Origin of the sequence: Sulfuricurvum sp. (genome assembly GCF_049277495.1) — a bacterium.
Taxonomy (GTDB): Bacteria; Campylobacterota; Campylobacteria; order Campylobacterales; family Sulfurimonadaceae; genus Sulfuricurvum.
Map to the genome: position 1 here is coordinate 1 of NZ_JBASYM010000017.1, position 43,808 is coordinate 43,808.

At 41.8% G+C, this 43,808-nt stretch carries 32 protein-coding genes, 1 other RNA gene and 1 pseudogene; 9 read left to right on the top strand and 25 right to left on the bottom strand.

Annotated elements, in window-relative coordinates:
* Positions 1 to 315 precede the first annotated feature (315 nt).
* Together WAO38_RS04280 and WAO38_RS04285 are read left to right on the top strand one after the other, a co-directional pair.
* Positions 316 to 1,506, top strand: coding sequence for an EAL domain-containing protein (locus tag WAO38_RS04280; protein ID WP_422234677.1), 1,191 nt, complete (start codon positions 316 to 318; stop codon positions 1,504 to 1,506).
* Positions 1,507 to 1,880: 374 nt separating this feature from the next.
* Complete coding sequence (locus tag WAO38_RS04285) at positions 1,881 to 4,310, top strand: diguanylate cyclase domain-containing protein (protein ID WP_422234678.1); 2,430 nt, start codon at positions 1,881 to 1,883, stop codon at positions 4,308 to 4,310.
* Here WAO38_RS04285 and WAO38_RS04290 read toward each other — a convergent pair.
* Positions 4,307 to 7,009 (bottom strand): bifunctional diguanylate cyclase/phosphodiesterase, encoded by a 2,703-nt coding sequence (locus WAO38_RS04290; protein ID WP_422234680.1) that lies wholly within the window; start codon positions 7,007 to 7,009, stop codon positions 4,307 to 4,309. The genes WAO38_RS04285 and WAO38_RS04290 overlap by 4 nt on opposite strands.
* A 1,050-nt stretch (positions 7,010 to 8,059) precedes the next feature.
* On the opposite strand from WAO38_RS04290, the gene WAO38_RS04295 reads away from it, so the two are divergent.
* Complete coding sequence (locus tag WAO38_RS04295) at positions 8,060 to 8,791, top strand: hypothetical protein (protein ID WP_422234682.1); 732 nt, start codon at positions 8,060 to 8,062, stop codon at positions 8,789 to 8,791.
* A gap of 110 nt (positions 8,792 to 8,901) precedes the next feature.
* Here WAO38_RS04295 and WAO38_RS04300 read toward each other — a convergent pair whose 3' ends face one another.
* The 16 genes from WAO38_RS04300 to mltG all read right to left on the bottom strand — a co-directional run bounded on the left by WAO38_RS04300 (position 8,902) and on the right by mltG (position 26,372).
* On the bottom strand, positions 8,902 to 9,528 hold the full coding sequence (locus WAO38_RS04300; RefSeq protein WP_422234684.1) for a hypothetical protein: 627 nt from the start codon (positions 9,526 to 9,528) through the stop codon (positions 8,902 to 8,904).
* The gene (locus WAO38_RS04305; RefSeq protein ID WP_422234685.1) at positions 9,512 to 12,097 is read right to left on the bottom strand and encodes a hypothetical protein; all 2,586 of its coding nucleotides are present in this window, start codon (positions 12,095 to 12,097) and stop codon (positions 9,512 to 9,514) included. The genes WAO38_RS04300 and WAO38_RS04305 overlap by 17 nt, the downstream gene beginning before the upstream one ends.
* A 3-nt stretch (positions 12,098 to 12,100) precedes the next feature.
* Positions 12,101 to 14,155 (bottom strand): tetratricopeptide repeat protein, encoded by a 2,055-nt coding sequence (locus WAO38_RS04310; protein ID WP_422234687.1) that lies wholly within the window; start codon positions 14,153 to 14,155, stop codon positions 12,101 to 12,103.
* A 251-nt stretch (positions 14,156 to 14,406) separates the two neighbouring features.
* Positions 14,407 to 14,738, bottom strand: an RNA gene (gene rnpB, locus WAO38_RS04315) — RNase P RNA component class A.
* Positions 14,739 to 14,934: 196 nt separating this feature from the next.
* A complete protein-coding gene (locus tag WAO38_RS04320) occupies positions 14,935 to 15,231 on the bottom strand; it encodes a DUF2018 family protein (protein WP_422234689.1) in 297 nt (98 codons plus the stop codon).
* Between the two features lie 141 nt (positions 15,232 to 15,372).
* Entirely contained in the window at positions 15,373 to 15,936 is a 564-nt protein-coding gene (locus WAO38_RS04325; protein WP_422234691.1) for a 2-oxoacid:acceptor oxidoreductase family protein, read from the bottom strand.
* Between the two features lie 11 nt (positions 15,937 to 15,947).
* On the bottom strand, positions 15,948 to 16,808 hold the full coding sequence (locus WAO38_RS04330; RefSeq protein WP_422234693.1) for a 2-oxoglutarate ferredoxin oxidoreductase subunit beta: 861 nt from the start codon (positions 16,806 to 16,808) through the stop codon (positions 15,948 to 15,950).
* The gene (locus WAO38_RS04335; RefSeq protein ID WP_422234695.1) at positions 16,808 to 17,953 is read right to left on the bottom strand and encodes a 2-oxoglutarate synthase subunit alpha; all 1,146 of its coding nucleotides are present in this window, start codon (positions 17,951 to 17,953) and stop codon (positions 16,808 to 16,810) included. The genes WAO38_RS04330 and WAO38_RS04335 overlap by 1 nt, the downstream gene beginning before the upstream one ends.
* A gap of 10 nt (positions 17,954 to 17,963) precedes the next feature.
* Positions 17,964 to 18,281, bottom strand: a complete 318-nt coding sequence (locus WAO38_RS04340; protein WP_422234697.1) for a 4Fe-4S dicluster domain-containing protein — start codon at positions 18,279 to 18,281, stop codon at positions 17,964 to 17,966.
* A gap of 24 nt (positions 18,282 to 18,305) precedes the next feature.
* Positions 18,306 to 18,587, bottom strand: coding sequence for a heavy-metal-associated domain-containing protein (locus WAO38_RS04345; protein ID WP_422234699.1), 282 nt, complete (start codon positions 18,585 to 18,587; stop codon positions 18,306 to 18,308).
* Complete coding sequence (gene sucD / locus WAO38_RS04350; protein ID WP_422234700.1) at positions 18,587 to 19,459, bottom strand: succinate--CoA ligase subunit alpha; 873 nt, start codon at positions 19,457 to 19,459, stop codon at positions 18,587 to 18,589. The genes WAO38_RS04345 and sucD overlap by 1 nt, the downstream gene beginning before the upstream one ends.
* 3 nt (positions 19,460 to 19,462) lie before the next feature.
* A complete protein-coding gene (gene sucC / locus WAO38_RS04355) occupies positions 19,463 to 20,632 on the bottom strand; it encodes an ADP-forming succinate--CoA ligase subunit beta (RefSeq protein ID WP_422234702.1) in 1,170 nt (389 codons plus the stop codon).
* A 19-nt stretch (positions 20,633 to 20,651) separates the two neighbouring features.
* Positions 20,652 to 22,043 (bottom strand): class II fumarate hydratase, encoded by a 1,392-nt coding sequence (gene fumC, locus WAO38_RS04360; RefSeq protein ID WP_422234704.1) that lies wholly within the window; start codon positions 22,041 to 22,043, stop codon positions 20,652 to 20,654.
* Complete coding sequence (mdh, locus tag WAO38_RS04365) at positions 22,043 to 23,002, bottom strand: malate dehydrogenase (RefSeq protein WP_422234706.1); 960 nt, start codon at positions 23,000 to 23,002, stop codon at positions 22,043 to 22,045. The genes fumC and mdh overlap by 1 nt, the downstream gene beginning before the upstream one ends.
* A gap of 198 nt (positions 23,003 to 23,200) precedes the next feature.
* Complete coding sequence (locus WAO38_RS04370; RefSeq protein ID WP_422234708.1) at positions 23,201 to 25,396, bottom strand: NADP-dependent isocitrate dehydrogenase; 2,196 nt, start codon at positions 25,394 to 25,396, stop codon at positions 23,201 to 23,203.
* 100 nt (positions 25,397 to 25,496) lie between these two features.
* Entirely contained in the window at positions 25,497 to 26,372 is an 876-nt protein-coding gene (mltG, locus tag WAO38_RS04375; RefSeq protein ID WP_422234710.1) for an endolytic transglycosylase MltG, read from the bottom strand.
* On the opposite strand from mltG, the gene WAO38_RS04380 reads away from it, so the two are divergent.
* Positions 26,371 to 29,553, top strand: a complete 3,183-nt coding sequence (locus WAO38_RS04380; protein WP_422234712.1) for an AsmA-like C-terminal domain-containing protein — start codon at positions 26,371 to 26,373, stop codon at positions 29,551 to 29,553. The two genes, mltG and WAO38_RS04380, sit on opposite strands and share 2 nt — an antisense overlap.
* Positions 29,554 to 29,566: 13 nt before the next feature.
* On the opposite strand, the gene WAO38_RS04385 is transcribed toward WAO38_RS04380, so the two are convergent.
* The 4 genes from WAO38_RS04385 to secA form a co-directional block, all read right to left on the bottom strand.
* Positions 29,567 to 30,487 (bottom strand): mechanosensitive ion channel family protein, encoded by a 921-nt coding sequence (locus WAO38_RS04385; RefSeq protein ID WP_422234713.1) that lies wholly within the window; start codon positions 30,485 to 30,487, stop codon positions 29,567 to 29,569.
* A 26-nt stretch (positions 30,488 to 30,513) separates the two neighbouring features.
* Positions 30,514 to 31,878, bottom strand: coding sequence for a TIGR00341 family protein (locus WAO38_RS04390; protein ID WP_422234715.1), 1,365 nt, complete (start codon positions 31,876 to 31,878; stop codon positions 30,514 to 30,516).
* A gap of 76 nt (positions 31,879 to 31,954) precedes the next feature.
* Complete coding sequence (locus tag WAO38_RS04395; protein ID WP_422234717.1) at positions 31,955 to 33,151, bottom strand: ABC transporter permease; 1,197 nt, start codon at positions 33,149 to 33,151, stop codon at positions 31,955 to 31,957.
* Positions 33,148 to 35,715, bottom strand: a complete 2,568-nt coding sequence (gene secA / locus WAO38_RS04400; protein WP_422234719.1) for a preprotein translocase subunit SecA — start codon at positions 35,713 to 35,715, stop codon at positions 33,148 to 33,150. The genes WAO38_RS04395 and secA overlap by 4 nt, the downstream gene beginning before the upstream one ends.
* A gap of 118 nt (positions 35,716 to 35,833) precedes the next feature.
* On the opposite strand from secA, the gene lolA reads away from it, so the two are divergent.
* Positions 35,834 to 36,352, top strand: a complete 519-nt coding sequence (gene lolA, locus WAO38_RS04405) for a LolA-like outer membrane lipoprotein chaperone (RefSeq protein WP_422234721.1) — start codon at positions 35,834 to 35,836, stop codon at positions 36,350 to 36,352.
* On the opposite strand, the gene WAO38_RS04410 is transcribed toward lolA, so the two are convergent.
* Both WAO38_RS04410 and WAO38_RS04415 read right to left on the bottom strand, forming a co-directional pair.
* On the bottom strand, positions 36,349 to 37,608 hold the full coding sequence (locus WAO38_RS04410; protein ID WP_422234723.1) for a diguanylate cyclase: 1,260 nt from the start codon (positions 37,606 to 37,608) through the stop codon (positions 36,349 to 36,351). The two genes, lolA and WAO38_RS04410, sit on opposite strands and share 4 nt — an antisense overlap.
* 70 nt (positions 37,609 to 37,678) lie before the next feature.
* The gene (locus tag WAO38_RS04415) at positions 37,679 to 38,593 is read right to left on the bottom strand and encodes a cation diffusion facilitator family transporter (protein ID WP_422234725.1); all 915 of its coding nucleotides are present in this window, start codon (positions 38,591 to 38,593) and stop codon (positions 37,679 to 37,681) included.
* 143 nt (positions 38,594 to 38,736) lie between these two features.
* Between WAO38_RS04415 and WAO38_RS04420 the strand changes: the two genes are divergently transcribed.
* From WAO38_RS04420 to WAO38_RS04435, 4 genes are all read left to right on the top strand, one after another.
* Complete coding sequence (locus tag WAO38_RS04420) at positions 38,737 to 39,408, top strand: EF-hand domain-containing protein (RefSeq protein ID WP_422234727.1); 672 nt, start codon at positions 38,737 to 38,739, stop codon at positions 39,406 to 39,408.
* A gap of 62 nt (positions 39,409 to 39,470) precedes the next feature.
* Entirely contained in the window at positions 39,471 to 40,139 is a 669-nt protein-coding gene (locus WAO38_RS04425) for a response regulator transcription factor (RefSeq protein ID WP_422234729.1), read from the top strand.
* Positions 40,126 to 41,394 carry an ArsS family sensor histidine kinase gene (locus WAO38_RS04430; RefSeq protein WP_422234731.1) on the top strand — a complete coding sequence of 423 codons (1,269 nt, stop codon included), beginning with the start codon at positions 40,126 to 40,128 and terminating at the stop codon, positions 41,392 to 41,394. Before WAO38_RS04425 ends, WAO38_RS04430 begins: the two co-directional genes overlap by 14 nt.
* 53 nt (positions 41,395 to 41,447) lie before the next feature.
* Positions 41,448 to 42,227, top strand: coding sequence for a hypothetical protein (locus tag WAO38_RS04435; RefSeq protein WP_422234733.1), 780 nt, complete (start codon positions 41,448 to 41,450; stop codon positions 42,225 to 42,227).
* Positions 42,228 to 42,242: 15 nt separating this feature from the next.
* Here the strand turns inward: WAO38_RS04435 and WAO38_RS04440 are convergent, their stop codons facing one another.
* Both WAO38_RS04440 and WAO38_RS04445 read right to left on the bottom strand, forming a co-directional pair.
* Positions 42,243 to 43,502, bottom strand: coding sequence for an OprD family outer membrane porin (locus WAO38_RS04440; RefSeq protein ID WP_422234735.1), 1,260 nt, complete (start codon positions 43,500 to 43,502; stop codon positions 42,243 to 42,245).
* 12 nt (positions 43,503 to 43,514) lie between these two features.
* Positions 43,515 to 43,808, bottom strand: a pseudogene (locus WAO38_RS04445) (class I SAM-dependent methyltransferase); the annotation flags it as partial.

A 43,808-nucleotide genomic window follows, 5' to 3' on the forward strand; every position in this document is an offset into this window, starting at 1 on the left:
GACTCACTTTTACGTGGGACGAAACCGCAACAGGCTGGACTAAAACAGCCTCTGTTGAAGCCATTTGTGCCCATGAAACCTGGGCAAACAGGGTAATACTTAATGCTACCGATAAGATAACTTTTGATATATGCATGTATTCTCCTTTGCTAGATATGCTCTAGAATATTATTATACCAGTTCTGTTCTTTTTTACACAATATATTATATATTAATGCATAGAGAGCGGAATGATGCTCATTTTTTAACCATACACGGAACATAGTGCAGTCAACAAAAAGGTATCATCACGTTCTTAAATTAAAAAGGAGCGTGATGGACAGCATACAGACTATACTTGAATCGAAACGGCTGACCATACATTTTCAACCGATTCTTTCTGTTCGCGGAAGGACATTTTTCGGTGTAGAAGCATTGGTGCGGGGTATCGCTTCAGATGGTTCCGTATTATCACCGTTATGGCTCTTTGAACAGGCATCTGAATATGGGTTAAGCGCTGAACTTGACAGACTTGCACGTCATCTTGCTATTGAATCGTTTTATCCTCTATGGCAGATCAACAAGAGGCTCATTTTATTTGTCAACTTTGAATCAAAACTGATCGATACCTTCGAGTCGGGGCATTATCTCTTCGACGGTCTGCTCAACCGTTACGGAATCCCTTTTAGCAACATTGTCCTGGAGATTAAGGAAGATGAAGTTAAAGATACCGCCAAACTTCAAGACTTCTGTACCCATTACCGGGGGCTTGGCTTCAACATTGCTTTGGATGACTTCGGTATCGGACGTTCCAGTTTCGACCGTCTCGCTGCTGTCCGCCCGGACATTATCAAAATCGACCGATCGTTGATCGCGGACATCGATACCCAATACATCCATCAGGAGATCGTGCGGGCCATTTGCCGGATGAGTACCAATATCGGAGCAATGGCACTGGCAGAAGGGGTGGAGAGGCTCGAAGAGGCTAGTTATTCGCAGCATCTGGGTGCAACACTGATCCAGGGATTTTGGATCGCTAAACCATCACAGAGTCCGGTTTGCGAAAACTTCAGATACAAAATGGACCGACTCAAATCCTCCTCAGACAACTTGCAATCAGAGCTCTATACCTATGATAAGAGTCTGCGCATTCAGGCCGAATCGCTATTCGAACAATTTTCTGAATGTCTCACGTCTGCGGAAGATCTTTTAAACTGGGAAGAAAAAGTAAAGCCGATCGCCGTATCCGAGAGCAATATAGAAGCCTTATACATTATCGACTCATCCGCAAGACAGGTGGGCCCTACCCTCCTTCTGAGACAAACACGCTCATTTTTTGAGCCGATGAGGGATGGATGTGATCACTCCCGCAAAGAGTACTATTCACGTACGATCGATTCGATGAACAGCTCTCATCTGACAGACAACTACGTCTCATTGGCTACTGGTAATCTGTGCTGTACCTATGCGCGTAAAATAGAGCTTGAAGAAAATACTTACGTATTCTGTATCGATTTCATACGCTAAATCAGGAACCAGCCCGTTTGCTTCTCTTGGTACGGGTGAAATAAAACATTTCCATCCCCTTGCTTTCGCTATAATAAATAATCTATAGAACAGTAAGTTTTTCCTCACAAGTTTAGATGCTTTCTACTAAAATATTTATAGAATTTTTTTATACAAAGTACTTATTGACACCAATTGCATTCAAAGGTTGAAATCGAATGAATCCACTAACCCAAGCCGAACAATTGCACAATTTGCTTAAAACAAGTAAGTTTGCGATCCTCACAAGTTTGTTGTTGGGATTTGTATTTCTTTTTGGTGCGCGGAATACATCCGATCAGAAGCTCATTATTATTTGGTTTGCCGTACTGCTTCTGGTGTCATTCATACGCATAATGATGATAACTGTATATCAGCGCTCTGCCGATACAAATTTATCTGTCAGTACACGTCTGAGAAATATACGGATCGCGACTATTATGTCCGGCATCGTATGGGGCTCAATCAGTATTTTATTGTTTTCGACCAACGATATGGATCATCTCTTTTTTTTAATTTTTATTTTGTCCGGACTAACAGCTGGCAATACGGTTTCCAATGCATCCGATCTTCCCAGCAGTATCGGTTTTTCTTTTTCGGCATTGTCACCCATAACCGTTTATTTATTTCTGGATGAAAACACTCTATCTACATATATCGGTATAGCATTTATTCTCTATTTTGTCTTTCTTGTCATCGTCGGAAGATTCATTAATACAATTATTCTCAAGAGCAGCATTATGCAGCACAAAGCTGAAGTAAGTGCAAAAGAGGCGCAAACCAGTGAGGAACGCTATCGTCTTATTCTTCAATATTCGCCGGCAGGAATTGTTCATTACAACAAAGAGCTCGTGATTACCTACTGCAACAACCGTTTTGCAGAAGTTATGAAAGCGCCTATAGAGAAGCTTATCGGACTTGATATAAAGACATTAAAGGATCAAAGATTAATACCGTCACTAAGAAATGCCATTGAAGGGAAAGAAGGGGTGTATGTGGGAGAATACCACTCGACACTTAGCAACATTCAACTCTGGATAATAATGTCCTATGTGCCTCTTCGTGATGCTGAGGGTATGATTGAGGGCGGAATTGCGATCATCGAAGATATTACCGAGCGAAAAACGGCTGAAGAAGAAACCCAAAAATTATTAGACAACCTTAGACAAGCCGAAAAAATTGCCCAAATCGGCAATTGGCATCTTGACCTGCCTAGTAAAAGACTAGATTGGTCTGATGAGATTTTTCATATTTTTGAACTGGATAAAGAGAGCTTTGAACCTTCGTATGAGGCTTTTATCAATATGATACACCCTGATGAGCGTAAGCAGGTCGCAGAAGCCTATGAAAATTCGCTCATTACAAAAGAAAAATACGAAATAACCCATAGATTGCTGATGAAAGACGGAAGAATCAAATATGTCAGTGAGCAGTGTGATACGAAATTTGATCCGAACGGAAAACCGATTTGTTCCTTAGGGACGGTTCAGGATATTACGGAGGCGATACAGTCCAAGATGCGCTTGGAAGAAAGTGAAAATACGCTTCGATTTCTCTTGAAAATGAGCCCGATTGCTGTCAGAATAGCAAAAAAAGGCGGCACGGAAGTTGTATTTGCCAACGAAGCGTATTCCCGTCTGATTCAAACAGATATATCTGCCGTTTTAGGCAATAATCCGAAAAATTATTATGCCCATAATGAAGAATACGACACGATTGTTGCTCAAATCAATAATCAAGAAGCAATCTATGACCGACTGGTAGAACTCTCTATCAATAATCAAACTGTCTGGGTTTTGGCCTCTTATATGCCAATAGAGTTTGAAGGGGAATCTTGTGTACTCGGATGGTTCTATAATATTACCAAAGAAAAAAATCTCCAGAAAGAATTAGAAGAACAAAGAGATGAATTTCAAACCATTTTTAATACCTCAAAAGACGGCATCGCCATCTTGGATAAAGAATCTAATTTCCTGGATTTTAACGATGCTTATCTGGAAATGACCGGATTTACACGTGAGGAACTTCTAAAATTGAATTGCATATCTTTAAGTGCTCCAGAGGACATTGCCCGATCAACGGAAGTGATGAAAAGCATTTTTGAACTAGGTTTTATTAAAGGTTTTGAACAAATATACATAGTGAAAGACGGAAAACAAATTTATATCAATATGACGGCCTCCCTCTTTCCTGACAAAGAGCGTGTCCTGATCAGCACCAAAGATATCAGCGTGATGAAAGAACACGCGCGGCAACTCGAGTATTTAGCCCATTATGATGCATTGACAGGCCTTCCGAATCGTATTTTAGAATCGGATCGCCTCCACCAAGGGATGATTCAAACCTTGCGACGGGGAGAACGATTAGCTGTGCTCTATCTTGACTTGGATGGGTTTAAACACGTCAATGATACTTACGGGCACCCTGTCGGAGACCAATTGCTTATAGCTCTTTCGACCCGGATGAAGCATGCCCTACGCGAGGGGGATACCCTCTGCCGATTGGGCGGGGATGAATTTGTCGCGATTCTCGTAGATTTGCATGAGTCGTCAGATGCAATGCCGATTATCAATAGGCTTCTTGAAGCAGCCGGCCAACCCATACAGCTTAATAGATTAAGTGTCCAAGTTTCTGCGAGTATCGGCGTTACTTTTTACCCGCAGAAAGATGAAGTGGACGGGGATCAGCTAATCCGGCAGGCCGATCAAGCAATGTATGAAGCTAAGCAATCAGGTAAAAACCGATATCATATTTTTGGTTCTAAAGAGAATGAAACTATGTCCTAATTTATAGTTTGCTCAGCGTTATGCGTCAGTATCCAATCCTTTAGAAAAATTTCAAATTGATCGGCAGGCATGGGTTTACCCAACAAATATCCCTGTATTTCATCACACCCCTCCTGACGTAAAAATTCAAACTCTTCCTGTGTCTCAACCCCCTCCGCGATAGTCGTCAGATTGAGTGCCCTCGCCATGGCAATAATCGCCTTCACCAGAGTGCTATCGCTTCCGTAAGCCGTGATATTTTTAACAAAAGACTGATCAATTTTCAGTTTATTGATAGGAAAAAGTTTTAAATAACTCAACGACGAATATCCTGTACCGAAATCATCCAGAGAAAGCTGGATTCCTGCTGTCTTAAAGTCGGTCAATATTTTTAGCACTTTAGCCGTTTCTTCTAATAATATACTTTCGGTCAATTCAAGCTCAATCGTGTTCAAATTAATGCCTGTTTCTTGAAAGATATCCATTGTTTTTTTAAAAAAGTTCTCTTCTTTAAATTGTCGTGAGGAGAGATTAATCGCCATGGTTAAGTGGTCTATTCCCTGTGTGTTCCAGCGTTTGAGCTGTTGAGCGGCACTGCGGAGGACCCACTCTCCGATAGGGACAATCATCCCCGTTTTTTCTGCGATATGGATAAACTCTGCCGGTGCAAGTATCCCTTTTGTCGGATGATTCCATCGTATCAATGCTTCCGATCCTGTGATCACACCCGTTGCTATGTTCATCTGCGGCTGATAGTACAGAACGAACTCATCATTTTTAAGGGCATCGATCAACCCGTTTTGAACCGTTAATTGGCTTTGAATATAATCCGTCATTTCTAGCTTGTAGCGCCGGTATTTGTTCCGTCCCGATTCTTTAGCCGCATACATTGCGGCATCGGCATTGCGAAATAGCATTTCCGAATTGGTCGCATCAAGGGGATAAAAATTGTACCCGAGGCTCATAGTAATATGGAGGGTATGTTCTAAAATTTCAAACGGAGGTACAAAATGATCATACACATGTTGCAGAATGCCCTCTATCTCTTCCGCTCGCTTGAGGTCAGGAATGAGAATTGCGAATTCGTCCCCCCCGAAACGGGAAACGGTATCGCTTTTTCTGAAGCTTGCTTTGAGTCGAGATGCTACCGCTTGCAAAAGCATATCTCCGACTCCATGCCCTAGTGTATCATTGACAGTTTTAAAGAAATCGATATCGATAAAAACAATACTGACTATAGTATGATTTCTATCTGCCCGACGACTGTCATTCTCTAAGCGATCTTTAAACAGCGCACGATTCGGTAACCCTGTCAGTTCATCGTAATATGCCAAATATTGCAGTTTTTGTTCAAATTGTTTTTTCTCCGTCACGTCTTCCGCGACCGATGCAACGCCGATCACACTGCCATTTTCATCGATTAGAGGGGAATTGTACCATTCGCACAGGATTATCATTCCCTCTTTTGTCTGATTCTCATTGGTGCTGCGATTGCCACCATTTGCGAATAACAGATCGGACCAAATTTTTGATGTCTGCTCAATTACATGGGAGGGGAGAATAAGATCTGCGGCTCTATGGCCAAGTGCCTCTTCCTTGGTATAGCCAAAGATTTTCTCAGCTGCCGGGTTCCAAGCCACAACCCTAAAGTCTGTATCCCATTCGATAACGGCAAATGGAACCTGATTAAAATGGGATACCAGTCTTTCTGTTATTATTTTCAGGGCAGATTCTGCATCTTTTTTGTCGGTGATATCGGTAAAATAACCGTGATATGAGAGCGGATGTTGATGATTCTTCGACAATATAAAGGCTTCAAGCCATCGATAAGTGCCATTCGAATGAAGCAGACGAAATTCCAAATCGATTTGAGTGCCAACATGTTTGCCAATTGTATCAAGTACTTGGAGTAATTTTGTACGATCATCAGGATGAACGATCTCAATAAATGCAATTTTTTGCATCAGAAATATATCAGTGTTGTAGCCCAAATGCAACGTCATGTTGGGTGAAACATAGAGAATTTTAAAATTATCTCGCAATAATGTCCACTTCATAACAAAAGAAGGTCCTCCGACGAACAGACCGACTTCCTCTTCTAGCTTTCTGTTAATATCGAGAATTTTCGTCGTCATAAAATAGAAATAGATCACTAAAACAGAAAAAAGAAATACAATGATTATCCCGGAAAAGCGCTCATGATGGATTTCCTGCAGCCAACCGGCGGCATCGGCATCGCCGCAAAAATAGATAGGAAACTTCCCATTTAAAGTGAGTTCGATCGGGATTACAGCCGTATTCCATGTTCCCCATCGATCAGTATATGGGCCATAGATAAATGGTTTATTCTGCTGAAGTTTTTTGACAAAATCCGGCTCAATTTCTGTGTAGGTCTGTCCTGCCGGAGAATAATCCGGAGAATCCACCGGTTCGGAATCGATCATAAAATAGACCTTCCCGTCACGGAGTGTCATTAGATATAGGAAACGGGATTTTATTTTAATAGTCATCAAAAACTTTTTGAGTTCTTCATAATCCGGCTTTCCGATATCCGATTCGGTTGCTGTTAAATGCTTCAATTTTTCCTGGTCAACACTTTTCGCTGCAACGGTAATTCGTGTCAATAAATTCTCACTAAGAAGCTTTTCACGGTGTTTACCCAAATAATCGATAAATACCCATCCTAATGAAAGTATGATAACCAGAACAAAAAGAGGCAACAATGCTTTTCGTAATGGAACATAGTAAATTTTGTCGCTGTTTACCCCAAAAATTAAATAAAATATCCATAGTAGCCCGAAAATAAGAATATTAAGAAATGAACCAATGAATTGAAAAAGAAAAATACTCATGTCCGGATTAACCGTATTTATAGATAGCATATTGGATTTAAAGACAACAATTATGTTGGCGATTGCATACAACCAAATCATAACACCAATGATTTTGAAGTGTTTTTCCGATGATTTGATTGAAACTTTCCAAAGGGCTATGAACCCCAACATAATTGATGTAGCGGTGATCGTGTGATAGATCATAATCTCTATGGGCGCGAAGTTTAGCCAAGCCAATAAAGCGAATACAATGGACATGCTCGTATAGGTAAGAAAGGATGAATATACAACGATGCGGCGCCAAAATTCCAAAAGGGCTATCATTGATATCGTTAAGACTAAAGAGGCAGCAAAATCAACATTTATCTGTTGCAAAAAAATTATCCCAAAGAGTGATACCCATGGATAAATGCCGTGTATAAATCCGAATAATGAGAGCCAAAGCCAAGGAATATTTGATGATTTACGCAAGTGCAGCAAGTAAGAGAAAAAGCCAATAAGGATAAAAGATAATCCATAGATAAAAAAAATGTAATCTAAATTATTTTCTAAAATTTTAAATATTTCTGTATTGTTAAACAATTAATTATTTCCTTTTTTTAAATGAAATATATATCAATTAAATTATAACAAAAACTTGTATTTTATACTTATGTTTTAAGAAAGTTCATATGGAGGTATATTATATTGGATAATCGTTGACGCAATATAGTCACAGTCAAAAAATAAAAGCACTTAAACTCCTATATAAGAGAAAAAATATACTATGCATTGTAGACATATAATTTTTTTACTAAAAGTGTCCCCTTCTTAGATCAATTTTTTATTGAATTGTTCCTTCTTTTGAATAAACCAGTTAAAATAGCTATTTAGCCTTGATCCTGTTATGATTTAAACATCATAGTAAAAACAATCATATCCATATGAGGAGAAACAATGATTTACGACTTTTGGAAAGACTATGACGAGTTGCTTTCGTATGAACAGGCATCCTTGCTCGATTACAGGCTCGATAGCATTGCCATCAAACTCAATATCTTCTTCCAAAGACTGATAATCGAACATATCGAGAAACGGGAAATCCATTTTTATTTGGCAGGCTCATGTATCAAGGCGGATACATTCAGGGATCTTGATATGTTCTTTCCCTCAAAAGAGGATCAGGAACTCATCAACAATGCGATGAACAAGGACTATTTCGAATACGAGAACAACTCTTATACCTACAAATACAAAAACGACATTTACCAGCTCGTCTATCGGGAGAGGTTTAAAGATGCGACACTGGAAGAACTGGTTGAGGGCTTCGATTTTGATTCGACGAAAATTGCTTTTGAGTGCCATTACGACACGCTGAAAAGGCTCTTTACCATTGTCCGGTGCGACATGAGAATCGAATTTGTCAACTATATCAATACCCGTGTCAACCGTTTGTCCAAAGTCAGCCTTAACCCGTTTGTATCTCTCCAGCGGGCAATCTACTTTTTAAAACGCGGAGATGATGTCCCCTATGAAGTGTTTTTGCAGATTTGCGCGAAAATCGCATCGTTGCCTATAGACGAAGAAAACGACATGTCGTTCTATTTTAAAAATCTTCAGGGCAATCCGAATAAGCTCGTCAATATAAAAAGTGCGATTGAGCATTATGTTGAGGAGCAGAAGAAGTAGGTACAACGTATACTGAATTACTAAATAACCCTATTCCAGGGCTAAAGTCGACTAGTGTGACAGAGATACTATGCATTAATTGGCATATTTTGTCACACTGCTATTATTCTTTACGAATAAAGATAATTTACATAAAGTCGTATTGCACGAGATTCATATTTCTTTTTGATTAGATACAATCCCAAACGATAAAATAAACCAACTAAAAATAAAAATCCAATTATCAAATATCCCATTGCATCTATCAATAATACACTTGATATGATCAAATTAATCATAACTGATAAAATTGCAATACCAATAGCTTTTGTTTCATCAACATATCGAGATGTTTCTTTTCCTTTTGCAGTCATCTGATAGATTAAATAGTCAGTAAACAGCCAATTATCCTTATCGTCTTCAATATTTTTATCTTTTTTAAGTTGCTTTTTTATTTCTGCTCTTAGTATTGTTAGTTCTTTTCCATTGGAGTAATTTTCTTTTATAAAATTATCAAAAATAGCTTGTTGAAACATACTAAGAAAGTAGCTCAACCCAATAAAAAGTATACCATATACATAAACTTTTAGATTTGCATCTATCGGTAAATAAATATTACTTACAATGTTTTCATCATACAGTTTTCCGAAACACATATATAATGCAATATATACAAATACAAAAGTAGCTGACGGTAAAATAGCACGTTTAATAAATCCCTCAAACTTTTCAACAATTAATTTAACAACTTCCGACATAACTCTCCTTAAATACATTAATTCCAAACCGACGGATATCATCTAGCCAATCATCTGCCTCTTTTTTCGTACATTCAAAATGTTCAACTGCAACTCGTCGAAGTGTCTCATACTCATTTTGGATTGAAGTGACAAAAATAGCAGGATCATCACTATTGATTGTCACAGATGCCATCCCCTGACGCAATCCATATTTATTAAACTGTGCACCTTTTTCCATAAAACTTTGTTTCGGAGGATAAAACCTAAAAATTGGATGCTTACTATACGTAGAGAGAGCAGAAACAAAAATATTGGATGAAGGGTTTGTCTCAAAAATAATTCCTGCTTTGGCGTATTTATCGATCAAATAATCCTGAAGCATCTCATATATTTCTAATACATCTTTGTCTATTTCTTGTTTTTCAATTTTTTTTACTTCTTTTGATTTGTCACGAACACGTTTACAAGTATGATACCTTTGATAAATATCTCGTGCAACTTCATTATCCATTCTGTCACATACAAATTTAGAATACTCATCATAATGTTTTTTATTAACACTATCAAGATAAACCAATGGGCAATTCTTACGATACTCCCATGCACAATACATATCTGAAACGCTCTCAGTATGAGCCCCATAAATCTCTCGAAACTCTGCTAATGCCAAATCTTGAATCTTTAAAATATAGCGTGTTAGATACGAGTTTTCGGCTTTAATCTCTTTGAGTATACCGCTTAACCATACAAGATTGTCTAAATATTCTCCCCGAGTTACGAATATCACTTGTTGAGAAGCAAACCAATCACTCGGATTAATTCCCAGACTCAGTGCATGCCCTATACGGTCTTCTTTTCCCATGCCAAAATATTCTATACATTCAGCTACAGAACGCATACCACTGATTATATGGTTAAAATCTTCACCTGCATGTGCAGTAATAATCAGACGAGGATGGTGCATCACTGTATTATGCAGTGCAATGGCATTACGGATACTTTTTGGTTGTGCACGTAGATAGCGGAAAAAAGGGGCAAAAACTTCAGGAGGGGTATGGGTCTCTTTACCAACAGCATCAATTGCAATTACTAACGAAGAAAGATCTATTTTTTCACCTTGAAGTTTGCATTTTTCGACAAATGCTTTTTTAGGATCATGCTTTAATAATAGTCTAAATTTATCTGTATTTTTATAGACTGCATTTCGTAAAAAATCGTCAAGTCCATTAGCTTCCATCCGCAATGATTTTCGCTTATCAATAAAATCCACCTGCATCATTTCCATAAGTGAAAATAATTTCTTCTTCTTTTCTCTTGCTTTGATCGTGGATAATCCAAAATTGTAATTAAAATTTATTTCTTTGTTAGTTGCTTTTGCTGTTTGAAAAATATGATAAATATGTTCTACCGAATCAGCAATCTGTTTGCTCTTTGTTTGAATTCCCATCTTGGCATGAAGATAATTTGTACCGCTATTAATAATACCCGATGCAATATTTTGACCATTACGTTTATCAGCTTGACGGATGTCTGCACCACTAAATTCACTAAAATGTGCCAAACCTATATTCTGAGACATCACCATATAAGAACGTAAAATATTGATTGCTTGCAAGTAAAGTTTTATATATAAGCGGAGATTAGGGTTATTTATTGTCAAAAATGTATAAAACAAAAGAATACTCTCTACCAAATTAGCTTTATCATAATTTCGTTTTTTATATAAATCAGTAACGAGCGAGAGAAGTTCACCCTGGATGTTTCTTGGAAAGAAGTTAAATACTTTATTCGTTTTAATCAACTGACTTAAAGATGTATCAAAATGGACAAATCCTTCACGATTGATTGACACAATCTTTTGAAGCTTTCGTACTGCATTCTTATCATTATGATCAACTATCGTACTATAGACAACATCAATACTAAGTTTGGCAATATCGATTACCTGACCGATTGAATATGTACCGTTGTTTAGATAGCTAAATTCATTAATTCTTGGCTGTTCTCTTAAATATGTATCAGAATAATATTTCTTGTCTGTTTTTCGATTCATTAATCGCATTAGATTAAATGATGAATATCCTGCACCCTTGAGATGCAAATGGTTATCAGCATATTCGGTGTTTTTACGTACTTTGAATCCCAATGGAGTAGCCATTTCTATAAACGCATAGATGTCTCGCATAGCAATATGTTCATCTCGTAAAAGAACAGCAAGTTTATACCCAATCAGATGATAAGGGGATATCTTAGTAATAAGGGCGATATACTCTTCCAGATGCTCATCTTTAGGATATATCTTGCTCCCATCAATCACTAGCAGTCGGTCAAACAGAGGCTCTAAATAATCAAACGAATAATCAATTTTTGTATCTTTAATCATCTCTTGACGAAGCGACAGCTCAATCTCATCTAGGCGGTACGTATTGGGATAAAAGTCCCTTATACCATCTATCAAAGGCTTAAATTCATTCTCACGGAAGCTATCACCTTTACACTTGAGAAGTCTTTGGATAAGGGTATGGAATACCTTATCACTGCGCAGTAGTACAATATGAGGGATATAATCAAGAGTATTTTTCAGCATCAATTAACGTCGTTTATGACTTTTGAAAACATCTAAACATTTTTGTATTTTAGCTGATTCAGGATGATTAGTTGCCCATTTATCTAAATCATCAAAATCCCAATCTTTTGGATAAACTCCATGTGAACTATTCCAAGTATTTAATATATCATCTAAATTTTCATCATCTAATCTATTCGCTAATATTTCAAACATATCAAATACAAGTAACCAACTCGAACTTAATACATTTGTTTTAAAAGATTCTATCAGGGCTGGATTCAATTTTTCATTTTTCAAAATCTGAATTTCATATAGGTTAATATACGGTAAATCTAACGCTGGATCTAAATCAATTGCTTTTTTATATGATTTAATAGCTTCTTCTATTTTACCAACATTTTTGTATGCAACACCAAGATTATTATAAGCGATACCTATTTCTGGATTTAATTCAATTCCTTTTTCATAAGCTAAAACAGCTTTTTTATTTTCATCGAGTGCAGCATATGCATATCCCAAATTCATATAATAACGACCATTTTTAGGATTTATCTCAATTGCTTTAAGATATGACTCTATTGCTTGAGGATACTCTTCTTTAGCAATATACACACGACCAAGTTGATAATTAAAATCATCATCATGTGGATTCAATTCAATTGCTTTAATCAAAGCCTCTATCGCTTGATCTAAATCCCCATTATGATAATAAGCAATACCCATATGTGCATATGCATCTGAATATTTTGGGTTGCTTTGAGTCGCTTTTTCATAATATTTAATAGCTGAATCATGTTTGCCACGAAGAACTAATTCGTTTGCTTTTTTAAAATAAAATAATGCTTTTTCAAAACCTAATCTGTATTTTTCACTCAAATCAAATAATTTTTGTTGAATCTCCCGTATATATTTTGTTTCATCATCTGAATCTTTTTTCACATTTAAAATGCTTAAGGTTTCTTTTGCAAAAGAAAGAAAGGTTCGTAAACTAAATTCTTCAAATACTTTATCTTGAACATCGTCATTAGTTGCTTTACGTAGTCTTGATTCATAACGCAGTAAAGACATTTCATTTTTACAATCTTTTAATTTAACTTTTCTCTTTGTGGTTGGTTTTAAATCTTTTAAAGATTTAAGATGAACTCTCGATTTTTGCTCAAACAATTTACCTAAATAATCTACACTTATTTTACGACTTAATTCACTTTTATTAATACTGTCAATATTATTATCTTCTTGCTCATCTTCCTTTATATTATTATCCTTCAAATATGGATCAAGCCGTCGATTAGTCAATGTCAACTTATCCGCAAACTTTTTTTGAATAATCATCTCATACAATTGTATATCTCCAGTAATAATCGGAATAATATAGGGAGAATTTAGATATTTACGCACTACTTCAAGGACTTCATACCCCTTGTCAAATGCCATATCGATATCATCAATTGCTAAAACCAATTGTTTTTTCTTTAATAACATGCACACCAATCCAAAAAATTCATGTAGATTTTGTTCCAGTTTAAGACTCGATTGATCCTGAGAAATGATCTCAAAAGCACTTCGTTTACATCCGTCCATACCACAAATTCCATCGATCGAATCGGCAACAGCAGAGAGTTTTTTATAAAACTGTTTTTTATCGTCCTCCCCAACTTTATCATCACACTCTTTTAACTCAATCTCATTAAGAATTTTAGCAAGTATAATCGTCAAAAAGTTTTCGCTATCATGTAAAAGTGTCGGATCAATTGTTTTAAAAAAATAAAGCCCATCCAATATTTTTTTTTCTTTATCATCACTTCCAAAATATTCAAGATACTTTTTGATATTTAGAACAAAAAAAGTTTTTCCAGTACCTCGTCCACCATTAATCATTATCGTATTTCGCGTACGACAATCATAAATATTTTTAAGTTTGGATTGATCATTTATTTTCTCGCGTCGTTCTACAAGTAATTCAATTACTTCTTTATATGCTTCTTGTTGTAGGCCAAGCAATTTAGTATTTTCCACTATTTGGGTATCTGTATGATCTAAATCTAAAACAATATCCAGGCTGTTACTTTTATCCACTTATTATCTCCATTTATCAATATTTAACATATTCATGTAATTACAAAATTTATAGATTATACATTAGTACTATTAATTTATACTAGTTTGATAGTTATCATTTTTAAAAATATTTTGTTTTAATTATTTAAGTTACTGCTTAACAAATAAAAGTATAAAAATATGATCAGAATATAATTCAGGGATCAAGCTTTTTTGATTGGTTATGTAAAAAAAGATTTGTATAGAACCGACTAGAAAATTGTAAATCGAAGGTAGGTACAACGTAAGCCGGGTTCTGGATGAAGTGATAATTAATCTAATACTCTGATCGCTCAGAGTCTTTAGCGAAACAATAGCGATGTAGGACGCTAACCATCTGTTTCTTGCTGCGCGGTTGGGTTTACATAGCTCTCATAGTTGCCTATAAGACTGGTGGGCTCTTACCCCGCCGTTTCACCCTCACCTCTTGCGAGGCGGTCTACTCTCTGTTGCACTATCCCTCATGTTACCATGGCCATCAGTTAGATGGAACCGTGTCCTACGGCAGCCCGGACTTTACCTCTTGGGATTACTAGTTCCAAGCTATCACCTGTTGTACCTGAGGAATTATAAAGTATATTAGATTAGAAAGGGGTATTTTGCACGTTAAAGCTTGCGATTCTTTTCCAATAACTCAAAAAACTCGTCTTCAGGGACAGGTTTTGAAAAATAATATCATATAGGTTCTGATGCAAGCAATAGAAAGAGAAATATATACGGCTCAATGCCGTATATATGGAAGATTGATACTTTTAAAACTAGTCAGCGAGACGGTAAATAAGCTTCCCCGCCAGTTCCATATAAATACTTTTTTTATGCAACTCAATTTCATCGCCATTTTCATAAAAATAATTCTTAATAATTTTATCAAGCATCTCTTCACCATGAATTTTCATAAGCATTTTTTCCATGACAGCGAGACGCATAATGACGTCATCAAATTCAAATTGTACTAAATCATCACTGATTTGTTTGGAAATATCCCAATATTTCGACTGAGGCGTACCTCCGAAAATATCATCTGCATCCTCAAATAAAGCATCAAACTTATTCATTTTTATTCCTTGTGATCATTTACGAAAGAGTATCAAATTGAACATTAATAATTAGAGCAACATTGGTACTAGAATGGTTCTATAAAGAAGAAACTTGAAGAAAAAAGAGAAGAATACTTTTCCGCAGAAGCGGAAAAAGTATTAGGCTTTTTTAGCCATAGCCTCTAGTGCGTATTTTTTACCAAGATCATAAGCTTTGTTATTAACATCATGAACTTTTGCCGGTACTTTTGAGAGCATTACACTACGAAGCAATTCATCATCCAATGCTTTCATGTAGGTATTCGCAATCGCAAGTGCGACAACAGACTGAGTAATAACGTTTCCGATTTCATCTTTAGCAATCGTGATAATAGGAATTTCAACAATGTTCCAGCGTTTGCGATCCTCATCAGTCGGGTGAACCAAGTTTGGCTCAACAACGATCGTTCCGCCCTCGGATACCCCGCCCTTGAACGAGTTGTAGCTCACTTGTGCAACAGAAAGCATGAAGTCAATCTCACCATCGTTAGCGTAAGGATAAAAAATCTCATCGTCATCGAGAGTAATATCTACAACCGTTGGTCCGCCACGAACCTGTGACGTATAAGTAGCCGTTTTAAGACCATGTCCGCCTGCTTTGATTTTTGCGGCAGCAAAAATCTCACCTGCAAGAAGAACACCCTGTCCGCCAACACCTGTAAATCTCATTAAAGTTCTAGCCATAGGTATTCTCCTTAAATTTTCTTAGCGAAATCGTCTTGGGAAATCACTTTACGTTTACCTTGATGGAACCCAATTACATCTTGATAGTACATATCAGAATATTCACGAGCTGTTTCATCGTGTTTCAAAACACCCGTAGGGAATTTATTTAATTGCTCCTCTGGAGACAACGCTTCCCATTTTTTCAACGGAATAGTAATACTGTCGATCCATTCCAAGTTTTCCATAGCCGATGCCATTTTGTTTTTACGGCCAAGGTTAATATGACAGTTAGACAAAATATCAAAGAATGCAAATCCTCTGTGCTGGAACCCTTTAACCAATACTTTTTCAAGTTTTTTCGGATCAAGCATTGTTTCACGCGCAACAAATGAAGCACCCGCAGCAATAGCAACATTACAACAGTCGAAAGTCGGGTCAATGTTACCTGCTTTCTGTGTCACAGTCCACATACCCTGAGGTGTTGTAGGACTTGTTTGAGAATTGGTCAAACCATAAATGAAGTTATTGATAACAATCATTTTGATATTGATATTTCTGCGACAACCGTGAATCGTGTGATTACCGCCGATTGCCATAGCATCGCCATCACCTGCAACACAAATAATATGTTTATCCGGGTGCATCAATTGGATACCTGTAGCAAACGCAACCGTACGTCCATGAGTTGTATGAACCGTATTAAAATCAACATATGAAGAGAAACGGCCTGAACATCCGATACCTGAAACGACACAAACATCGTCTTGCTTCCATCCGCATACTTCAATCGCACGGATTACAGCTTTTAGGATGACGCCATCACCACATCCCCAACACCAAAGTGTTGGCATTTTTTCAAGTCTTAAATATTGGTCATAATTGAATGCCATTAGAGTATCTCCTTCACTTTATTAACGATTTCATATGGAGAGATTGGTCTTCCATTAACTTTAAACAAACCATGAATATCAAGTCTGCTTGAAACACGTTCAACCTCTTCAGTGTATTGACGAATATTCAATTCGACACAAAGAACATTTTTTACTTTGTCTGTAAAATGTTTGATTCTTTCCGCCGGGCTAGGCCATAGCGTAATCGGTCTGAACAATCCGGCTTTAATGCCTTCTGCGCGCAAGTGACGGATCGACTCTTTCGCAGCAAGGGATACAGAACCGTAAGCGATAATCAAAACATCGTTTTCTTCCAAATCATCACACATGTACTCTTCATTGAGTTCAAGCTCATCGGTATGCATCATGACTTTGTCTTCAAGACGCTGAATGAGTTTACGACATGTCTCAATCTCTTCAGTCGGGAAACCTTTTGCATCGTGGTGAAGTCCTGTGTAATGGTAGCGGTAACCTTCAAACATAGGATTCAAAACTGCCGGCTCATCCGCACCGACACCATAAGGACGATACTCTTCAGGTGCACCTGTAAATTTTTTACGAGGGACAACACCGGCTTGAACGGCTTCTACCGTTGGAATAACGGCTTTACCGTGCATGTGTCCGATTGTTTCGTCAAGAAGAACGAAAACCGGCTGCATGAAACGGTCAGCAAGATTAAATGCACGGACTGTTTCCGTATAACATTCAGCCAAGCTTCCTGCACACAAAGTAATCGAACGATAGTCACCGTGTGAAGGGTTTTTTGCTTGACGCACGTCCCCTTGTGATACACGTGTCGGAAGACCGGTAGACGGACCGCCACGCATAACGTTGACAACAACCAAAGGAACTTCACACATTTGTGCAAGTCCAAGGTTTTCAGCTTTTAAACTGATTCCCGGTCCACTCGTTGCAGTCATTGTACGATGACCCGCCATACCGGCTCCGATTGCAACGGCAACACCGGCAATCTCATCTTCCATTTGAATACAAACACCACCGATTTTAGGTAACAAATCGGATATGGTCTGCATTACTTCACTCGAAGGAGTAATAGGATAACCGCCAAAGAACTTACATCCTGCATCTACAGCAGCGATTGCAGCTAAATCATTTCCCGTAGATATAATATCTCTTGTTGCCATTCATATCTCCTTATGCACTAATTTTCATATAGTTATTCTTCTTGATCGCTTCTTGTCTTTCTTTCGCTTGATCCGAAAGTTTTGAAAATTTGAATTCAGATTTATCCGCTACAAAGATAGCAAAATCAGGACAGTTAAGCTCACAATCATTACAGCCGATGCAAGACTCTGGTGCTACGATTTCAATCATAGCTCCCAATGTCGATGTTGGCTCAAGTCTCATTGATAAAACTCCTGCCGGACACACTGATACACAAATATCACAAGCTTTACATCTTGTTTCATCTACCCACACCGGAGTGTTTTCTGGCGCTTTAATTATTGACATTCCTACTCCTCAACTTTAGATTAACTAATTTATTTTACCGATAGCACACGAAACAAAGCTTTTTGCTTTAAGGACCGTATTTTCTGTAAATCCTCTTTCTTGACCTGTTAGAGGATAACCGAGACTTCTTAATATAACCTTAAACTGTGCTAATTGCGCCTCGTCAGCTATCAAAACTGTAACCTTACGAGGCTCGCACGAAAGGTCAACACTGACCTCTTCAAATCCATTTTCTTTGAGTGCTTTCGTAATCGTATTGGCGCAACCGCCGCAACGAATATTTTCGACTTCAAAGACACTGGTCATTATTTTTTCATTATCTCTGCAAGTGCTTTGCCGATATCTGCAGGAGATACGACGACTTTAACACCCGCAGCTTCCAATGCTGCCATTTTTTCGGCTGCAGTCCCTGCTCCGCCTGAAATAATAGCGCCGGCGTGACCCATACGCTTTCCAGCCGGTGCCGTTTGACCTGCGATAAATGCGACAACCGGTTTGGTGATATGTTCTTTGATATAAGCAGCTGCCTGAATCTCAAGATCACCGCCAATCTCACCGATCATAACGATTGCATGTGTTTCCGGATCCGCTTCGAACATCGGCAGCAATTGTTTGTAGCTAAGACCGATGATCGGGTCTCCGCCGATACCGACTGCCGTTGTAATTCCGAAACCTTCTTTAACGACCTGATTCGCAGACTCATACGTCAACGTTCCCGATTTAGAGATCAGACCGACATTCCCTTTTTTGAAAATGAAGCCCGGCATAATTCCGATTTTGCACTCTTCCGCCGTGATAATACCAGGACAGTTCGGCCCGATGGTCATCATGTCTTTTTTGACGGCATAAGCTTTTGCAAACATCATGTCTTTGACCGGGGCACCTTCGGTAATGATAACCGCAAGAGTAATACCCGCATCCGCAGCTTCCATAACGGCATCCGAAACGAAAGCCGGTGGAACGAAAATCATAGAAACCGTTGCACCTGTAGCGGCGACAGCCTCGGAAACGGTATTAAATACCGGTTGGCCCAAGTGCTCTTGACCGCCTTTGCCTGGAGTTACACCGCCTACAATTTTGGTACCGTATGCTAAACATTGTTCAGCATGGAATGTACCTTCTTTACCTGTAAAACCTTGTACGATTACTTTTGTATCTTTGTTGACCAAAATAGACATTAATTATTCTCCCTTAGCTGCTGCAACGGCTTTACGCGCACCGTCTGCAAGATCGGTCGCCGCAACGATATTGGCGATACCGGCATTATTTAAAATTTCTGCCGCTTCAATAGCATTGGTACCATCAAGACGTACGATGACAGGAACGTTTACATTGGTAATTTTTGTTGCTTCGATAATACCGTTGGCAACACGGTCACAACGGACGATTCCACCGAAAATATTAACAAAAATCGCTTTTACGTTCGGGTCTTTCAGGATGATATCAAACCCTTTTGCAACCGTTTCAGCACTTGCCGAACCGCCTACGTCAAGGAAGTTAGCCGGTTTTCCGCCTTCATAATTGATGGTATCCATCGTACCCATCGCCAATCCTGCACCGTTAACCATACAACCGACATTACCGTCAAGTTTGATGTAGCTCAAACCGTATTTGTCCGCTTCGATTTCAGTCGGTTCTTCTTCGCTCAAATCACGCATTTCACGAACTTGGTCTTGACGGTAGAGAGCATTGTTGTCAAAGCCCATTTTTGCATCGAGTGCCAAAAATTTGCCGTCGCCGGTTTTAACCAACGGATTGATCTCGATCATCTCGGCATCGTGTTCCATATAGACTTTGTAGAGTGCCGATGCGAATTTGATAAAGGTATTGATCTCTTCAACCGGAAGGCCCAGGCCGAATGCCAATTTACGACCATGGAACGATTGGAAACCGGTCAATGGATCGATCGATACTTTAATGATTTTTTCCGGAGTGTTATGGGCAACATCTTCAATTGCCATACCGCCTTCGGTCGATGCCATCATAATAGGCATTTCAAGGGCACGATCAAGGAGAAGTCCGAGATAGTACTCTTTTTGGATATCAGCACCCTCTTCGATGTAAACTTTTTGAACCAGTTTACCCTCAGGACCTGTTTGGTGTGTCACCAACTGCATTCCAAGGATTTCAGCAGCGAGTGCACGAACTTCCGAAGTTGAACGGGCAAGTTTGACCCCTCCGCCTAAACCGCGTCCGCCGGCATGGATTTGAGCTTTAACAACCCAGATATTGCCGCCTAATTCTTGAGCGGCTTTTACCGCCTCATCGGGTGTAAAAGCAATGTGACCACGAGGTGTCGGCACATTGTATTTTTTGAATAACTCTTTTGCCTGATACTCATGAATATTCATCAATTCCTCCTGTTTAAATTTAAGCTATTGGTCTTGTCATCTCTTCCGGGATGACATATTTATCGAACTCTTCTTCGCTCAGCAAACCGAGTTTGACTGCGGTCGCTTTGAGAGTGGAGTTTTCTTTGTGTGCAGTTTTTGCAATTTTTGCCGCATTTTCATACCCGATATACGGATTTAATGCAGTCACCAGCATCAACGAATTATTCAAATATTGATCGATTTGATCACGCACCGGCTCGATACCGACAGCACAGTTATCATTGAACGATACGATTGAATCGGCCAATAAGCGGACAGACTGTAAAAAGTTGTACGCGATGACCGGTTTAAAGACGTTAAGCTCAAAATTCCCCTGGCTTGCTGCAAAACCGATCGTCGCATCGTTACCCATGACTTGACAGGCAACCATGGTGACCGCTTCACTTTGAGTCGGATTGACTTTACCCGGCATGATGGATGATCCCGGTTCGTTTTCGGGAATCGTGATTTCGCCGATTCCGCAACGCGGACCCGATGCCAACCAGCGTACGTCATTGGCAATCTTCATCATATCTGCCGCAAGCGCTTTTAGTGCACCGTGGGCGAATACCAAAGCATCATGTGACGTAAGGGCGTGAAATTTGTTCGGAGCGGTGACAAACTGGTGCCCCGTCAATTCCGTCAATTTAGCCGCAACACGTTCACCGAGCTCAGGATGCGCATTCAAACCTGTACCGACCGCTGTACCGCCGAGAGCAAGTTCACGTACTGATTCCAGAGAATCTTTCGCCATTTTTTCACATTTGTTGAGCATCTCGACCCATCCGCTGATCTCTTGACCGAGTGTCAACGGGGTAGCATCTTGTAAATGGGTACGTCCGATCTTAACGATGCCGTTAAACTCAGCCGATTTAGCGATCAATGTTTTGCGCAAGTGGTCGATTGCCGGAAGAAGACGTGTTTCGACCGCGATAACCGATGCGACATGCAGCGCTGTCGGATAGGTATCATTTGAACTTTGTGACTTATTGACATCATCATTCGGGTGAACCAATTTTTGGGTACGGAAATCACCGCCCAAAATTTCAGTTGCGCGAGAAGCCAAAACTTCATTGTTATTCATATTCGACTGGGTACCAGAACCTGTTTGCCATACGACAAGCGGATAGTGTGCATCAAGTTTGCCCTCAAGCATCTCGTCAGCGGCTTGCGCGATAGCATCGGCTTTTTCACGCGGAAGCATACCGAGATCACAGTTGACCAAGGCAACCGCTTTTTTCAAAAGTGAAAATGCACGGGTAATTTCATACGGCATTTTCTCTTCGCCGATTTGGAAATTTTCGAGTGAACGCTGGGTTTGCGCTCCCCAATAGGTATCATTAGGGACGCGAACTTCTCCCATCGTATCTTTTTCGATGCGAAAACTCATTATTTGGCTCCTTCAAAAAATTTATTGGTGTTGAGCGTATCGATTAATGATTGAACCGATGCACACGATGCGGCAAACATCTCTTTTTCGGCATCATTCAGTGTCACTTCGATAATTTTTTCGGCACCGTTTGCTCCAAGCATGACCGGAACACCGCTGACAACATCATGGAATCCGTATTCGCCTTCGAGATAGACGGCACACGGGTGAATTTGTTTTGTATCTTTTAAAATCGCTTCAACCATGATCGCAGTTGCTTTCGCAGGAGCGTAATATGCCGACCCCGTTTGAAGAAGCGCTACGATTTCCGCGCCCCCTTTGCGTGTACGCTGAACGATTTCATCAATCTCATCTTGTGTCAATACATCCGAAAGCGGAACACCCGCAACGGTTGAATAGCGCGGCAAAGGGACCATGTCATCACCATGTCCGCCCATAACGGAGGCACGGATCTGCCCTCCTCCGTAACCGAGTTTTTCCTGAATAAATGCCGCCATACGCGCACTGTCCAAAACTCCGGCCATACCGATAACACGGCTGCGGTCAAATCCACTCTCTTTGAGTGCGACATAGGTCATCGCATCCAGAGGATTAGAAACCATGATAATAATAGCGTTGGGGGAGTATTTAGCTACTCCTTCGATCACTTCGCGGGTCACGTTTGCATTGATCATCAAAAGATCGTCGCGGCTCATACCCGGAAGACGGGGACTTCCCGCTGTAATGACGACAACATCACAATCCGTCAAATCGGCCATGCTCTCCGCAACGGCTACCGTTGAGTGTGAACGTACTGCAGCAGCGGCTTGGGACATATCAAGGGCTTTGCCTTTAGCAATTTCGATTTTGTTGTCGCGTAAGATGATTTCATGGCACGAACCAAGCATAGCAAGTGAGTAGGCGATTGTCGATCCGACATTTCCTGCTCCTACAATTCCGACACGTTTTCCTTTTACCATTTTCGTACTCCTTGTGTCATAACATCAATGCTTCTCTGTCCTAATATACTCATCATTATTTTCACTGTGAAAACACGCATAAGCATATTGTTAAAGAAAGCAAGTAAAAGACGAGATTATCGTCTTTTATCTAAAGAGAAAAACTCTGCAGATAAAAAACGATTGTTTTATCCGAGATAAACTCGGATAATGTTTACTTTAGATACTAGCGATGATAGCATTCAAAGTTTGGCTAGGGCGCATCGCTTTTTCAGTTTTAGCGCTGTCCGGGTGAAAGTAACCGCCGATATCCTGCGGTTTGCCTTCTACCGAAAGAAGCTCTTCCATGATTTTTGCTTCATTGTCGCTAAGAGCTTTAGCAACCGGAGCAAAACGCGCTGCGAGTTCTGCATCTGCAGTTTGCTCAGCCAAAGCTTTTGCCCAGTATTGCGCAAGGTAGAAATGGCTTGCTTTATTATCCGGCTCTCCCGCTTTGCGTGAAGGCTCTTTGTTGTTGTCCAAATACGCTGCATTCGCTTCATCAAGTGCCGCTGTAAGAGCAGTCAACTTGTTGTCTTTCTTCGTTTTGTTGATGTGGCGAAGTGACTCAGCCAATGCCAAGAACTCACCCAATGAATCCCAACGAAGGTGACCTTCGTTGACAAATTGCTCAACGTGTTTCGGAGCCGATCCGCCTGCACCTGTTTCGAACAATCCGCCGCCCGCAAGCAATGGAACGATAGAAAGCATTTTAGCCGATGTTCCGAGCTCAAGGATCGGGAACAAGTCTGTCAAATAGTCACGAAGAACGTTACCGGTTGCTGAAATCGTATTTTGACCTGCACGTACACGCTTCAATGAGAATGCCATAGCTTTTTCAGGTGCCATGATATGATATTCTACGCCGGCTTTATTAAATTCCGGCAAGTATTCGTTCACTTTTTTGATGATGTTGGCATCATGCGCACGATTTTCGTCCAACCAAAACACAACCGGAACGTTTTCGATCTCTGCACGCTCAACGGCAAGACGTACCCAGTCTTTGATCGGGATGTCTTTTGCACGAGACATACGCCAGATATCACCTTTTTCTACGTTGAATGTCATCAATACGCCGCTGTCATCACTCACCGTTACAACACCGTCTTCTGCGATTTCAAACGTAGTCGGGTGTGAACCGTACTCTTCCGCTTTTTGCGCCATCAAACCGACATTCGAAACAGACCCCATCGTCGTTACGTCAAACTGGCCGTTTTTCTTGCAGTCTTCAATGATCTCAGAATACATTGTTGCATAGCAGCGATCCGGAATCGTAACAACACATTGTTCTACTTTGCCGGCCGGATTCCACATTTTACCGCCGTCACGTACGACAACCGGAAGTGAAGCATCGATGATCACGTCGTTTGATGCATGAAGATTGGTAATCCCTTTATCCGAATCAACCATCGCCATCGCCGGCTGGGTAGGATAAACCGCCATGATAGCCGCTTCGATTTCCGCTTTTTTATCTGCCGGCAATTTAGCCAATTTTTTATACAGATCGCCAAGACCAAGATTCGGGTTGACACCGATCTCTTTGAAATCCGCCGCATATTTATCAAATACGTCTTTGAAGAATACAGTAACCGCGTGACCGAACATGATCGGGTCAGAGACTTTCATCATCGTCGCTTTGAGGTGAATCGACCAAAGAATGTTTTTCTCTTTTGCTTCTGCAATAGAATCTGCCAAGAATGCACGAAGTGCTTTTGCACTCATAAATGTTGCATCAAGAACTTCTTTATCTTTTGCATCGATCTCTTTTAGTGTTTTGCCGTTTAGTGCGATCGTTACTTTACCGTCACCGTTTTTGATGATTGACTGCTCGTTCGCATAAAAATCGCCGTTACTCATATGTGCAACGCGAGTTTTTGACCCTTCATCCCATGCACGGAGTTTATGCGGGTTCTTTTTAGCAAAGTTTTTAACCGCAACCGCAGCACGACGGTCAGAGTTACCTTCACGGAGGACAGGATTAACCGCTGAACCCAAGCACGTTGCATAACGGGCAAAAATTTCTTTTTCTTCGTCTGTTTTTGGCTCTTCAGGGTAGTTAGGAAGATCGTAACCTTGACTTTGGAGTTCTTCAATACATGCTTTTAACTGTGGAACAGAAGCTGAAATATTCGGAAGTTTAATGATATTGCCATCAGGTTGAGTAGCGATTACACCCAGTTCTGCAAGATTATCCGGAATGCGCTGTGCGTCTGTCATTCTTTCCGGGAAAGTTGCGATAACGCGACCTGCAAGTGAAATATCACTTGTTACAACTTCAACACCTGCTGCTTGTGTGAATGCATTTACGATTGGAAGTAGCGAGTATGTCGCTAGTGCCGGAGCTTCATCAATTACTGACCAAATGATTTTTGACATCAGGTTCTCCTGTCATTTTATTTATTTGAGCATGATAACACTTACCGAGGGATTTTTTCTATTTGCCCCCCCTTTGGAGAGAAAAAGTTGCCAATATGTTTCATTTTGTAGCATTTACTATGTTTTTACGGTGTGTAGAAAAGTAACTTGTGTAAATATGCTCTCCATTTTTCCCCCGTACGAAGTAGAGGTAATTTGTGTGGCTGGGATAGAGCGCGGCATGGATTGCCTCTTTGGATACATTACAAACAGGATATAAAGGCAAACCCTTGTTTCTATACGTATTATAGGGGGTTGTGTCAGTTCTGATACGATAGGCAGTAACTTTCTGATGAGAGTATTCACCGTAATTAAGCGTTCCGTCCATTTGCAATCTCATCCCCTCTTTTATCCGATTATCGATAACTGAGCTCACAAGCGGCATATCAGAGACCGAAGCAGCCTCTTTTTGAATAACCGATGCTTTTGTTACAATTTGTAACCATTTTTCCTTCTCAAAAGGTTGGTTGTACTCATCCGCCCACTGTTTCATTTTCTTTTCGGATTGGGTCAAAAGATGAATGATCAGTTTTTCTTCACTGATATCATTGGGAATGCTGTAGGTCTCCGGAACAAAACTCCCCTCTTTATAAGGTGCATGCAACATATAGGCTTTCTGCAGGAGATTGAAATCGAGAGAAAGTTCCTCGCTCAGCTGACGTAAAAAGACGACGGTCGTCTCTCCGGGAATCAAGGTAATCTGCCGTGTTGCCGCTTTTGCCGTTGTGAGTCTATAGAGGTAGACGATACGGCTGACATTTTCTTCTTTAATATCGATCCAACCTTTCTGGGGATGACCGATCATGCGTAAAATAAAAGCATCCAACATATGGACGTTGACCCCCTCGGCTTGGAGGTGTGCTATACTTTTAAAGACGGAACCTTGTGGTATATAAACAATTTTTGGTGATGTAATAGTAGAGAACAGGTAGGTCATGAAAGAGACAGTTATTGCCAATATTATCCCCAAAACCCATAGATATATCCTTTTAGGTCTGTTTTTTACTTTTTTATTTGTCTTTTTCACGTTTGTCGCTTTATTGGAAGGTATTAAGATCGATCATTTGACATTTAAAGGTCTGATAATCGAGAAATTATATCTCAAATGGGAAGATTCACTCCTTATCAAAGCTTCAAAAATTGATATTAGCGCGCTGAAAACCGATAATCTTCCGCTAACGTTAAAACCTCTGGGCAAGCTTCCTCCGTTTGTGCGTCAAATCGAGCGTTGGACCAAGCAGATTGATATTGATACTATCCAATATCAATCTGTCACTGCGTCATTGCACTACCATAGAAACGAACCCGGACGCATAAGAATCCAAGACGGAAATGATTCGTGTGACGGATCTTTTACTCTTAATGAGAATCTATTTCACCTAAACTTGCCTGATTGCAGGATGAAGAAAGCTCTTTTCAGTGTCAATATGACGATTCAACTGAAAGAAGAACGTTTATCGGCATCGGTCGTGATGAATCTTCCGGACACCCCTGCTTTGCGTCTTAAAGCATACGGTGATACGGACACACTCAGTTTTATTGTCCACAGCGATCAAAACATAACATCGGTAAAGCCTATCGTTGAATTTTTCGGGGTGGATCCGGATGTCCAGCCGTGGATCAATGACTACGCGCAGGCTTCGTATCTCTCTTTGCACCGATTGGAAGGAAAGTTTCATTACGACAAGCCGGAAGAATTGCTAGAGACTCTCTTAGCCGAAGCAACGGTTGTTGATGCCCGCTATACTTTTGCCCAAGGGTTTGAACCCATATCAGCTCCGCGGGTAGAACTTTTGTTTTTAAAGGGAAAACTCCATATTACCCCCGTTGAGGGAGTGTTTTATTCCCTTCGTACGGAGCAGAGCCGGCTTGCGATTGATTTTACAACACCGAATACGATGCTTGACATCCATATTCAGACAGCCCATGCCATGCTCAATGATCCGATCTTGGCACTTTTACGTTTTTATAACATCAATATACCGATCAAACAAACGCTCGGAACAACCGATGTCAATCTAGACTTATCGGTCAATCTTCACAGCTTGGATACAACTGCACAGGGGACTTTCCGCCCTTCTCCCTCCGAACTTTCCCTCGATAAAATCCCTCTGCGCTCGGAAGGCGGAGTTGTTACCCTCTCCAATGCACGCGTCAGTTTTGACAATTTCACCGCTCACTATGGTATTGATAAAGCGCATGCCCGTGTCCGGGGAGAATATGATGCTTCCTCAGGACATGGGATTGTCTCTATCGATGCCTTTGTCCTTTCCCCGATAGCAGAGAAAAAATATTTACAGCTCGCCCCCAAAGAGACACTTCGTATCGCTTATATTATTGCCCCCCAGGGAGATACACTGAGCGTGATGCCTTCTGTATGGAACGTGCTGGGCGAAAAACTTCGGATTGAAGCATTCCGTGCCCCTTTTGATTATCACAATGCTTCCTGTACGCTAAAATCGGTTCCTTTCAACCTTTCGGACACGATCCATGGAAAAATCAATGGAGTTTTCAGCGGAGCAAAACAGCAAACCGATATGAACATTCAGCTAGATGATTTCAAATTAGGTGAAGTGCAGCTCCATAACGCCCCTTTTAACGTCGATTTGCATTACGATGACAACCGTTCAACACTTCAAAGCTCTGACGCTTCGGCATGGAGCGTTCATCAGCTTCCGGTGCTTATTTCACCTTTTAATGCCGTCATGCAGCGTGATGATGTCAGCTTTGAAAATATCGAAATACTCCTTGGTGATTTGCTCAAAGGAAAATTTACGGGCCATTTTTCTCTTGATACCTTTAAAGGTTCGATTCGACTCGCCAACATGGTTCCCCTGAGTCCTAAAATTTCACCTCTGGTCGATGCACAGGAATCACTGCTTCTGAATGTCGATGCTTCCGGAAAAGAAATAGTTTTAGATGCCAAGGCATTAAAAGCGCACTTTTCGACTATACCGGACGGATGGAAAATCGTATTGGACGATATCTCTTTGTTGTCCAAGCATTCCCCTTTCTTGCGCCGATATGACATCAATAAGGGAACACTGAATCTCTTCTATACACCAGATAATTCCCGTTATACTTTTAACGGAACGCTGCAGTACCCTTATGCTTTGATGATGATCAACGATGTCGCCGTATCCGGTTATCATTTCAGAGGTACATACCAAGACGGCAATACGAATATACGGGTGAATAACCGTCTTGTCATCGATCGCAAAGATGATAAGATTGAGGTCAATGCTAAAAATATCGGTATCAATGTACCTCAATTATTCAAATTTTTGTCGGCACATCAGCCCTCCCCTGATGCACCGTCGTCAGAAAACACCGGTGTATTTCCGATTAAAATCCATGCATCCAATACCTATCTTTATCTCATGAAAAACCGTAAGATTGTTGCGGATCAAATGGAGGCTTCGCTGGTCGATAATGATTTGGACGCATCCCTAAGCCATATGGGCGGCAATGCTGCTCTCAAAATACGAAGCGGCCTGTTTTATATTAACGGCAGCGGATTTAATGATAAGTTCATGGAACATCTCTTTGCTTTGAGTGATTTCAGCGGTGGAAAGTTTTCGTTTGAAGCGAAAGGGGAAGCGGATGTATTTGATGGCATCATGCGGGTTGAAAACACGATTCTTAAAGACTATAAGCTGCTAAACAATGTCCTGGCATTCGTCAATACCGTCCCCTCCTTAGCAACTTTTTCGCTTCCGAACTACAATACGAAAGGGCTCCCCGTCAAAGAAGGGTATGCCCACTTTACCTATGACAAGGGTATACTCAATGTCGATAATTTTACCCTCGAATCACCGGAAATCAAAATACGCGGTGAAGGACGTGCCGATATGAAAAAAGAGACCCTAAACGGCGCGCTTACCCTGAAAACGGATCTGGGATCGGCATTGGGCAAAGTGCCGTTGGTCGGGTATATCCTATTTGGAAATGACGGTTCGATCTCGACAACCGTTACCCTCAGCGGTAAACTCGATGATCCTAAAGTAGAAACCGCTATCGCCCAGGAAATCGTGACTGCACCGTTCAATATCCTGAAACGGACGCTCGTCTATCCATTTTTATGGATGATTCCGGATGATACGAAGAAAAAACAATAGCACAATAAGATTTTTAAGGATTGATTTCTATTTGCATCTTCGGAAGTGCCACGATTTCGGATGTCGATGATCCCATCTGAATCTTCCCTCCGCTTTTTTCCATCTCTTCTAAAAAACGGGTAAATATCCGATCACGGGTGGAACGACGTTTCTTAAAATCAACGACATAACGAAGGGTAAACTCGATCCAGTTATCGGTTGCGGCTAGCGTCACCATCGGTTCTACTTTAGCATCTTCAATGGCATAAAGTTTTGCAAGATCGGCCCAGCTTTGCGTAACCGATTCCGTAAAATCCCCTACGATTTCAACAGCAATCGATTGAAGTGTTTGACGCGTCAACTCAACAGAACTGCCATATCGTATCGGAACCGTAATTTCATCCCATAAAAAAGGGAATTCACCCGAATAATTATAGACAGGGTCTTTAAAAATAAAACTGTTGGTTACACGTACAATCCGACCATTATACAAATCACTATTTACCCACGAGCCGCATTCCATTAAGGTTGTACGTAAAATGCCGATATCAATAACATCCCCGTAAATCGATCCGATCTTAATTCGATCCCCGACACGGTAAAAAGAAGAAAAAGTAATGGCCAGCCATCCCGCGATGCTGATAATGACTTCCTGCAATGCAAAAGCAATACCCCCGCCGATCACACCAATGGCTACGGCAAATCCGCTCATGTCCTGTTTAAAGGTTGCTATAACGATAATGATGAAAATCATATAGAGTATAAAGGTAACCGCTTTACGCATTTTATACCGCGTTGCACTCTCAAGAACCGTACGGTTAATCTGTGACTTCAATTTTGAAAGCAGCCATATCATGGATACAAAAATGACCACAATGATTAAAAATTTTGAGACGACAGGAGCGATTCCTGTTCCCAGCGAGAAATACGCGTTCAAATTAAAAAAATCACCCATAATTTCCCTTTAAAGCCTATATCGTTCTAATCATAAAAGAGCTCAACATTATTATTTTTAGTCCGTTTTTTCAGCCATTCTTTGATCTGTTCCTGCTCTTTTTTACTCAATCGCCCTTTAACATCGAGATTCAGAATAAGCTGCGTCGTACTTAAATTCTGATCAGCTGCTTTGGGATCATAGCTTTGAGAAAGGATACTGCGTTTAACTTTAGGAAAAAGTGTTTGGAGTTCATCGGGGACCGAACTAAAATAATCAATATTATTATTCATCAATCGGAGTTTATTTTTTAAATTTGCAATCTCTTTTTCTTTAATATCAAGTCTTTCTTGAGAATTTTGATACAAATCGGCAACAATATCCGTTTTCAATGTCGAGATATCGACATCATCGCGTTCTCCGTTTTGATACACTTTCAACAGAGCCTTATCCAATCCGGCATTCGCCATTCGTGAAGCAATATTGTCAAGTTCACTCTGCGGTACGTGGTCACCGATTAAAAAAACTTTGATTTTATGGGTTTTTGCATCGATTTTAACTTGTGCTACGTTGGTATTGGGAAAGTTAAGCTGATCGTTGACAAATGCGGTTACTTTTCCCTTGAAAACTTCTTCTCCCACCAGTTGATACGCCAGATAAGAGCTCGGAAGCATCGTGATAATGGCTATAGCCACAATATAGCGCTGTGCCCGTTTTGCGAGATCAGGGTCAACATATTTTTTCTCGGTTACATTAAATGCTCGTACAATTATAAAAGCCGAAAGGGCAATGAAAACAAAATTGATCGTATAGAGGTAAAAAGCACCGAAGAAATAACTCCAATGCCCTGTTGCCAAACCAAAGCCCGCAGTACACAATGGAGGCATCAATGCGGTCGCAATCGCAACACCTGGAATGACATTGCTTTTTTCTTTACGCGTTACCCCTACGATACCGGCAAGACCCCCGAAAAGTCCGATCAACACATCCCAAGCCGTCGGCGTTGTACGTGCCAGCAATTCAGACTGAGCCGTATCCAGAGGGGAGATCAAGAAATAAAGGGTAGACGTCAGCAATCCGATAAGCGTTGCAATCGCCAAATTTTTAAACGCCCGGTTGATCAATGAAAAATCGTTAATCCCTGCGCCGTAGCCGATCCCCATGATCGGGCCCATCAAAGGTGAAATCAACATTGCACCGATAATGACTGCGGTTGAGTTGACATTCAAACCGACGGAAGCGACAAGGATGGCAAACATCAAAATCCAGAGATTAGCCCCCTTCATATGAATATCGCCGCGAATACGTTCATCGATTACATCATCATCTGCTTTGTCTTCCGTCAGACTCAGTCGATCACGCAGTATCTCTTTTGCATTCAGCCAAAAGCGGTGTTCTTGAAGTTCTGTCATAAGGTTTGCGTTCCTTTTAGGGTTATATTGACATGATACAACAAATAAAAGCGTAATGGCAAAGACTAAACGATAATCACTCGTTTCTAAGGACGGTCAAAACATCGACTTCCGAAGCTTTTTTAGCCGGATACCAGGCGGAGAGCAAAACGATGACAAACGCTCCGATGATAATCGAGAAAAAATCGATGACACTTAAATCAAGGGGTAAGGTTGAAGTCGGGTAAACGTCAGCGGGGAGGGAAATAATATCAAAAGTTCCGAGTATCCACATCCCCAAAAAGCCTAATACAGCCCCAGTCGTAATCCCCAAAACACCGATAACGATTCCGAGGATTAAGAAGATCTTTTTCACTTCTTGCTTAGAGGCTCCCAGAGAAATCAAGAGTGCTATCTCGCTTCGGCGGTTCATGACGGTCATTAACAGCGAGGAGATGATATTAATCGCCGCAATGAGGATAATCAGCATGAGAACAATAAACAGGGACATCTTCTCCATTTTGAGTGCGGCAAAAAAGTTGCCGTTGTCTTCCCACCAGCCGCGTATCGATACGGTATCGGGCAAAACAGCTGCAACACGGGAAATATCCGCCTCCGGATTGAGAGAATGGATATGGATACCGTCATAAAGATTTTCCGGAATGCCCAATATACGCTGCAACGATTCCAGCGAAGTATAGGAAAAACCTTTGTCGTAGGCACTGAGTCCCGAGTCAAAAGTGGAGACCAAGGCAAAACGTTTGATCTTAGGGGTGAGCGCCAATCCGCCCGGCTCCATCTGGGTAAAAATATAGGTGAGCTTGTCTCCCGGACTCAGGAGAAATGCTTCTTTAAGCGATTTCCCCACCATCACTTCAAATCGGCTTGGGACTCCGCTTTTCATCCCTTCGGCCACGATCCGGTTGACTTTGGCTTCTTGGGCAAAATCGACACCGAACAGATATCCCCCCTCCATCTGATCTCCGCCGCGGGAGAGTACCGCAGAGGTTACATAGGGGCTAAACGACAGATCGGGGAATTTTTTACGGAGATCTTCGAGCAAAGCAGTGTCGCAGGTACCGTAAAATTTAGGCTGGATCGTAAGAGGGTAGTTCATGACGGTGAGCTTTTTTTTGAACTCGTTGTCAAATCCGTTCATCAAGGCCATTGCGATGATAAGGACCATTACACCCAGCGCAATTCCAGAGAATGCGAGGAGTGCGGAGAGGAAGATAAAAGGCTGCTCTTTGTCAAAGCGTAAAAACCGTTTGACGAGATAAGAGACGATATTCAAGAGGCAAATACCCCTTTTTTAGGTCCTGATTTGCCGCAGCAGTTTTTGTATTTGAGTCCGCTTCCGCAAGGACATTCGTCATTACGGGAGACCTTTTTATCTTCCGCTTCGTGCTCTTGATGGTTCAAGCTCATCTGAAACGCTTCTTGTTTTTTCTCTATTTCAAGCTGACGGGCAAATGCTTCAGCCTCTTCTTCGGCGTTCTCCACTTTAAAGCGGATAACATGAAGTGTTTTGATCGTATCGTATTTAATAGTTTCCACCAGCTCGCTAAAGAGGTTATAACTCTCTTTTTTATACTCTACCAACGGATCTTTTTGGTTGTATGCACGCAAACGGATCCCTGTTTTCATGCTGTCCATTTGATACAAATGTTCGCGCCAAGCCGTATCGAGTGTTTTGAGATAAATCTCACGCTCGATTTCGCTTCGGAGTTTTTCGTCCACAACCGACATTTTTTCATCATATTGGGCTTTGAGTGCCGGTAACAATGTATCGCGAATCGTTTCAAATCTTTTTTCGCTGAAAAGATCAGGATAGATATCGGCATTCATTTCCTCTTTGAGGGTCAATATAAGGCGGTCAAGATCAATCTCTTCTTCAGGGATACCGTCAAAGATACCGCAAAAGGCCAAAGTACGGTCAACATACTGGCTGCGGATCAGATCGATTTTATCGTCAATCTGATATTCCGGGTCGAGAAGCTCTCCGCGGAAACGATAAACGATTTTACGCTGTTCATTGGCAACATCATCGTATTCAACGATATGTTTACGCCCTTCAAAGTGCATATTTTCAACTTTTTTCTGCGCTTTTTCAACCGCACGCGTGACCATCGCCGATTCGATGTATTCGCCGTCTTCTACCCCTAAACGTTCCATAATCGATTTGATCTTGTCTGAGCCGAATATACGTAAAAGGCTGTCTTCCAAAGAGAGATAAAACTGAGTCGTCCCCGGATCGCCCTGGCGTCCTGCACGTCCGCGGAGCTGGTTGTCGATACGGCGGTTTTCATGCCGCTCGGTTCCGAGAATATAGAGACCGCCGAGGGCTTTGATCTCATCACTTACTTTGATGTCAACACCGCGGCCTGCCATGTTGGTTGCAATGGTGATCGCCCCCTTAACACCGGCATTTTTAATGATCTCTGATTCTTGTGTATGGTTTTTAGCGTTCAAAACCGTATGCGGCAATTTCTCGGCTTTGATCAACAGATGCAGTTTTTCAGATTTTTCAATCGATGCGGTACCGATCAAGATCGGCTGACCTACTGCGTGCAACTCTTTGACTTTTGCAATAACAGCCGCAAATTTTTCCTCTTCCGTCTTATAGATAAGATCATTCAAATCGCGTCGGATCACGGGAACATTGGTCGGAATAGAAATAACGTCGAGATTGTAGATTTGGGCGAATTCTGTCGCTTCCGTCTGGGCCGTACCGGTCATACCGCCGATTTTAGAATACATGCGAAAATAGTTTTGGTAGGTGATATCAGCAAGCGTTTGCGTCTCTTCTTTGATAATAACGCCCTCTTTTGCTTCCAATGCCTGATGAAGACCCTCTGAGTAACGGCGGCCCTCTGAGAGGCGGCCTGTAAACTCATCGACGATAACGATTTGGCCGTCTTGGATAACGTAGTCGACATCGATTTCAAAAATATAGTTTGCTTTTAGCGCTTGGTCAAGGTGGTGGGAAAGTGCCGAGTTTTCGATACTGTAGAGATTATCGACTCCGAAAAGCTCCTCGGCACGTCCGATCCCTTCTTCGGTGATAAGGATAAGACGGTCTTTTTCATCGACCGTAAAATGCTCTTCAATCACCAGGGCTTTGGCTACCGCATCGGCACGGGTATAGTTTTCCAGCGTTCGGTTGGTCGGTCCGGAGATGATCAGAGGGGTACGCGCTTCATCGATGAGGATGGAGTCGACTTCATCGACGATGACATAGGCATGCCCGCGCTGAACCATGTGCTCTTTTGAATAGGTCATATTATCGCGGAGGTAATCAAATCCAAACTCGTTATTGGTACCGTAGGTGATGTCGCATCCGTATTGTTCACGCTTGGAGGCAGGATTGTAACCGCTCTCTACCAAGATCCCCGTGGTATATCCCAGATAGGCGTAGAGCTCCGACATTTGCATTCCGTCACGCTCGGCAAGGTAATCATTGACCGTAACGACATGGACACCATGTCCAAGCATCGCATTGAGCACTACCGGCAAGGTTGCCACGAGGGTTTTCCCCTCCCCTGTTTTCATCTCGGCGATTCGACCCTCATGGAGAACCATTCCCCCGATGAGCTGAACATCAAAGTGACGCATACCCAAAACGCGTTTACTTGCTTCCCGTGTGATTGCAAAAGAATCAATCAGAACATCATCGAGTGTCTTGGCACCGCTTAGGACCGATTCTTTGAGCGATTGGAATGCGATTTTAAGATCATCATCGCCCATTGCGCTGTAATAAGATTCAAGGGCATTGATAGCCACGATATTTTTACGATATTTTTTGACTTCTCGATCGTTTTTGGTACCGAAAATTTTTCCGACAAGCGATTGGAGCATTAAAAACCTTCATTATGAACAGTATTGAAAAAGTCGCTGATTTTAGCATACGAAATCTATTGTTTTGGTTAATGCGCATAGGATACAATGTCATACTAACACTATTCAAGGATTTTATGTGCGTTTTTTACACCTCATTTTCTTACTATCCCTCTCTCTTTATGCTTCACCGAAAGAGATCACCTCATTTAACAGCAAATTTACCCAGACCATTATCGACGATAACGGCAAGAAAATTGTTTACAACGGTGAACTTTGGGCGGCAAAACCTCAAAATGCTCTTTGGCTCTATCAAAAGCCGATTCAAAAAAGTGTCTATATCAATGCCCAAAAAGTAACCGTTATCGAACCCGCGATCGAGCAGGTAACGCTCCGTAACCTCGACAGCGAGATCGATTTTTTGCAAATCGTACAAAAAGCCAAACGCCTTGACAACGAGCGCTACAGCGCATCGGTCAAAGGACAGGACTATACGATCATCTTCAAAAATGAATTACTTACCTCTATCAGCTACGCAGACGGATTTGATAACAAAGTCACGATCCTCTTTACGACTCCCCTGCAGAACAAGCCGATTGAACCAAGCCGGTTCAAACCGGTGATCCCAAATGATTTTGATGTAATCAAAGATCGTTAGCGTATTGCATTCAAATCGGATACGTATACACGGTTCCGGCCTGATGTCTTAGCTTTATACAGGGCTTCGTCCGCCCGTTTGATCAAAATCTCTACCGAATCATTTTCACTGGCCTGTGCGACTCCGAAACTTGCCGTGCATCTTTCAACCATTTCAACACGAGACGCTTCAATCAGCTGACGTAAATCTTCTGCCAGTCTAGCTGCATTCTCCCAATTTGTTTTTGGACATAGGATTATAAACTCTTCTCCTCCCCATCGGGCAACATGATCGGTATGACGTACATTTTTCTGTAGGAGACTAGATATTTTTTTAAGCACTGCGTCCCCTATATCATGTCCGTATTGATCATTAATCAATTTGAAATGGTCAATATCAATCATAATCAGGGAATACGGTTCTTTGTATCGTTCCAGAATATAATGCGATTCTGTCATATATTCGATCATTTTACGGCGATTATACAAACTCGTTAACGGATCGGAAAACGACATCTTTTTCAGTTTCTCCAAAAGATCTTTTTCGGTCCTTTTGGTCCGCCACACAATCAAAAAAATCAGGGCTACTACGGCAGCGGCAATCACCACCGAATAGATAAAACGGTCTTTGTATTGCTGCTGAGCATCTTCTTGAAAGCTTCCCTTATCCATGATAATACTTAAGATTCCTCGGACATCGCCGAGTTTATAGTCGTAGCCGGAGTCGTAGCGATCTCGAATATACGGGGGTGCATCCTCGCGCTTGCCGTGACACATCAGACAATGGGCCTCAATTTTAATAGGAGCGGCATAGAAAAAGAAGTTTTTCCCGCCATGATTTAAATTTCGTGTCAATATTTTTTTCTGAGGGTTCTGTTTAAAGTATGTGATGGCTTCGCGTTCATAGCGTGTCGGAGTATTCTTGATATTGCGAACCTGATCTGATACATTACGAAGAATAATTTTGTGCGATGTCTTATTGACAAATACATCACTGATTTGCGGAGCGGCATGAGAAGGGAGAAATCCGATCGTCTTATCATTGATTTCAACGCCGCTGTTTAAGTATTGGGTATTGTAGACTTCATTGATCGATAAAAAATATTCGTGAAGCAATTCGGCCTCACTGTATGCGGTATGATCAATCTCTTTTATGATTGAACGGTATTCCATGATATTGCGGGCAGACACACCCAAAAAAATAAGCAGCGCAATCAGAGCATATAAGCGATAAACGGAAGATTCAGGTTTGATAAACCATTTGAAAAATTTTTTCATTAATATTCTTTCATGATGAATACAAAGATACCTTCTTCGTTTTATAACTCAAAACGGATGAGAATACCCTTTAATGGTGTTCGCACCGTTCCAGTACCCGTTCCTGTCCGTCTTTACCGACTTCACACTGAAACGTCGTATGGTTGATCCCGATGGCTTCCAGCGCATGACTGAGATCATGCAAGATTACATTGGATGCGCTGAGGGTCAAATCATCACAAAAGTTGAGCCGTGCCTCTAGAAAAACAGTCTCATCGTCCAGCTGCCACAAATGGATATGGTGGATGCTCTCGATACTTTTAAACTCCGCTACTTTTTCAACAATCGTATCGACAGAAATATGAGCCGGCGAGAACTGCATCAGCATACCGCCCGATTCACGAACGATCCCATACGATGAACGGATCAAGTAAAATGAGATCAGCAAAGATAAAAGCGGATCAATCCAGTACCATCCGTACAGATAGATCATCGCTCCGCCCGCCAATACGGCAAACGACGTCATCAAATCGCCCATCAAATGCAGATAGGCAGAACGAATGTTCAGATTATGACCCGCATCGCGGTGCAAAAGCCATGCAGAAAGTCCGTTAACGGCAATCCCCAAACCTGCCAGTGCCATAACCCATATCGAGTCTACAGCCTGAGGTGCTAAAAAACGGTGAACAGACTCGATGATCAGATAGATCGATACCGCAATCAGAACCGAGGCATTGAACAGCGCTGCAAGGATCTCGGCACGTTTAAAACCGAATGTCTGGCGAATATTTTGGGGACGGTGCGATAAACGGTGGGCGTAATAGCTGATCACCAGACTCATGACATCGCTAAAATTATGAAGCGCATCGCTCAGTAGAGCCAAAGAGCCGGATAATATCCCTCCGATAAACTGTGCAAGGGTTATAACAAGGTTGAGTACAACGGAAAAAAGGAGTTTCCCTCCGCTTATATCACTGTCGTGATGATGATGGTGATGGTGGTCCATAGGTGTCTGCCCTAATTGAAATTGAGAAACTTTATCGTAAATAACTTTAAACGGCTTGGATGTTACTTATTAATTACTGAATAAAAACTATTCTTACACTCGAGTAAGAAATTTTTCTTGCTACACCCGACAAGGAGTATATCATGACTGTTAGTTCTAGCACCGGCAGTATATATTCGTCTTACAGCTCTTCAGGGGTCTCTTCGTCAAAACAAGCGGATAAGCCCAACTTTGAAGATATGGCTAAACAGTTACTGAGTTCAATGGACAGCGACAGCAGCGGTACCATTGATTCAGCCGAATTCAGTGCCGCAGCGCAAGCACTTGCATCAAACTCAAGCAGCAGCACAACAAGCAACAGCTCATCAGAAAACGATACGTTCAACACACTGGATTCCAATAGTGACGGCAGTTTGAGTACGGATGAATTTATGACTGCACTCAAAAACATGACACCGCCTGAACCGCCGCAGGGACAAGCGATGGGCGGTATGCCTCCACCGCCTCCAAGTGATTCATCCTCCGAATCATCGTCCAGTACGAGCAGCAGTGACATTATTGATGCTATGGATACCAACCAAGACGGTACCGTCAGTATCGATGAATTATTGGCGGCATTAGGAGATTCAAAAAAAGATTCGTCCGCTAAGAACGGAACATCCTCAACAACAGATTCTTCGACTGCGTCATCCACGGCGCAATCCGATACTTCTTCTCAAAAACTGAGTGACATGATGCTCAAAAATATCCTCTCTTATTATGGCAATAATGCAACTTCAACGGATACTACATCGCTTTTAAGCATTAGTGCCTAATCCGGGCATGCTCTTAGGAGCATGTTACTTTTTATTTACTTGCCCATCGATATAATCGGCTTATGATTAACGTATTAATGATTGAAGATGATGTTGAACTGGCGCAGCTGCTGAAAATACGGCTCTTTAAAGATGATATTTATGTTAGTGTAGCGTCCACACCGCTGGAGGGGCTAAGCCTTTTTCAAACACAGACTTTTGATCTGCTTGTGCTGGATCTCTCTTTGCCGCAAATGGACGGAATGGAAATCTGCCGCCTGATCCGTCAGGAGAGCAGTATCCCGATTATCATATCCTCCGCACGTTCCGATATTCACGATAAGATGATGGGGTTTTCCCGCGGGGCTGATGACTATCTTCCGAAACCCTACGATCCGCAAGAATTGATTTTTCGCATCGATGCGATCATGCGCCGGATCCACCCTTCGCTGGTAAAAAAATCCTCCGTATTCGCCGTGGATGAAGAACGTCACGAAATCAGCCGTTACGGAACCGTTTTGCGGTTGACCCCGGCTGAACACGACATCGTCTCCTATATGATCAAGAAAGAGCGCATTGCCATATCACGCGAAGAACTTCTCATGAATATCGGCTCGATCAAATATGAAAGCAGTCTCAAAAGTATCGATGTGATTATGGGACGGATTCGGCAAAAAATAGGGGATGATCCTAAAAACCCCCGTTACATCATTTCTGTCAGAGGCATAGGATATAAATTTGTCAATCAATAATCACTCTCTGCTGAGAATCATCGCCCTCTTTTTTTTACTGATATTTGCGCTGATCAACGGATTGTTCTGGATAGCGAATCAGCATTTTACCAAAGAGCAGGAAGGGGATCGGATGCGCCGTTTTGCACTGGCCGACCGCCTGTTTCATCATCCTGACGGCAATTTTAAAATGGAACTGAAAGAATTGATGATTCGCCCTTCGTCACTCTCCCCCGAACTGCTCCGATCGAAAGGGAAAAACCTCTCCGAATTTCCTTTTGGCAAAGTGATCCGATACCAAAACAGGATTTATTTCGTCAAAACTCCTCCGCCAAGGTTTCCAAATGAGCTCCATCCGCCGTTTTTGGACCGCTTTGCACCCCCGATGCCTCTTCAACCGCCTCCGCCTGAATTTTTCACCAACATGGTCTTAGAAGACCTTCACCCGCAATCTCTGTGGCCGATTTGGATCGTATTTGTTGCGATTGATTTTTTACTTTTGCTTTTTTTTGGCTATATCCTCCAAAAACTTCTTCCGCTGCGAGATCTCAAAAACGCCATTATGAACTTTAAAGAGGGCGATGTTCAACTAGGTGTCACGATTACCGGTAAAGATGAAATTTCTCAAATCACCCATGAATTCAACCGTGTACTCCAAAAAATAGCATCGTTAAAAGAGGCACGCTCACTCTTTTTACGGAATATACTGCATGAACTGAAAACACCCATCATGAAAGGTTCCCTGACCACCGACTGTATCGCCCCCTCAGCAGATCAGGAACGTCTAAAACGCATCTTTGATCGAATGGATTACCTACTGGAAGAATTTTCGAAAATGGAGCAGTTTAGCAGCGGTGAATGGCCTTTAAATCTGCAAGAATACCGTTTCGTCGATCTGCTCGACCACACCTGCGATATTTTGTTATGCGATAAAGATACGCTGACGATCAAAGGTGAAGAATCGGCTTTGATGATCAAGGTCGATTTTGCACTCTTTGCGATCGCACTGAAAAACCTTCTCGACAATGCCTTTAAATATTCTCATACCAAGCCCACCCTTTTGATTTTAAGCCACAGTATTGAAATATGCAGTTTAGGCGACCCCTTGCCGGACGAAAACCGGACCTTTACCAAACCTTTTAACCGTATGTATGAAAGCTCCATGAACGGATTAGGTTTGGGACTCTACATTACGAACGCCATACTTCAAAAACACGGGTTTACACTCCAATACCGCTACAGTGCAGGGTTAAACTGTTTTAAAATTATTGTTTAAAGTCTATATGTTATATCCTATCTCTATCGATTCATCCATAAAAGGATTCAAACATGAATAAATTACTGCTAATTCCCATTTCCCTCTTAATAGCTGCCTGCGGACATGCCGATTCCTATTCATGGTCTGTGAGTGCCGACACGACACGGTTTGATTATGCCGAAACCGATGCGTCGGGTTTAATAGATACCGAAACCAATGATTTTGGTGACATAAGCGGTTTTACGCTCGCTATTGAGCCTACGAATATAGGGCTGTATCTGCAAACCAGCTATGCGAAAGGGACGACCGATTATATCGGAGGGACAAACCTCTCTCCGACTTACGGGTCGCATCGAACGACTACCGACAATCGTATCGTCGATATGAGTGCCGGATATAAGACGACGGCATTTCTGGATCGTACAGGCAGTGTCAAAATGCCGATCAAAATTGGGTTGGGATACCGCGAATGGGTAAGAGATATCCGAAGTACACCCGGCGTATCCGGATACGGTGAAGTGTATGACTGGGGGTATTACGATATCGGGATCGGATTGCATTTTGCGCTGTCGCCTGCGGTCACCCTCGGTGCTGATGCCAATTACCGAAAAGCGTTTAATGCACAAATGTATGAAAATTGGCACGGGTATACGTTCGATCTCAAGGATGTACACGGGTACAAAATCACGGTACCTCTCGAATTTGCCCTCGACCGTTCATGGAGTACTTTTATGACATATAACTACGAATATTGGAATATCGGTGCTTCGAACGTTATCAACACCTATTATGAACCCGACAGCGAGACAAAGAATGAAACCTTGTCCATCGGGTTAAAATACCGTTATTAAGCTCATGAAAGTCGGCTAAAACAGATAATCGGCGATGATGCGGACATTCGTCTCATCGTACGCTTTGGCTTTATACAGCTCGGTACTGCCGCTATCGTAATCGATCCGTGCGAGTCTTGTCCGCAACCTAAACTCTTTGCGCGGCTGATAGGTCGCATCGATGTTGTATTCATCCGAATCGGGACGGGGATTGAGAGTGAGCGATGCAGGGTTCGACTGGCGTGCATCGTCTTGATTGATTTTCACATATTTTGCGGCAATCTCGAAAGCAGCTACCGGGCGATAGGCAAGGATAGCTCCATAGGCCTCCGCACCGGCGTTTTCGCTCTCCCCGTCAATCTGCAGATCGGTATAGGTGATAAACCCGCCCCACCCCATTTTCTCATAGCGTCCGCCGGTACCCATCAGGCTTTGATCCCCGATCTGCGTATACAGAGCGCTCAGACTCCATGCCCCTTGAGATAAAGTTCCCCTGACTCCCAGCAAATAGGTATCCATCTCACCTGCCGCGTGAAGTCCGATACTGTTTTCTCGCAGATATTGCACGGCACCCGAGAGGGTTGTCCCCTCAGAAGATTTCCAGATCGCATTGTCGATAAACTGCAGATACGGTGCATTCATCACATCGCGTACATAGGTGTCGTAAAGTTCAAATTTGAGCGAAGGCGCAGGAGTGTAGATCGCTCCGATAACGGCGATATCGCGGTCGATTCCGAGCGTATAGGTCGGAGAAAGGAAAGTGTCATCAGCTTTGTACTTCCACCCCGTGATATAAGCGGCTTTGAAAACCATATTTTTCATAGAGCGATTCTCAAGTGAGAGTGCTTCGAAGCTGTTGGGAAGCATACGGTTGTAATAGTCATTTGCCAAAGGAAGATCGAGACGCTGCCGCCCGACTTTGATCGATGTATCCCCTGCTTTGTACTGCAGGTAGGCTTCGCCGAGGGTATTGATGGAACTTCCGTCGAGATTGAGATTATGGGTCTGCCCCGATTCGGGCATATCGCTCAGCGACGTTACGCCGTTGCTCGAAAAAAACGATACTCCGGCGTTAAGTCCCGATATCGGTGCCGTTTGATAGGAAAGAATCCCGCCGAGTGTCAGCGCCGTACGGTCGATGCGAAGATCGCGTTGACCGTCATACCAGAAGGCTCGGAGCTGACCGCTCACTTTCCCCTCCGTAAAAATATCTTCAAAATTATCTGCACTGCACGCGGTAGAAAACATCAGCAGCCCGGCAAAAAGGAGGGATCGGTCGTATTGTTGTCGCGACATGGGTCTCCTTCTTTATTTTGTCGGCCGCAGCACAAAATAGCAATACTTTTGCTCACTGCCGCTTGGGGTAATGTGGGTCTCATCCGTTAGATCGATCAGTTCAAAACGTCCCTGAATGACCTTTTCCATCCGTTCTTTATTGTATTGTTTCACCGGCAATGCGCTGCAGCTGTCGGGACCGTCTACCGCAAACGTACCGATTATGGCGTGTCCCGTGGAAGAGAGTAATCGCTGCAGCGTCTCCATATAGGCATGCTGTTCTTCCTCTTTTTGCAAGAAATGAAATACCGCACGGTCATGCCATAC

Coding starts and splice junctions, on each gene's coding strand:
- WAO38_RS04280 (WP_422234677.1), top strand. CDS start 316: ATGGACAGCATACAGACTATACTTGAATCGAAACGGCTGACCATACAT.
- WAO38_RS04285 (WP_422234678.1), top strand. CDS start 1,881: ATGATGATAACTGTATATCAGCGCTCTGCCGATACAAATTTATCTGTC.
- WAO38_RS04295 (WP_422234682.1), top strand. CDS start 8,060: ATGATTTACGACTTTTGGAAAGACTATGACGAGTTGCTTTCGTATGAA.
- WAO38_RS04300 (WP_422234684.1), bottom strand. CDS start 9,528: ATGTCGGAAGTTGTTAAATTAATTGTTGAAAAGTTTGAGGGATTTATT.
- WAO38_RS04305 (WP_422234685.1), bottom strand. CDS start 12,097: ATGCTGAAAAATACTCTTGATTATATCCCTCATATTGTACTACTGCGC.
- WAO38_RS04320 (WP_422234689.1), bottom strand. CDS start 15,231: ATGAATAAGTTTGATGCTTTATTTGAGGATGCAGATGATATTTTCGGA.
- WAO38_RS04325 (WP_422234691.1), bottom strand. CDS start 15,936: ATGGCTAGAACTTTAATGAGATTTACAGGTGTTGGCGGACAGGGTGTT.
- WAO38_RS04330 (WP_422234693.1), bottom strand. CDS start 16,808: ATGGCATTCAATTATGACCAATATTTAAGACTTGAAAAAATGCCAACA.
- WAO38_RS04335 (WP_422234695.1), bottom strand. CDS start 17,953: ATGGCAACAAGAGATATTATATCTACGGGAAATGATTTAGCTGCAATC.
- WAO38_RS04340 (WP_422234697.1), bottom strand. CDS start 18,281: ATGTCAATAATTAAAGCGCCAGAAAACACTCCGGTGTGGGTAGATGAA.
- WAO38_RS04345 (WP_422234699.1), bottom strand. CDS start 18,587: ATGACCAGTGTCTTTGAAGTCGAAAATATTCGTTGCGGCGGTTGCGCC.
- sucD (WP_422234700.1), bottom strand. CDS start 19,459: ATGTCTATTTTGGTCAACAAAGATACAAAAGTAATCGTACAAGGTTTT.
- sucC (WP_422234702.1), bottom strand. CDS start 20,632: ATGAATATTCATGAGTATCAGGCAAAAGAGTTATTCAAAAAATACAAT.
- fumC (WP_422234704.1), bottom strand. CDS start 22,043: ATGAGTTTTCGCATCGAAAAAGATACGATGGGAGAAGTTCGCGTCCCT.
- mdh (WP_422234706.1), bottom strand. CDS start 23,002: ATGGTAAAAGGAAAACGTGTCGGAATTGTAGGAGCAGGAAATGTCGGA.
- WAO38_RS04370 (WP_422234708.1), bottom strand. CDS start 25,396: ATGTCAAAAATCATTTGGTCAGTAATTGATGAAGCTCCGGCACTAGCG.
- WAO38_RS04380 (WP_422234712.1), top strand. CDS start 26,371: ATGAAAGAGACAGTTATTGCCAATATTATCCCCAAAACCCATAGATAT.
- mltG (WP_422234710.1), bottom strand. CDS start 26,372: ATGACCTACCTGTTCTCTACTATTACATCACCAAAAATTGTTTATATA.
- WAO38_RS04385 (WP_422234713.1), bottom strand. CDS start 30,487: ATGGGTGATTTTTTTAATTTGAACGCGTATTTCTCGCTGGGAACAGGA.
- WAO38_RS04390 (WP_422234715.1), bottom strand. CDS start 31,878: ATGACAGAACTTCAAGAACACCGCTTTTGGCTGAATGCAAAAGAGATA.
- secA (WP_422234719.1), bottom strand. CDS start 35,715: ATGCTCCAATCGCTTGTCGGAAAAATTTTCGGTACCAAAAACGATCGA.
- WAO38_RS04410 (WP_422234723.1), bottom strand. CDS start 37,608: ATGAAAAAATTTTTCAAATGGTTTATCAAACCTGAATCTTCCGTTTAT.
- WAO38_RS04415 (WP_422234725.1), bottom strand. CDS start 38,593: ATGGACCACCATCACCATCATCATCACGACAGTGATATAAGCGGAGGG.
- WAO38_RS04420 (WP_422234727.1), top strand. CDS start 38,737: ATGACTGTTAGTTCTAGCACCGGCAGTATATATTCGTCTTACAGCTCT.
- WAO38_RS04425 (WP_422234729.1), top strand. CDS start 39,471: ATGATTAACGTATTAATGATTGAAGATGATGTTGAACTGGCGCAGCTG.
- WAO38_RS04435 (WP_422234733.1), top strand. CDS start 41,448: ATGAATAAATTACTGCTAATTCCCATTTCCCTCTTAATAGCTGCCTGC.
- WAO38_RS04440 (WP_422234735.1), bottom strand. CDS start 43,502: ATGTCGCGACAACAATACGACCGATCCCTCCTTTTTGCCGGGCTGCTG.